49 protein-coding genes and 1 pseudogene (1 of these 50 cut by a window edge) are annotated in these 53,328 nt (G+C 63.9%); 22 read left to right on the top strand and 28 right to left on the bottom strand.

From position 1 onward, the window contains the following. Positions 1–132 precede the first annotated feature (132 nt). The 3 genes from AC0969_RS12310 to AC0969_RS12300 all read right to left on the bottom strand — a co-directional run bounded on the left by AC0969_RS12310 (position 133) and on the right by AC0969_RS12300 (position 2,361). Complete coding sequence (locus tag AC0969_RS12310) at positions 133–486, bottom strand: RidA family protein (RefSeq protein ID WP_479624430.1); 354 nt, start codon at positions 484–486, stop codon at positions 133–135. Positions 487–592: 106 nt separating this feature from the next. Beyond that, entirely contained in the window at positions 593–1,210 is a 618-nt protein-coding gene (locus tag AC0969_RS12305; protein WP_479624429.1) for a 3'-5' exonuclease, read from the bottom strand. Continuing rightward, positions 1,207–2,361 carry an ATP-binding protein gene (locus AC0969_RS12300; RefSeq protein WP_479624428.1) on the bottom strand — a complete coding sequence of 385 codons (1,155 nt, stop codon included), beginning with the start codon at positions 2,359–2,361 and terminating at the stop codon, positions 1,207–1,209. Before AC0969_RS12300 ends, AC0969_RS12305 begins: the two co-directional genes overlap by 4 nt. A gap of 239 nt (positions 2,362–2,600) precedes the next feature. Between AC0969_RS12300 and AC0969_RS12295 the strand changes: the two genes are divergently transcribed. The 8 genes from AC0969_RS12295 to AC0969_RS12260 all read left to right on the top strand — a co-directional run bounded on the left by AC0969_RS12295 (position 2,601) and on the right by AC0969_RS12260 (position 13,562). Next, positions 2,601–3,974, top strand: coding sequence for an MFS transporter (locus AC0969_RS12295; RefSeq protein WP_479624437.1), 1,374 nt, complete (start codon positions 2,601–2,603; stop codon positions 3,972–3,974). 258 nt (positions 3,975–4,232) lie between these two features. Then, positions 4,233–4,331 carry a K(+)-transporting ATPase subunit F gene (gene kdpF / locus AC0969_RS12290; RefSeq protein ID WP_479624427.1) on the top strand — a complete coding sequence of 33 codons (99 nt, stop codon included), beginning with the start codon at positions 4,233–4,235 and terminating at the stop codon, positions 4,329–4,331. Beyond that, positions 4,331–6,130: a potassium-transporting ATPase subunit KdpA gene (kdpA, locus tag AC0969_RS12285; protein ID WP_479624426.1), complete on the top strand. Its 1,800-nt coding sequence runs from the start codon at positions 4,331–4,333 to the stop codon at positions 6,128–6,130. Before kdpF ends, kdpA begins: the two co-directional genes overlap by 1 nt. A gap of 82 nt (positions 6,131–6,212) precedes the next feature. Continuing rightward, complete coding sequence (gene kdpB, locus AC0969_RS12280) at positions 6,213–8,282, top strand: potassium-transporting ATPase subunit KdpB (RefSeq protein WP_479624425.1); 2,070 nt, start codon at positions 6,213–6,215, stop codon at positions 8,280–8,282. A 162-nt stretch (positions 8,283–8,444) separates the two neighbouring features. After that, entirely contained in the window at positions 8,445–9,017 is a 573-nt protein-coding gene (kdpC, locus tag AC0969_RS12275; RefSeq protein WP_479624424.1) for a potassium-transporting ATPase subunit KdpC, read from the top strand. A 9-nt stretch (positions 9,018–9,026) separates the two neighbouring features. Continuing rightward, positions 9,027–11,771 (top strand): DUF4118 domain-containing protein, encoded by a 2,745-nt coding sequence (locus AC0969_RS12270; RefSeq protein ID WP_479624423.1) that lies wholly within the window; start codon positions 9,027–9,029, stop codon positions 11,769–11,771. A gap of 136 nt (positions 11,772–11,907) precedes the next feature. Then, positions 11,908–12,597, top strand: a complete 690-nt coding sequence (kdpE, locus tag AC0969_RS12265) for a two-component system response regulator KdpE (protein WP_479624422.1) — start codon at positions 11,908–11,910, stop codon at positions 12,595–12,597. Positions 12,598–12,665: 68 nt separating this feature from the next. Continuing rightward, positions 12,666–13,562 (top strand): pseudouridine synthase, encoded by an 897-nt coding sequence (locus AC0969_RS12260; RefSeq protein ID WP_479624421.1) that lies wholly within the window; start codon positions 12,666–12,668, stop codon positions 13,560–13,562. 160 nt (positions 13,563–13,722) lie between these two features. Here the strand turns inward: AC0969_RS12260 and AC0969_RS12255 are convergent, their stop codons facing one another. From AC0969_RS12255 to AC0969_RS12240, 4 genes and pseudogenes are all read right to left on the bottom strand, one after another. Beyond that, entirely contained in the window at positions 13,723–15,000 is a 1,278-nt protein-coding gene (locus tag AC0969_RS12255) for a glycerate kinase type-2 family protein (RefSeq protein ID WP_479624420.1), read from the bottom strand. Positions 15,001–15,049: 49 nt separating this feature from the next. Beyond that, positions 15,050–16,372, bottom strand: coding sequence for an MFS transporter (locus tag AC0969_RS12250; RefSeq protein WP_479624419.1), 1,323 nt, complete (start codon positions 16,370–16,372; stop codon positions 15,050–15,052). A gap of 199 nt (positions 16,373–16,571) precedes the next feature. Continuing rightward, positions 16,572–17,471 carry a LysR family transcriptional regulator gene (locus AC0969_RS12245; protein WP_479624418.1) on the bottom strand — a complete coding sequence of 300 codons (900 nt, stop codon included), beginning with the start codon at positions 17,469–17,471 and terminating at the stop codon, positions 16,572–16,574. 91 nt (positions 17,472–17,562) lie between these two features. Continuing rightward, positions 17,563–18,038 (bottom strand): annotated as a pseudogene (locus tag AC0969_RS12240) (aquaporin); the annotation flags it as partial. Positions 18,039–18,248: 210 nt separating this feature from the next. Between AC0969_RS12240 and htpG the strand changes: the two are divergent. From htpG to AC0969_RS12225, 3 genes are all read left to right on the top strand, one after another. Beyond that, the gene (gene htpG, locus AC0969_RS12235; RefSeq protein WP_479624417.1) at positions 18,249–20,228 is read left to right on the top strand and encodes a molecular chaperone HtpG; all 1,980 of its coding nucleotides are present in this window, start codon (positions 18,249–18,251) and stop codon (positions 20,226–20,228) included. A 239-nt stretch (positions 20,229–20,467) separates the two neighbouring features. Further along, positions 20,468–21,124 (top strand): hypothetical protein, encoded by a 657-nt coding sequence (locus tag AC0969_RS12230; RefSeq protein ID WP_479624416.1) that lies wholly within the window; start codon positions 20,468–20,470, stop codon positions 21,122–21,124. Between the two features lie 70 nt (positions 21,125–21,194). Continuing rightward, complete coding sequence (locus tag AC0969_RS12225) at positions 21,195–21,653, top strand: SRPBCC family protein (protein WP_479624415.1); 459 nt, start codon at positions 21,195–21,197, stop codon at positions 21,651–21,653. Between the two features lie 23 nt (positions 21,654–21,676). Here the strand turns inward: AC0969_RS12225 and AC0969_RS12220 are convergent, their stop codons facing one another. Beyond that, positions 21,677–23,032, bottom strand: coding sequence for a sensor histidine kinase (locus AC0969_RS12220; RefSeq protein ID WP_479624414.1), 1,356 nt, complete (start codon positions 23,030–23,032; stop codon positions 21,677–21,679). Positions 23,033–23,094: 62 nt separating this feature from the next. On the opposite strand from AC0969_RS12220, the gene AC0969_RS12215 reads away from it, so the two are divergent. Then, positions 23,095–23,718: a response regulator gene (locus AC0969_RS12215; RefSeq protein WP_479624413.1), complete on the top strand. Its 624-nt coding sequence runs from the start codon at positions 23,095–23,097 to the stop codon at positions 23,716–23,718. 99 nt (positions 23,719–23,817) lie between these two features. On the opposite strand, the gene AC0969_RS12210 is transcribed toward AC0969_RS12215, so the two are convergent. After that, on the bottom strand, positions 23,818–23,955 hold the full coding sequence (locus AC0969_RS12210) for a hypothetical protein (RefSeq protein WP_479624412.1): 138 nt from the start codon (positions 23,953–23,955) through the stop codon (positions 23,818–23,820). A 129-nt stretch (positions 23,956–24,084) separates the two neighbouring features. Here AC0969_RS12210 and AC0969_RS12205 point away from each other — a divergent pair, with 129 nt between their 5' ends. From AC0969_RS12205 to AC0969_RS12195, 3 genes are all read left to right on the top strand, one after another. Further along, entirely contained in the window at positions 24,085–25,119 is a 1,035-nt protein-coding gene (locus AC0969_RS12205; protein ID WP_479624411.1) for a M14 family zinc carboxypeptidase, read from the top strand. Then, a complete protein-coding gene (locus tag AC0969_RS12200) occupies positions 25,116–25,871 on the top strand; it encodes an alpha/beta fold hydrolase (RefSeq protein WP_479624410.1) in 756 nt (251 codons plus the stop codon). The genes AC0969_RS12205 and AC0969_RS12200 overlap by 4 nt, the downstream gene beginning before the upstream one ends. Positions 25,872–25,962: 91 nt before the next feature. After that, positions 25,963–26,949: a Stealth CR1 domain-containing protein gene (locus AC0969_RS12195; RefSeq protein ID WP_479624409.1), complete on the top strand. Its 987-nt coding sequence runs from the start codon at positions 25,963–25,965 to the stop codon at positions 26,947–26,949. On the opposite strand, the gene AC0969_RS12190 is transcribed toward AC0969_RS12195, so the two are convergent. From AC0969_RS12190 to AC0969_RS12165, 6 genes are all read right to left on the bottom strand, one after another. Further along, positions 26,946–27,101 (bottom strand): hypothetical protein, encoded by a 156-nt coding sequence (locus AC0969_RS12190; protein ID WP_479624408.1) that lies wholly within the window; start codon positions 27,099–27,101, stop codon positions 26,946–26,948. The genes AC0969_RS12195 and AC0969_RS12190 overlap by 4 nt on opposite strands. Then, on the bottom strand, positions 27,098–28,135 hold the full coding sequence (locus AC0969_RS12185; RefSeq protein ID WP_479624407.1) for a serine/threonine protein kinase: 1,038 nt from the start codon (positions 28,133–28,135) through the stop codon (positions 27,098–27,100). Before AC0969_RS12185 ends, AC0969_RS12190 begins: the two co-directional genes overlap by 4 nt. Before the next feature lie 102 nt (positions 28,136–28,237). Then, on the bottom strand, positions 28,238–28,714 hold the full coding sequence (locus AC0969_RS12180; RefSeq protein WP_479624406.1) for a YidB family protein: 477 nt from the start codon (positions 28,712–28,714) through the stop codon (positions 28,238–28,240). Positions 28,715–28,836: 122 nt separating this feature from the next. After that, a complete protein-coding gene (gene fba / locus AC0969_RS12175; RefSeq protein WP_479624405.1) occupies positions 28,837–29,901 on the bottom strand; it encodes a class II fructose-bisphosphate aldolase in 1,065 nt (354 codons plus the stop codon). 69 nt (positions 29,902–29,970) lie between these two features. After that, positions 29,971–31,338 (bottom strand): ATP-binding protein, encoded by a 1,368-nt coding sequence (locus tag AC0969_RS12170; protein ID WP_479624404.1) that lies wholly within the window; start codon positions 31,336–31,338, stop codon positions 29,971–29,973. Beyond that, positions 31,335–32,015 (bottom strand): response regulator, encoded by a 681-nt coding sequence (locus AC0969_RS12165; RefSeq protein ID WP_479624403.1) that lies wholly within the window; start codon positions 32,013–32,015, stop codon positions 31,335–31,337. The genes AC0969_RS12170 and AC0969_RS12165 overlap by 4 nt, the downstream gene beginning before the upstream one ends. Positions 32,016–32,073: 58 nt before the next feature. Here AC0969_RS12165 and AC0969_RS12160 point away from each other — a divergent pair, with 58 nt between their 5' ends. Together AC0969_RS12160 and AC0969_RS12155 are read left to right on the top strand one after the other, a co-directional pair. Continuing rightward, positions 32,074–32,745 (top strand): phosphatase PAP2 family protein, encoded by a 672-nt coding sequence (locus AC0969_RS12160; RefSeq protein WP_479624402.1) that lies wholly within the window; start codon positions 32,074–32,076, stop codon positions 32,743–32,745. Next, a complete protein-coding gene (locus tag AC0969_RS12155) occupies positions 32,732–34,462 on the top strand; it encodes a phosphoethanolamine transferase (RefSeq protein ID WP_479624401.1) in 1,731 nt (576 codons plus the stop codon). The genes AC0969_RS12160 and AC0969_RS12155 overlap by 14 nt, the downstream gene beginning before the upstream one ends. Before the next feature lie 153 nt (positions 34,463–34,615). On the opposite strand, the gene pyk is transcribed toward AC0969_RS12155, so the two are convergent. After that, positions 34,616–36,049 carry a pyruvate kinase gene (pyk, locus tag AC0969_RS12150; RefSeq protein ID WP_479624400.1) on the bottom strand — a complete coding sequence of 478 codons (1,434 nt, stop codon included), beginning with the start codon at positions 36,047–36,049 and terminating at the stop codon, positions 34,616–34,618. Between the two features lie 276 nt (positions 36,050–36,325). Between pyk and AC0969_RS12145 the strand changes: the two genes are divergently transcribed. Both AC0969_RS12145 and AC0969_RS12140 read left to right on the top strand, forming a co-directional pair. Further along, positions 36,326–37,429 (top strand): fatty acid desaturase, encoded by a 1,104-nt coding sequence (locus AC0969_RS12145; RefSeq protein WP_479624399.1) that lies wholly within the window; start codon positions 36,326–36,328, stop codon positions 37,427–37,429. 127 nt (positions 37,430–37,556) lie between these two features. Further along, entirely contained in the window at positions 37,557–38,147 is a 591-nt protein-coding gene (locus AC0969_RS12140) for an OmpW/AlkL family protein (RefSeq protein ID WP_479624398.1), read from the top strand. A 44-nt stretch (positions 38,148–38,191) separates the two neighbouring features. Here the strand turns inward: AC0969_RS12140 and AC0969_RS12135 are convergent, their stop codons facing one another. From AC0969_RS12135 to def, 6 genes are all read right to left on the bottom strand, one after another. Further along, complete coding sequence (locus AC0969_RS12135; protein ID WP_479624397.1) at positions 38,192–38,686, bottom strand: hemerythrin domain-containing protein; 495 nt, start codon at positions 38,684–38,686, stop codon at positions 38,192–38,194. 63 nt (positions 38,687–38,749) lie between these two features. After that, positions 38,750–39,940 (bottom strand): phosphoglycerate kinase, encoded by a 1,191-nt coding sequence (locus AC0969_RS12130; RefSeq protein WP_479624396.1) that lies wholly within the window; start codon positions 39,938–39,940, stop codon positions 38,750–38,752. 63 nt (positions 39,941–40,003) lie between these two features. Then, entirely contained in the window at positions 40,004–40,342 is a 339-nt protein-coding gene (locus AC0969_RS12125; RefSeq protein ID WP_479624395.1) for an AzlD domain-containing protein, read from the bottom strand. Beyond that, positions 40,339–41,064 carry an AzlC family ABC transporter permease gene (locus AC0969_RS12120; RefSeq protein ID WP_479624436.1) on the bottom strand — a complete coding sequence of 242 codons (726 nt, stop codon included), beginning with the start codon at positions 41,062–41,064 and terminating at the stop codon, positions 40,339–40,341. The genes AC0969_RS12125 and AC0969_RS12120 overlap by 4 nt, the downstream gene beginning before the upstream one ends. Further along, positions 41,045–42,025 (bottom strand): methionyl-tRNA formyltransferase, encoded by a 981-nt coding sequence (gene fmt / locus AC0969_RS12115; protein ID WP_479624394.1) that lies wholly within the window; start codon positions 42,023–42,025, stop codon positions 41,045–41,047. Before fmt ends, AC0969_RS12120 begins: the two co-directional genes overlap by 20 nt. After that, positions 42,025–42,546, bottom strand: a complete 522-nt coding sequence (def, locus tag AC0969_RS12110) for a peptide deformylase (RefSeq protein ID WP_479624393.1) — start codon at positions 42,544–42,546, stop codon at positions 42,025–42,027. The genes fmt and def overlap by 1 nt, the downstream gene beginning before the upstream one ends. A gap of 227 nt (positions 42,547–42,773) precedes the next feature. Here def and AC0969_RS12105 point away from each other — a divergent pair, with 227 nt between their 5' ends. Genes AC0969_RS12105 through AC0969_RS12095 form a run of 3 tightly spaced genes read left to right on the top strand, consistent with a single transcriptional unit; the run spans position 42,774 to position 45,671 of the window. Continuing rightward, positions 42,774–44,006: a LysM peptidoglycan-binding domain-containing protein gene (locus tag AC0969_RS12105; protein WP_479624392.1), complete on the top strand. Its 1,233-nt coding sequence runs from the start codon at positions 42,774–42,776 to the stop codon at positions 44,004–44,006. Positions 44,007–44,009: 3 nt separating this feature from the next. Beyond that, positions 44,010–45,149, top strand: a complete 1,140-nt coding sequence (gene dprA / locus AC0969_RS12100) for a DNA-processing protein DprA (RefSeq protein WP_479624391.1) — start codon at positions 44,010–44,012, stop codon at positions 45,147–45,149. Positions 45,150–45,185: 36 nt separating this feature from the next. Continuing rightward, entirely contained in the window at positions 45,186–45,671 is a 486-nt protein-coding gene (locus tag AC0969_RS12095) for a Smg family protein (RefSeq protein ID WP_479624390.1), read from the top strand. Between the two features lie 189 nt (positions 45,672–45,860). On the opposite strand, the gene AC0969_RS12090 is transcribed toward AC0969_RS12095, so the two are convergent. From AC0969_RS12090 to tkt, 6 genes are all read right to left on the bottom strand, one after another. Next, a complete protein-coding gene (locus AC0969_RS12090) occupies positions 45,861–48,209 on the bottom strand; it encodes a DUF1631 family protein (protein ID WP_479624389.1) in 2,349 nt (782 codons plus the stop codon). Between the two features lie 14 nt (positions 48,210–48,223). Further along, positions 48,224–49,180, bottom strand: a complete 957-nt coding sequence (gene secF, locus AC0969_RS12085; protein WP_479624388.1) for a protein translocase subunit SecF — start codon at positions 49,178–49,180, stop codon at positions 48,224–48,226. A 12-nt stretch (positions 49,181–49,192) separates the two neighbouring features. Then, positions 49,193–51,073 carry a protein translocase subunit SecD gene (secD, locus tag AC0969_RS12080; RefSeq protein ID WP_479624387.1) on the bottom strand — a complete coding sequence of 627 codons (1,881 nt, stop codon included), beginning with the start codon at positions 51,071–51,073 and terminating at the stop codon, positions 49,193–49,195. 41 nt (positions 51,074–51,114) lie between these two features. Beyond that, a complete protein-coding gene (yajC, locus tag AC0969_RS12075; protein ID WP_479624386.1) occupies positions 51,115–51,450 on the bottom strand; it encodes a preprotein translocase subunit YajC in 336 nt (111 codons plus the stop codon). Positions 51,451–51,727: 277 nt separating this feature from the next. Then, positions 51,728–52,726, bottom strand: coding sequence for a type I glyceraldehyde-3-phosphate dehydrogenase (gene gap / locus AC0969_RS12070; RefSeq protein WP_479624385.1), 999 nt, complete (start codon positions 52,724–52,726; stop codon positions 51,728–51,730). A gap of 70 nt (positions 52,727–52,796) precedes the next feature. Then, positions 52,797–53,328 carry the final stretch of a transketolase gene (gene tkt, locus AC0969_RS12065; RefSeq protein WP_479624435.1) on the bottom strand. The gene runs 1,475 nt beyond the window's last position, so only the last 532 of its 2,007 coding nucleotides appear in the window; its start codon lies off the right edge, out of view; the stop codon is at positions 52,797–52,799.

Here is a 53,328-nt window from a genome sequence, read left to right as displayed (position 1 = left end):
GCTGACAGTCCCAGTGCTTGGCAAAATAACGCTTCTTGCATTTGTGTTTCTCCTTTGGGATTGGATGTCAACACAATTTTCTAGCCCGTGGTGCGCCACCCGAAACGGAAGAGAGCCATTTTTACTTGAAAATCAACGAACGGCCGCGATCACCATAATTTCCACCTTGATCTCGGGCCGTGCCAACCGCGCCTCCACCGTAGCCCGCGCCGGGCCGATGCCGGTGCTGCCGATCCAGGCATCCCACACCGCGTTCATGGCGGCAAAGTCGCCCATGCTGCTTAGGTAAATGGTGGCGCTCAGGATGCGCGACTTGTCGCTACCGGCCAAGGCCAGCACGCTGTCGATCTGGTCCAGCACGCTCTGGGTTTGGGCGGTGATGGGCAGGCTGGCATCTTCTGGGATTTGTCCGGCCAGGTAGGCCACGCCGTTGTGGATCGTGGCGTCGCAGAGTCGGTTGCCGGGGTGGATGCGTTGGATGGTCATGGTGTGGCTTTCTAGAAAGTGGAGAGATAGCTTACCGGCTGTGGATTACTACAAAATAAATAGCTGCCAGCGCAGGTTCAATATGCGCGGGATGCCGATTGGATGCCTAAATATTGCCGCGCCCATGCTGTGCCAATAGCTTGCCCACCCCCGCCTTGGCGCAGCGCTGCACGGCCATCAGCAGCGGGCTGTGCGGCGCAGCCACGCCCCAGCGCTGGCGCAGGTCGTGCTGGATCTGGCCCAGCAGGTGGGCGGCCATTTCGGCATCGGCCAGGGCGCGGTGGGCTTGGGCCGCAGGCGGCAGGCGGTGGTAGTCCACCAGGGTGCCGAGTTTGTGGTTCGGGGCCTGCGGGTACAGGCGGCGCGACAGCAGCAGGGTGCACACAAAGGGCTGGTCGGCGGGGTCATCGATGCGGGCCAGCTCGGCCTGCCAGAACTTGCGGTCGAACGCGGCGTTGTGCGCCACCAGCGGCAGCTTGCCCACAAAGCGGCTGGCCTCCGCCATCGCCTGGGCGGCGCTGGGCGCGTGGGCCAGCATGGCGTTGCTGATACCGGTGAGCTGGGTGATGAACGCAGGGATGCGCACCCCGGCGTTCATCAGGCTCTGGAAGCGGTCCAGCACCTGGCCGTGCTCGACGATGACGATGGCCACCTCGGTGGCACGGTCGCCCTGGCCGGGGGAGATGCCGGTGGTTTCAAAGTCAATGACGGCTAAACGGGTCATGGCAACTCTCCGGGCAGCAGGGCCCACAGTGGCACGGCTTGCACACCATCGGCCAGCGTAAACCGGTGCTGGCCGGGGTAGACCACGTACAGCGCGTCCAGCTTCAAATCCCGCTGGGCGATGCGCATGGATTGGGTGACCTTGGGTGCGTCGGCGCGCTGGAATTCCACCCCGATGCGCTGGCTGCCTTTGAGCATCAGCAGGTCCAGCCGGGCACCGGCGTGGGTGGACCAGGTCCAGGCGCTGTCGGGTTTGGCGATGCGCAGCACCTGCTCCAGCGCAAAGCCGGTCCAGCTGGCACCGCACAGCGGGTGCGCCAGCAGCTGCGGCAGGGTCTGCACGCCCAGCAGCGCATGCAGCAGGCCGGAGTCGCGCAGGTACAGCTTGGGGGCTTTCACCTGGCGTTTGCCCAGGTCTTCAAACCACGGCGGCAGCTGGCGCACCATGAAGGTTTGCGTCAGGTGGTCCAGGTAGCGGCGCACCGTGGTTTCGCTGCTGCCGAGGGACCGCGCCAGCGGGGCGGCGTTCCAGGTCTGGCCGTGGGTCTGGGCGGCCATGTGCCAAAAGCGCAGCATGGTCGGGGCGGGCACGCGCATCCCGAGCTGGGGCAGGTCGCTGTACAAAAACCGCTGCATGGCCGCCTCGCGCCAGGTGGCGCTGACGGCATCGTCCGGCTCCCGATACGCCTCGGGGAAACCGCCGCGCAGCCACAGGCGGTTGGCGGCATCGGTGTCTGCGCCCACCTCGTTGAGGTTGAAGCCGGTGACCTCCAGCGTCACCGCCCGGCCCAGCAGCGACTCGCTCTGGTGCATGGCACGCGGCGTGGCGCTGCCCAGCAGCAGGTACTGGCCTTTGCGCTGGATGTGCGTAGGGCGGTCGATCAGCACGCGCAGCACCTCGCACAGTTCCGGCATGTGCTGCACCTCGTCGATCACCACCAGCCCTTGCAGATCGGCAAGCGCGGCCATCGGCTCGGCCAGGCGGCGGCGTGCGGCGGCGTTTTCCAGGTCGAAGTAGTTGGGCGAGTCGGTGGCCACGAAGTGGCGTGCCAGCGTGGTTTTGCCCACCTGCCGGGGCCCCACCAGTTCGACGGCGCGGAAGGTTTTGAGGAGCTGGCGGAGGCGGTTTTGGAGGTCGGTGCGGGCAATCATGGAGGCGCGATTTTAAAGACAAACTACTGGCTATTTGCATGTGCGATGCAGGATATTCAAGCTAACTATTTTTATAGTCTTGAAAATGGAATATGCGATGTTGGAATATCTATATAAATGGCAATGCATTTCTTTTCAGTAGAGGCCGCTGTATTAACCCCAGCCCGGCACGTGCCCGCCAGAGCGGCTACATTTTTTGCATGCCCGACATGATCCCTTCCTCTTCTTCCCCCGCTGCCATGCCACCCCGCAGCCCCACCGACACCCGCTTCCACACCCGCGAATGGCTGGCGCTGGTGGCCATCATGCTGGGAGTGGCGCTGGGGTCGCTCGACACCGCCATTGCCAACACCGCGCTGCCCACCATTGCCGCCGATCTGCACGCATCGGCGGCCACCTCGATCTGGATCATCAACGCTTACCAGCTGGCCGTGGTGGCCAGCCTGCTGCCGTTTGCCGCACTGGGTGATGCGCTGGGGGCCCGGCGCATCTATATCGGCGGGCTGGCGTTCTTTACGGCCGCGTCGCTGCTATGTGCGTTTGCCGATACGCTGCCCTTGCTGGCGGGGGCCCGGGCGCTGCAAGGCATTGGCGCGGGGGCACTGATGAGCGTCAACATCGCGCTGGTGCGGCAGCTGTACCCGGCGGAGCGTTTGGGCCGGGGCGTGGGCTTGAACGCGCTGGTGGTGGGGCTGGGCTTCACCCTCGGCCCGGCGGTGGCATCGCTGGTGCTGTCGGTGGCAACCTGGCCTTGGCTGTTTGCCATCAACGTGCCGCTGGGGCTGATGGCGCTGGCCTTCGCGGTGCCCACGCTGCCCCACAGTGCCCCGCGTAGCCACGGCTTTGACCGGGTGGCCGCCGTGTTGACGGCCACCACATTTGCCGCGCTGATTCTGGCCTTGGGTAACGCTGCACAGCGCGAGGCCTGGCCGTGGATTGCCGCCCCGCTGGCCGTCACTCTGGTGGCGGGCGGGTTGCTGTTGCGCCGCCAGGCCGGGCACCCGGCCCCCATGTTGCCGCTGGATTTGCTGCGCCGCCCGATGTTTGCGCTGTCTACCGTGACGGCCATTGCTGCGTTTGCGGCGCAGGGTTTGGCGTTTGTAGGGCTGCCGTTTTATTTTGAAGAGGTGCTGCACCGCGACCCCATCAGCACCGGATTTTTGATGATGGCCTGGGCCATCGTGGTGGCGCTGGCTGCCCCGATTGCCGGGCGCATGTCCGACCGCCACCCACCGGGCCTGCTGGGCGGTGTGGGGCTGGCGGTTTTGAGCCTGGGCATGGTGTCGCTGGCCCTGCTGCCCAGCGAGCCGCAGACGCTGGACATCGTGTGGCGCATGGCGTTGTGCGGCGCGGGGTTTGGCTTTTTCCAGTCGCCCAATCTGAAGGCGCTGATGTCCAGCGCCCCGCCCGAGCGCAGCGGTGGCGCCAGCGGCGTGATCGGCATGGCCCGGCTGCTGGGCCAAACCACCGGTGCAGCGCTGGTGGCGCTGTGCTTTGGGCTGATGGGCCATCTGCATGGCCCGATGTGGGCGCTGGGGCTGGGGGCAGTGTTTGCCGGCCTGGCCTCTATGGCCAGCTTTGCCCGGCTGTGGGCGGTAGAAAAAGCGGTATAAAAAACACACAAGGACTTGCGTAAGTTCTCCGCAATTCTCTGGTTTCTCGTCCCGCGTCTTTACGCTTTCCATACACCCCACCCCCCGCTCTCTACCCCATCTTTACGCCCGTAAACCTACCCTTACCCCATCAATTTTTCAAAGAAAGCGGGATGGTATGGATGTGCTTTGGATTGCGGGCCTGGGCCTGCTGTGGGGTGTGATGGTGTTGCTGGTGAAGGGCTTGCAGAAGCTCGAAAAACCCCAGGGAGGCCGTGCATGATTTCGCTCGAAATGCTGTATGGCCTGGGTGGCGTGTGCGCCGTGCTGTTGCTGGCGTATTTGGTCTATGCGCTGATTTGCGCGGAGGAGTTTTGATGTCCTCCAACGCCTGGATTTTGCTGACCGTCTATCTGCTGGTGCTGCTGGCCGCCGCCTGGCCGCTGGGCCTGTGGCTGGCGCGTTTGGCCCACGGCAACGTGCCGGGCTGGATGCACAAGCTTGAAGCGCCTTTGTACAAACTGGCGGGCACGTCGCCGACCCAGTCCATGCATTGGGCGCACTACGCGCTGGCGTTGCTGGCTTTCAATGCGCTGGGCGCGCTGGTGGTCTATGCGCTGCAGCGGCTGCAAGTGTGGCTGCCGCTGAACCCGCAGGGCATGGCGGCGGTGTCGGCCGATTCGTCCTTCAACACCGCCATCAGCTTTGCGGCCAACACCAACTGGCAGGGCTACGCAGGCGAATCCACGATGGGCTATTTGACCCAGATGCTGGCGCTGGCGGTGCAGAACTTCTTCTCGGCTGCCACCGGCATTGCCGTGGTGTTTGCGTTGATGCGTGGCTTTGTGGCGCGCTCTACCGCCGTGATCGGCAACTTCTGGGCCGACATCGTGCGGGTCACCGCCTGGGTGCTGGTGCCGCTGTCGCTGGTGTTCGCGGTATTTTTGGTCGGCCAGGGCGTGATCCAGAACTTTGACGGCTACAAGGAAGTCACCACACTGGAAACCACCGGTTACCAGGTGCCCAAGCTGGATGCCGCAGGCGCGCCGGTGCTGGATGCCAAAGACCAACCGGTGCTGGAAGATGCCAAGACCCAGACGCAAACCCTGCCGATGGGCCCGGTCGCGTCGCAAGAGGCCATCAAAATGCTGGGCACCAATGGTGGCGGCTTCTTCAACGCCAACTCGGCGCACCCGTTTGAAAACCCCTCGGCGCTGAGCAACTTCTTGCAGATGCTGGCGATCTTTGTGATCCCCGCCGCACTCTGCTTCACCTTCGGCAGCGTGGTGGGCGACAAGCGCCAAGGTTGGGCCGTACTGGCCGCCATGACCATCATGTTCGTGCTGGCGGTCATCTCCATCACCCCCGCCGAGCAAGCCGGGAATCCGCTGCTGCACCCACTGGGTGTGGACCAGCTGGCCAGCAGCCTGCAGTCGGGCGGCAATATGGAAGGCAAGGAACTGCGCTACGGCATTACCGCCAGCAGCCTGTTTGCCGTTATTACCACCGCTGCGTCCTGCGGCGCGGTGAACGCCATGCACGACTCGCTCACACCCCTGGGCGGCATGGTGCCGCTGGTGATGATGCAGCTGGGCGAAGTGGTGTTTGGCGGTGTGGGCACGGGGCTGTACGGCATGCTGGTGTTCGCCATCCTGGCGGTGTTTATCGCCGGGCTGATGATTGGCCGCACACCCGAGTACCTGGGCAAGAAGATCGAGGTGCATGAGATGAAGCTGACCTCCATCGCCATTCTGGTCACCCCCATCGTGGTGCTGGCAGGCACGGCGGTGGCGGTGATGTCGGGTGCAGGCACTGTGGGTGTGGCCAACCCCGGCGCGCATGGCTTCAGCGAAATCTTGTACGCGCTGACCTCGGCGGGCAACAACAACGGCAGCGCCTTCGCGGGCCTGTCGGCCAACACACCGTTCTACAACACGCTGCTGGGCATTGCCATGTGGCTGGGCCGTTTTGGCGTGATTGTTCCTGTGCTGGCGATTGCCGGGTCGCTGGCCGCCAAGCAGCGGCTGCCGGTGACGGTGGGCACCTTGCCCACGCACGGGCCGCTGTTTGTGACCCTGCTGATCGGCACCGTGCTGTTGGTGGGCCTGCTGAACTACGTGCCCGCGCTGGCTTTGGGCCCGGTGGTCGAACACCTTGTGTTGTGGGCGAAACCATGATTGCTACTATTTTTATAGCTATCTGCGCAGGTAGCACCTGCGCTAGAGGCCAATTTGGCTTAAATTCTCGAAAGATCTCCGTATGAACACCCCTCAATCTTTGGTGTTGCTCGACCCCGCCTTGCTCAAGCCCGCGCTGGCCGCCGCCTTCACCAAGCTCAACCCCCGCGTGCAGTGGCGCAACCCGGTGATGTTTGTCGTCTTTATCGGCAGCATTTTGACCACGCTGTTCGGCGTGCTGGCGCTGCAAAGCGGCGACGGCACGGCCAGCTTTGTGCTGTCGGTGGCGGTGTGGCTGTGGTTCACCGTGCTGTTTGCCAACTTTGCCGAGGCCCTGGCCGAAGGGCGTGCGCAAGCGCAAGCCTCGTCGCTGCGCGGCCTGAAGAAAAGCACCATGGCCAAGAAACTGCGCGTGCCCAAGCACGGCACGACCTGGCTCCCAGAGGAGGCTGAAAACCTGCGCAAGGGCGACGTGGTGCTGGTGGAAGCGCATGATTTGATTCCGCTGGACGGCGAGGTCATCGAAGGCGTGGCCTCGGTGGACGAGAGCGCCATTACCGGGGAATCGGCACCGGTGGTGCGCGAGTCGGGTGGCGACTTCTCCAGTGTCACCGGCGGTACGCGGGTGCTGTCCGACTGGCTGGTGGTGCGCATCAGCGTGAACCCCGGCGAGTCCTTCCTGGACCGCATGATCAGCATGGTCGAAGGTGCCAAGCGGCAGAAAACGCCGAATGAAACCGCGTTGACGATTCTGCTGGTGGCGCTAACCATCGTGTTCCTGGTGGTCACCGTGACGTTGCTGCCGTTCTCGATGTTCAGCGTGCAGGCGGCAGGCACAGGCACCGTGGTGAGCATGACGGCCTTGATCGCGCTGCTGGTCTGCCTGATCCCCACCACCATCGGCGGCCTGCTGTCGGCGGTGGGCGTGGCTGGCATGAGCCGCATGATGCAGGCCAACGTGATTGCCACCTCCGGCCGCGCGGTGGAAGCCGCTGGCGACGTGGACGTGCTGCTGCTGGACAAAACCGGCACCATCACCCACGGCAATCGCCAGGCATCCGCCTTCTTCCCCGCTCCCGGCGTGCTGGAGTCCCAGCTGGCCGCCTGCGCCGCCCAAGCCTCGCAAACCGACGAAACGCCCGAGGGCCGCAGCATCGTCACGCTGGCCCAACGCTTGGGGTTTTTACAGGCTCTGGTGGGCAAAACAACCGACATGCCGTTCACCGCCCAAACCCGCATGAGCGGCATCGACGTGGTGGCGGGTGGCCAAACCCGCGTGCTGCGCAAGGGCGCGGTGGACGCGATCCGCAAATATGTGCAGGCGCAGAACGGCCGCATGCCCACCGAAGTCAGCCAGCAGGCCGACGACGTAGCCCGCCGGGGCAGCACGCCGCTGGTGGTGGTGGAAGGCAACACGGTTTTGGGCGTGGTCGAGCTGAAAGACATCGTCAAAGCAGGCATCAAAGAACGCTTCGGCGAGCTGCGCCGCATGGGCATCAAGACCGTGATGATCACCGGCGACAACAAGCTCACCGCTGCGGCCATTGCCGCCGAAGCCGGAGTCGATGACTTTTTGGCCGAAGCCACGCCCGAGCAAAAACTGGCCTTGATCCGCCAATACCAGAGTGAAGGCCACCTGGTCGCCATGACCGGCGACGGCACCAACGACGCACCCGCCCTGGCCCAGGCCGACGTGGCCGTGGCCATGAACAGCGGCACCCAGGCGGCCAAGGAGGCCGGCAACATGGTGGACCTGGACTCCAACCCCACCAAGCTGCTGGAGATTGTGGAAACCGGCAAGGCGCTGTTGATGACGCGCGGCGCGCTGACCACCTTCTCCATCGCCAACGACGTGGCCAAGTACTTCGCCATCATTCCGGCCATCTTCGTCAGCACCTACCCGCAGCTGAAGGCGCTGAATGTGATGGAACTGGGCAGCCCGTCCAGCGCCATCTTGTCGGCGGTGATCTTCAACGCGCTGATCATCATGTTCCTGGTGCCACTGGCGCTCAAGGGCGTGCAATACCGGCCTGTGGGAGCCGCCGCGCTGCTGCGCCGCAACCTGCTGATCTACGGCCTGGGCGGCCTGGTTGTGCCCTTTATCGGCATCAAGGCAATTGACATGGTGCTGGTTGCGGCCAACTTTGTTTAACCCCCGTTGATGGCCGCCCGCCCCCACCCCGGCCCTCCCCCGAAGGGGGAGGGAGGAGTAAAGGACTCCTGTCTTACCCCCTCCCCCCACGGGGGAGGGTTGGGGTGGGGGCGGGCAGCCACCCACGGTGCATAACGCAACGACTTAACTTTGGAATCCACAATGAACCCCATCCTCCGCCCCACCCTGGTGTTATTTACCGTCCTCACGCTGCTCACCGGCGTGCTCTACCCCCTGGTCGTCACCGGCGTGGGCCAGGCGGCTTTTCCGAAAGAAGCCGCTGGCAGCCTGATCCTGCGCGACGGCAAACCGGTTGGCTCCGAGCTGATTGGCCAGAACTTCAGCGACCCCAAGCACTTCTGGGGCCGTCCCTCGGCCACCGGGCCCTTTCCTTACAACAGCGCGGCCTCCAGCGGCTCCAACCAGGGGCCGCTGAACCCTGCGCTGACCGATGCCGTCAAGGGCCGCATCCAGGCCCTGCGCGATGCCGACCCCGGCAATACCGCACCGGTACCGGTGGATTTGGTGACGGCCTCGGCCAGCGGGCTGGACCCGCACATTAGCCCGGCGGCCGCGCTGTACCAAACCCAGCGCGTCGCCAAGGCGCGGGGGCTGGTTGCCGCCAAGGTGCAAGCCGTGGTGGCACAGCACACCGAGCTACCGTGGCTGGGTTTTCTGGGTGAGCCGCGCGTCAACGTGCTGCAACTGAATCTAGCCCTGGACACCATGCAGTAACCTCACCGCATGGACCAACGCCCCGACCCCGACGCGCTGCTGCTGCGCCTGCAAGCGCAAGACAGCGCCCGCGCCAAAGGCCGGTTGCGCATCTACTTCGGGGCCAACGCGGGCGTGGGCAAAACCTACGCCATGCTCAGCGCCGCACAGCAAGCCCACCAGGCCGGGCGCGAGGTGCTGGTGGGCGTGGTGGAAACCCACGGCCGCAAAGAAACCGCCGCCCTGCTGCATGGCCTGGAGCAGTTGCCGCTGCGCCAGTTGCCCTACCGGGGCCAAACGCTGCCCGAATTTGACCTGGATGCCGCCCTGGCCCGCCAACCCGCCATTCTGCTGGTCGATGAGCTGGCCCACACCAATGTGGCGGGCTCGCGCCACCCCAAGCGCTGGCAAGACGTGCAGGAGCTGCTGGCCGCAGGCATCGAGGTCTGGTCGGCGCTGAACGTGCAGCACCTGGAGAGCCTGAACGGCACGGTGGGTGCCATCACCGGTATCCGCGTGACCGAGACCGTGCCTGACACCGTGCTCGACAGTGCCGATGAAATCATCCTGGTGGATGTCACCCCGGACGAGCTCACCGCCCGGCTGCAGGCGGGCAAGGTCTACCTGCCGCAGCAGGCGGCACGGGCGGCGCAAAACTTCTTCCGCAAAGGCAACCTGATGGCGCTGCGTGAAATCGCCCTGCGCCGCACCGCCGAGCATGTGGAAGACGACGTGCGCAGCTACCGGGTGGAGCAGTCGGGCAGTGCCTCCACCTTGCCGCCGGTGTGGAACACCTCGGGCGCCATTTTGGCCTGCGTGGGCCCGCATGTGGGTGCCGAGCACACCGTGCGCAGCGCGGCGCGGCTGGCCGGGCAGCTCAACGTGCGCTGGCATGCCGCGTATGTGGAAACCCCGCTGCTGCAACGCCTAGAGGCCGCCGAGCGCGACCGCATTTTGACCGTGCTGCAACTGGCCGAAACCCTGGGCGCCGACACGGCCGTGCTCACCGGCAGCCCTATTGCCGAAGTGCTCGTGCGCCAGGCGGCCACCCTGAACTGCGCCACCCTGGTGCTGGGCCGCCCCCACCCGCCGCCGCGCTGGCAGCTGTGGCACCGGCTGGCCCCGCCATTGACCCGCCAACTCGCCACCCTGGCCCCCACGCTGGACGTGCTGGAAGTTGGCGCCAGCCCCAGCGCCCGCAGCCTGCCCCGCACGCTACTGCCCTCGGATGCCGACGGCAGTAGCAGCCCCCGCTGGCCCGCCTATGCCGCCGCCGTGGGCGCAGCGGTGCTGGTCAGCCTGCTGGCCGCGCCGCTGGCGGACTGGCTGGATCTGGCCAACATCGTGATGCTGTTTCTGGTGGCCGTGGTGCTGGTCGCCATGCGCTGTGGGCGCGGCCCGGCGGCGCTGGCAGCGGTGCTGAACGTGGCCGCGTTCGACTTCTTCTTTGTGCCGCCGCGCTTCTCGTTTGCCGTCAGCGACGTGCAGTACCTGGTGACCTTCTGTGTGATGCTGGCCATCGGCCTGCTGACCGGCCAGCTCACCGCCGGGCTGCGCTTTGCGGCCCGCATCGCTGCCAGCCGCGAGCGCCGGGCCCAGGCCCTGTTCGACCTGACGCGGGAACTGTCCGCCGCGCTGCTGACCAGCCAGGTGGTACAGATCGGCCAGACCGCTGTGCAGCGCCTGTTCACCCAGGTCGAGGGCGAGGCCTTCGACCCGGTCAAAGGCGGCAAGGTGATGGTGCTGGTGGCCGAACACCCCGACACTGGCACAGGTCGCCTTATCCTGCCCACCCTGCTGCCGCACGACTTCGACACTGGCATTGCCGACTGGGTGTTGCGCACCGGTAAAAGTGCCGGGCTGGCCACCACCACCTTGCCCGCCCACCCCTGGCATTGCGTGCCGCTGCAAGCTCCCATGCGGGTGCGCGGCGTGCTGGCCCTCAAGCCCAGCCAGGCCCGCTGGCTGCGCATCCCCGAGCAACAGCAGCTGCTGCAAACCCTGGCCCGGCAAATCGCCATTGCGCTGGAGCGCGTGCACTACGTGGAGGTGGCGCAAGAGGCCGTCGTCCACATGGAATCCGAGCGCCTGCGCAACACCTTGCTGGCCGCCATTTCGCACGACGTGCGCACCCCGCTGACCGCGCTGATGGGCCTGGCCGAGTCGCTGCAAACCTCCCAACCGCCGCTGGCCCCCGCGCAGGCCGATACCGCGCAAGCGATGGTGGTGCAGGCCCGCGAACTCTCGGCCTTGGTCACCAACCTGCTGGACATGGCGCGGCTGCAAAACGGCGGCGTGGCCCTGCGCAGCGACTGGCAGTCGGTGGAAGAGCTGGTGGGCTCCGCCATCCGCGCCGCTGGCCCGGCCCTGCGTGGCCAGCCTGTGGATACCGATGTGCCCGCCGACCTGCCGCTGGTTGAATATGACGCGGTGCTGCTGGAGCGCGTGCTGGTGAACCTGCTGGAAAACGCCGCCAAATATGGCGCGGCGCCCATCGTGTTGACTGCCCGCGCCACCCCCACCAGCCTGGTGCTCACGGTGCGCGACCACGGCCCCGGCCTGCCCGCCAAACTGCGCGGCCGCGAGGCGGAGCTGTTCGACAAATTCACCCGGGGCAGCACCGAATCGGCCACCCCCGGCGTGGGCCTGGGCCTGGCCATCTGCAAAGCCATCGCCGATGCGCACCGGGGCCAGATCAGCGCCGCCAACGCTCCGGGCGGTGGCGCAGAATTCACCCTCACACTGCCGCGCAAACCCCCACCGGAAATCCCTTGAGCACACCGTTGATGACCGCCCGCCCCCTCCCCAGCCCTCCCCCGAAGAGGGAGGGAGCAATACCGGGCCCCGCATTGCCCCCTCCCCCACCGGGGGAGGGCTGGGGTGGGGGTCGGATGTCTGGCTATGCGTCCCCATGACTACCCCTGTCGCCGTCCTCGTCGAAGACGAACCCCACATCCGCCGCTTCGTGCGTGCCGCGCTGGAGGCCGAAGGCTGGCAAGTCTTCGAGGCCGGCACTGCCCAACAAGGCCTGACGGAAGCCGGCACCCGCAAGCCCGACCTGCTGGTGCTCGACCTGGGCCTGCCCGATGGCGACGGGCTAGACGTGCTGCGCGACGTGCGCGGCTGGTCGGCCGTGCCCATCATCGTGCTGTCGGCCCGCAGCGGCGAGGCCGACAAAATCGCCGCGCTGGATGCCGGGGCGGATGACTACCTGACCAAGCCCTTCGGCGTGGGCGAGCTGCTGGCCCGCGTGCGCGCCAACCTGCGCCGCCCCCGCGTGGCCGAGGGCAGCGAGGAGGCCGTGTTCCGCTTTGGCACGGTGGAGGTAGACCGCACCGCCCGCCTGGTGCGCCGGGGCGGTGCCGAGGTACACCTCACCCCCATCGAATACCGCCTGCTCTCGGTGCTGGCCAGCAACGCAGGCCGGGTGCTCACCCACCGCCAGCTGCTGCGCGAAGTCTGGGGCCCGGCCCACACCCAGCAAAGCCACTACCTGCGCATCCACATGGGCCACCTGCGGCAAAAGCTGGAGGCCGACCCGGCGCAGCCGGTGCATTTGCTGACGGAAACTGGGGTGGGCTACCGGCTGCTACAGGCGTAAAATGTAAAGAAATATGCCTCTAGCGCAGATACTACCTGCACAAGTAGCTACATAACTAATAGCAAATTATGAACACCCCCATCCAACCCCCTGCACCCCCTGTCCCCTTCCGCCGCGCCGCGCCCCCCGCAGGTGCCACGGGAACGGTCAGCAGCACTGACCCCATCCGCCTGAACAAGCGCATGGCCGACATGAACATGTGTTCGCGCCGCGAGGCCGATGAATGGATCGCCAAGGGCTGGGTCAAGGTCAACGGGGCGGTTGCCGAGATGGGGGTCAAGGTCACGCCCAGCGACCGCATCCAGATCGACAAGGCCGCCAGCGGCCACCAGGCCACCCAGGTCACCATCCTGATCAACAAACCCATGGGCTATGTGAGCGCCCAGGCCGAGGACGGGCACGAACCGGCGGTCACGCTGTTTACCCCGCAAAACCGCTGGGTGGACGACAACGCCCGCTTCTTCCACCACCCCAACCAGTTGCGCGGCCTGGCCCCCTGCGGGCGGCTGGACATCGACTCCATCGGCCTGCTGGTGATGACGCAAGACGGCCGCGTGGCCCGCCAGCTCATCGGTGAAGACTCGGACATGGAGAAGGAATATTTGGTCCGCGTGGCCTACCACGGCCTGGGCCAGCCCGCGCCCACCGGCCAACTGGTGCGCATGGACGACGACGACCCGGTCACCAGCAACGTGCAAGCCGTGTTCCCCCCCGCCATGCTGGCCAAGCTGCGCCACGGCCTCAGCCTGGACGGCCAGCAACTCCAGCCCGCCAAGGTGACCTGGCAAAACCCCGAGCAACTGCGCTTTGTGCTGACCGAAGGCAAAAAGCGCCAGATTCGCCGCATGTGCGAGCTGGTGGGCCTGAAGGTGGTGGGCCTGAAGCGCGTGCGCATCGGCAATGTGATGCTGGGCAATCTGCCGCTGGGGCAGTGGCGCTACCTGGCCCCGCACGAGAAGTTTTAAGCCCGCACGCGGCCTCTCATCTGGCGACACCATCGTGGGCGGGGGGCCTGCCGCGATCGATAGAAAGGTGCGGGCTGGCAGGCATAGGCGGCAGCTTGCATGCTATTAAAACAATAGCTTGCTGCGCCGTTCTAATAAGGGCTAGCGGCCTAAAAGCCATTCAGCCCTCGATCAGGATGGCGCGGAAGTCGTTCACATTGGTCAGCGTGGGTCCGGTTACCACCGAGTCGCCCAGCGCCTGGAAGAAGCCGTGGCCGTCGTTGTGGTCTAGGCTGTGCCGGGGGGGGATGCCCAGCGCCCAGGCGCGGGCCAGGGTGTCGGGCGTGATGACGGCCCCGGCGATTTCTTCGGCCCCGTCCACGCCGTCGGTATCGCCCGCCAGGGCGTGCACGCCGGGCAGGCCGTCCAGGGCCACTGCCAATGACAGCAAAAATTCCACATTGCGCCCGCCCCGGCCTTGGCCCTTGACGGTGACCGTGGTCTCGCCGCCCGACAGCAGCACGCAGGGCGTTTTGAACGGCTGGCCGTGCAGCACCACTTGGCGGGCGATGCCGGCCATGGTCTTGCCCAGGTCGCGGGCCTCACCCTCCAGGCTGTCGCCCAGGATGTAGGGGGTGACCCCGGCGGCGCGGGCCACGGCGGCGGCGGCTTCCAGGGCCATTTGCGGGGCGGTGATGGTGCGCGTGGTGCAGCGCGCCAGCCGCAGATCGCCGGGCTTCACGCTCTCGCCCTGGCCGCTTTCCAGCAAGGCGCGTACGGCGGGCGGCACTGGGATGCGGTAGCGCTCGATGGTGGCCAGCGCATCGGCGCAGCTGGTGGGGTCGGCCACGGTGGGGCCGGAGGCGATATTGATGGGGTCGTCGCCCGGCACATCGGAGATCAGCAGGGTCCACACCCGCGCCGGGTGGCAGGCGGCGGCCAGGCGACCGCCTTTGACCTGGGACAGGTGGCGGCGCACGCAGTTCATCTCGGAGATGCTGGCACCGCACGCCAGCAGCGCGCTGTTCACGGCCTGCTTGTCGGCCAGGGTCAGGCCCGCGGCGGGGGCGACCAGCAGCGACGAGCCGCCGCCGGAGATAAGGGCGATCACCAAATCATCTGCCGTCAGTCCGCTCACCATGTTGCGGATGCGCTGGGTGGCCTGCTGGCCTGCGGCATCGGGCACCGGGTGGGCGGCTTCGGCGATTTCGATGCGTTCACACGGCACGGCATAGCCATAGCGGGTGATGACCAGGCCTTCGAGCGGGCCGGGCCAATGCGCTTCCAGCGACCGGGCCATCGCTGCCGAGGCCTTGCCTGCGCCGATAACGATGGTGCGCCCCTTGGGAGAGGGTGGCAGGTGCGGGGGCAGGCACAGCGCGGGTTGTGCGGCAGCGATGGCCGCATCGAACAGGCTGCGCAGCAGGGTGCGCTGGTCAACCGGCAAGGAGGGCTTCATAAGGACAGGCGATCCGGCGTTGACAGACGTTGGTCGGCTTTGGTAGGCGCTAAGAGCGCGCTGGGCGGATTGCCAGCGCTGCGGGCTGGTGGCGGCCACGGGTGGCCAGTAGCACCAGTATGCCGCCCAGAAACAGGCTGCCTGCCAGCACATACAGGCCTGCTGTGGTGCTGCCGGTGGCATCCTTGATGCTGCCCACCATGAAAGGGCTGACGAACCCGGCCAGGTTGCCCACGGCGTTGATTAGCGCAATACCCGCTGCCGCCGCCGAGCCGCGCAGCATGCTGGTCGGCAGCGTCCAGAACAGGGGCAGGCTGGTCAGAATGCCCATGGTGGCCAGGCTCAGTGCGGCCATGGCCAGCGCCAGATCGCCGCCGAAGATGCCGCTCAGGATCAGGCCGATACCGCCAACGAAACCGGCCCCGGCGGTGTGCCAGCGGCGTTCGCCACTGCGGTCCGAGCTGCGGCTGGCCAGCACCATGGCCACGGCGGCCAGGGCGTAGGGAATCATGGTCAGCAGGCCCACATCCAGCACGTCCTTCACGCCCGCCGTTTTGATCAGCTGCGGCAGCCAGAAGCTGATGCCGTACAGGCCCATGATGAAGCAAAAGTAGATGCTGGCCATCAGCCACACCCGGCCATTGCGGAAGACTTGCTTCAGGCTGTGGTCGGCGCGGGAACCTTCGTCGCGGCTAATGTTGTCGATCAGCAGGCGCTTTTCGGCATCGGTGAGCCAGGGGGCTTGGGCGATGGAGTCATCGAGGTAGAAGTACACGCCGATGCCCACCAGCACCGACGGAATGCCTTCCAGCAAAAACAGCCATTGCCAGCCCGCCCAGCCGTTCACCCCGGCAAAGGCCTGCATGATCCAGCCCGACAGCGGGCCGCCCACCACGCCCGACAAGGCAATGGCCGTCATGAACAGCGCCACCACGCGGGCGCGGCGTGCCGATGGGAACCAGTACGTCAGGTACAGGATGATGCCGGGGAAGAAGCCCGCTTCCGCCACGCCCAGAAAGAAGCGCAGCACATAGAACATGGTGGGGGTGGTGACGAACATCATGCAGGAAGAAATCACGCCCCAGGTGACCATGATGCGGGCGATCCACACCCGGGCCCCGGTGCGGTGCAAGATCATGTTGCTGGGCACTTCGAACAAAAAGTAGCCGATGAAGAAGATGCCCGCCCCCAGGCCGTACACGGTGTCGCTGAACTTCAAATCGGTCAGCATCTGCAGCTTGGCAAAGCCTACGTTGACGCGGTCCAGGTAGGCCACCACGTAGCACAGGAACAGAAAGGGAATCAGCCGCCACATGACCTTGCGGTAGGTGGCTTGCTCCAGCGCGTCGCTGGCAGGGGCGGGAATGGGCATTTCTTATGTCTCCAGGAGATGGACTTGTGGGGGTGCGTGGCGCGTCGCCACCGACCAGGAAAACCGGTCTGGGCGCAGTCTAGGGAGATGGCCCCGTTTCAAAGAGTGACTTTGCGGCAACCCAGCATCAACGTGCAGGAATAGCCTTTGCTAACAAGGACTTGCGCGCCTGCCTCCGGGCGCTGCATGGTGAAAACCCCTAGTCAACGGGATCGCTGGGATCCACCGGCCACACCACCTGTAGCATGGCCAGCAGGGCCTGGAGGGTGGCGGCGTTTTCATCGGCGCGGCGGTACAGCAGCGACAGCGGGCACGGCAGGCGCACGCCCTGCCACACCACCAACTGGCCCCGCTGTAGCACCGGTGCGGCGATGCGTTCGCGCATCAGGCTCAGGGCCACGCCGCTTTGCACCAGCTCCAGCATGGTGGCTTCCTGGTCGGCCTGCACCGAGGTGCGGTGGCTCAGGCCGCGTTCGGCAAACATCTGGGCCACCAGGCCGTACTGCGAGCCGCCCACCGGGGTGGACAGCCAGGGCATGGCGGCCAGGTCGCTCCAGTCGGCCTGGCGCAGCCGCGCTTCCCAGGCCACGGGGCCGACCACCACGTAGTGCTCCAGCCAGAGCTGGCGCACGGCGATGTCCGGGTCTTTCAGTGCGCCCAGGAAGAAGCAGGCATCCACCTCGCCATCGCGCAGCATCTGCAGCACGCTACCCGAAATGCCGTGCTGCAGCGCCACGTCTACGTGCGGGTAAAACTCCAGCAGGGCCGCCAGCAGCGGGCCGAGGCGGATGGATTCGGGGTCGATGATGGTGCCCAGCCGCAGCCCGCCCGACACCGTGCCCCGCATCTGCGCTGCCAGCGCGCTGATGTCGTGTACCGACTCCACGGTCCGGCTGGCCAGCGGCAACAGCCGCCGCCCCTCGCCGGTGAGCACCATGCCGGTGGGCGTGCGCGCAAACAGCAGCACGCCCAGCTCGTCCTCCAGGCCCTTGATCTGCTTGGACAGCGCGGATTGGGTCAGGTGCAGTTGCTCGGCCGCCCGCACCAGCTGGCCGTGGCGGGCCACGGCCAGAAATGCACGGAGTGGGGTGAGTTCCATCGCGGCATTATCGCCATGGATTGATTTGCTATTTATTTAATAGCTTCTCTCGCCTATTAAATAAGGGCTAGCGGCCTAAAAAGCATATAAATCACTCGTCACTCAGCAGCAGGTTGTAAATCACCGCACCCACAATCGCGCCTACGATGGGGGCCACCCAGAACAGCCACAAATCGCCCATTGCACCGGGCCCGAACAGCGCCGGGCCGGTGCTGCGGGCGTCAAAGGCACCGGCCGCGCGCTTGGCGGTGGAGCCCAAAATCACGATCAGGAAGATAGCGGTCATCACCACTTCGCAGATCAGCACCGACTGCATGCTGAAACCGCCGGGCGAGTTGGCCCCAAAGCCGTTGGTGGCAAACGCACCCGCGCAATGATGTAGCCAGGCAGGCCGGATGCGGGGAAGCGCTTGCCAATCGCCAGGCCAATCGATACGGCCGGGTTGAAGTGGCCGCCCGAGATCGGGCCCAGGGCGTAAGCCCCGGTCACCAGCGTCAGGCCAAACGCCAGCGACACGCCCAGCAGGCCAATGCCCACGCCCGCAAACGCGGCGGCCATCATCGTCGCGGGGGAATGTGACGGCGGCAACTAATGCACAGAATCGGCTGTTTTTGGCGGAAACTTTGTATACGATATTTACAAATTCAACTTTGCGGGCCTGCCCCGCGCCATAGGGCTTGCAATTGACCTGCCCGGCCATAATTGAGGGTTGCCCGGTAACTGTGCATTCCTGTGCGTGCCGACACCTCTTTTCCCGAACTATCTACACACACGAACATGACCAAGCAAACGCTTCCCTTCCAGTCCGACGTGGCCCAAATGCTGCACCTCGTCACCCACGCGCTGTATTCCAACAAAGAAATTTTCATGCGCGAATTGGTGTCCAACGCCTCGGACGCATGCGACAAGCTGCGCTTTGAAGCCATCGCCACTCCCGGTCTGTATGAAGATGCGCCCAACCTCGAAGTGCGCGTGTCCTTCGACAAGGATGCCAAAACCCTGACCATCGCCGACAACGGCATTGGCCTGACGCAGCAAGAAGCCATTGACAACCTGGGCACCATCGCCAAGAGCGGCACCAAGGACTTCGTCAGCAAGCTGTCGGGCGATCAAAAGGCCGACTCGCAATTGATCGGCCAGTTCGGCGTGGGCTTTTACTCCGGCTTCATCGTGGCCGACCGCATCACCGTCGAATCCCGCCGCGCCGGAACCGCTGCCTCTGAAGGCGTGCGCTGGTCTAGCGACGGCGGCGCCAGCGGTGGCGGCGCGTTCGAGGTCGAAGGCATCACCCGCGACCAGCGCGGCACCAGCGTCATCCTGCACCTGCGCGACGACGCCCTGGACTACGCATCCGCCTGGAAGCTCAAGGGCATCATCAGCAAATACTCCGACCACATCAGCCTGCCCATCCTGATGGAAAAAGAAGAGTGGAAAGACGGCGACCTGATCGACCCAAGCAATGAAGAAGGCGGCCGCCAACCCGGTGGCATGGTCAACACCGGCGAATGGGAAGCCGTCAACAAAGCCAGCGCCATCTGGGCCCGCGCCAAAAAAGACATTACCCCCGAGCAGTACGACGACTTCTACAAGCAGATCAGCCACGACTATGAAGCCCCGCTGGCCCACACCCACAACCGCGTTGAAGGCAGCACCGAGTACACCCAGCTGCTGTATGTGCCCGGCAAAGCCCCGCAAGACCTGTGGAACCGCGACAAAAAGGGCGGCCTCAAGCTGTACGTGAAGCGCGTCTTCATCATGGACGATGCCGAAGCCCTGCTGCCTAGCTACCTGCGCTTCGTCAAGGGCGTGGTCGATTCCGCCGACCTGCCGCTGAACGTGAGCCGCGAGCTGCTGCAAGAAAGCCGCGACGTCAAAGCCATCCGCGAAGGCTGCACCAAGCGCGTCTTGGGCATGCTGGAAGATTTGGCCAAGCACAATGCTTTGCCCGTGGCCACCGATGATGTGACCGATGTGGTCAGCGACGAAGACAAGGCCCTGGTCGGCAAGTACAGCCAGTTCTACGCCGAGTTCGGTGCGGTGCTCAAAGAAGGCTTGGGCGAAGACTTTTCCAACCGCGAACGCCTGGCCAAGCTGCTGCGCTTTGCCAGCAGCACCACCGACAGCACCACCGTGTCGCTGGCCGAGTACAAGGCGCGCATGAAAGAAGGCCAAGACGCCATCTACTACATCACCGCCGACAACGCCGCCGCAGCCAAGAACAGCCCGCAGCTCGAAGTCTTCAAGAAGAAGGGCATCGAAGTGCTCTTGATGACCGATCGCGTGGACGAGTGGGCGCTGAACTACCTGCAAGACTTCGACGGCACCCCGATGCAGTCCGTCGCCAAGGGCGCGGTCGACCTGGGCAAGCTGCTGGATGAGGACGAAAAGAAAGCCGCTATCGAGGCCGCCGAAACCTTCAAACCCCTGCTGGCCAAGCTGAAAGAAGCCCTGAAAGACAAGGCCGAAGACGTGCGCGTCACCACCCGTTTGGTCGACAGCCCTGCCTGCCTGGTGGTGCAAGACGACGGCATGAGCACCCAGCTCGCCCGCATGCTCAAGCAAGCCGGCCAGGTCGCCCCGGAAGTCAAACCCGTGCTGGAAGTGAACGCCGACCATCCCCTGGTGAAGAAGCTGGAGGGCTCGGTGCACTTCAACGATCTGGCGCATATCCTGTTTGACCAAGCGCTGCTGGCCGAGGGCGGTTTGCCTGCCGATCCAGCGGCTTACGTCAAACGCGTGAATGCGCTGCTGGTGTAAGTGGATTTAAGCGAAAAGTGCCTCTGGCGCTTATTCTGAGTGCGCGAGTAGCTATTTAATTTGTAGCGTTAATGCCATGAAGAAGCCCCGCAGTCGTGAGACTGGCGGGGCTTTTTTTGTGCGGTGCTGGCAAATGCTGGATGTGTCATCCATTTTGGGGTTGGAGCGCAGGCTTCCGCGACCCAAAATCGGTGCGAAACGCTGTTTTCAACCACTGAATCACTGAAGGGGCTATGGACATGGAACCACTGAAACTTTCGCAAGCCATAGAAGAAAATACGCTGGAGTTATTTGCATGGATTTGTCTATTCCCCATCACCCTGGTTGATTTAATTTTTCACCCAATAACTTTTCTGCGAAAAATGGCTTTAGAGAAATCAAAGGCAGACGGTCCAAAATTTGACGATCGAATGCCGCCCGTACTTTTCTTTTTGCTTGGAACCGTGCCGCTGACTATTGCTGTCAATAAAACGGACAAGGATCTTGAATCAATGCCCGCCATCGCGGATGCGAGTCTCGTGATTGCTTTTGTCCTATGCACATTGCCATTTGTGTGGGCACTTGCAACGCTTTCCGCCTCAGGGCGAGGCTTTGGACGCACGGCTTTCAGAGATGCCTTTGGAACCCAGTGTTATCTGTTTTGTCCTATTTGGTTGTTTCTCTTGATGGGTACAGTTGCTCTTCAACTAAATATTTCTTATTTACCTGACGCATGCATGTTGATTTGGATTGTTTTGATGATTTGGGGCGCAATAACTGAGTGGCGTTTGTTAGAGAAAACGGCATCCCTTGGCAAGAGAATAATTTGCTTTTCTAGTGCGATCGGAGTTTCTTTGGGCGCTTATGCCGTGATTATTGAAATTGCGATCGCTACGGGTCAAAAATGGATTGCATGACCGCCCCCACATGGATGGACTACCAAGTTCCGTGTGATTAATTGTCCGGTTTCAGCAGAGGAGTTCACCCATGACCACCCAAACCCACACCGTCCGCCTGCACCGCGTCCTGCGCGCCCCGCCCGAGCGCGTGTACCGCGCCTTTCTTGACCCCGATGCCCGGGTCAAGTGGCTGCCGCCGCACGGGTTCACGGCCAAGATGCACCACTCGGAGGAGCGGGTGGGCGGCAGCTTTCGCATGTCGTTCACCAACTTCGGCACCGGCAGCAGCCATTCGTTTGGCGGCACGTACACCGAACTCACGCCGCACACCCAGATCCGCTACACCGACACCTTTGACGATCCCAGCCTGCCGGGCGAAATGCAGGTCACGGTGACGTTGCGCCCAGTGGCCTGCGGCACCGAGTTGAACATCGTGCAGGAGGGGATTCCGGCGGTGATTCCGGTGGAGTTTTGCTACCTTGGGTGGCAGGAATCGCTGGGGCTGCTGGCGCAGCTGGTCGAGCCGGAGATTCCCGACGGGGCGTAGCGGCTGGTGCAAGTTCGGAAGATTTACGTGGCGGCGGCCCCATGCAGCCCGCACACCGTAAACCGAGACCCAGCCCCCACCGCAGACGCGACCACGATGTCGCAGCCCAGGTAGCTGGCCTGGGCTTTGGCGATGGCCAGGCCCAGACCGTGGCTTTCGCTGGCAGCGCGGTCGTCGAAGCTACGGTAGGCATCGAACAGCAAGGGCAGTTGCGCCGGGGCGATGCCCACGCCGGAGTCGCGCACTTCAATGCACAGCTGCTGGCCTGCGGGGTAACTGGTGCGCAGTCGGGTGCCCACATAGACAGCGCCATTCGGCGTGTGTTTAACAGCGTTGCTGACCAGGTTCTCCAGGATCGACTCCAGCATGCGGCGGTCGGTCCAGACCACTTGCTGGCGGTGCGCAAAGTGCAGGCGTACCTGCTGCGCCGCCGCCTGGGCGGCAAACAGGCTGTGGCAGTGGGCAAACAAGGTCTCCAGCGGCACGGCATCTTCGTGCAGGGGCATGGCCCCCGATTCCAACCGGGACAGCTCCAGCAAACGGGTAATTTGCCCGTGGATGGAGGCCACGGCTTTTTCTATCTTGGTGGCCGTTTGCACGACCACCTCGCGGCCATTGGTCTGCGCGGCGTTGTGGCGCAGGAAGCCGGTGTACAGGGCGATGGCCCGGATGGGTTGCTTCAGGTCGTGGCTGATGCCGGCCAGGAACAGGCTTTTGGTGTGGGATGCGTTTTCGGCATCGGCTTTGCGCAGCTCCAGGTCTTCGATGAGGCGTTGGTTTTCAAAGCGCAGGCGCATGGATTCGCGGTGCAGGCGGTTGGTCAGATGCGCATACCCCGACATGGAAAACAGAAACAGCATGCTCAGACCCGCCAGAACAAGGTGCTCTTCGGTGCCCGCTGTGGCCAGCAGGTACACATAGGGCAATACGGCGGGCAAGGCAAACAAATAGAAAGTGGGTAAAAAAATGGACAGGGGTGTGATCGCTCCTCCCACATGGCCGGCCAGGTAGCAGCCCACCATCAACAGCGTGAGGGGTTTTTGTAGGTCGAAATACAGCCACGCAAATGCGCCCCAGGTCACACCGGTCAGCAGCAAGAGCAGACCAAAACCCCACAATACGGTGCGGTAACCACGGCCTTGGGCCAGTATGGGCTTCATGCGCAGCACAAACACCTCGCGCAGCAGCGTCACAGCACCTCCGCCAAAGAACCACAGCGCAATCGACACGGTGGGCACATGTCCAACCATCAGCCACACCGATACGAGCGACATCAGGGTGATGCTGATGTAGGGGTAATGGATGTCGTACAGGAAGTACAGCGCAAAGGCTTTTTCTTCGTATGCCTGCAACCCCTCGCTCTGTTTTGGTTTGAACACGTCAGCCCCCTTTCCTTTGCCCGATGGGTAGAAACGCCGCGCGCTGGCGATAATCTTCCCGCATGCTACCTATTCAAATCCTGATTGCGGAAGACCACGCGCTTTTGGCCGATGCGCTGCACATGCTGCTGGGCACCCAGCCAGATATGCACTGCGTGGGCGTGGTGAAGGACGGCGAACAGGCGCTGGCCCAGACGCTGCACACCCAGCCGGACGTGCTGCTGCTGGATCTGGGCCTGCCCCGGCTGGATGGCCTGGGCGTCATGGAGGCCTTGAACCGCGCGCAAATGTCCGTCAAGGTGCTGGTGGTCACGGCGCGGCTGGACGCGCAGAGCATCCGCGCCGCACTCTCCTTGGGGGCGGCGGGCTATTTGCCTAAAAATGAGGACAGCGAAGAACTGCTGCTGGCCATTCGGCGGGTGGCGCAGGGCAAGCGCTACATCAGCGCCGAAATCGCCCGCCTGTTTGTGCCCGAACTACAGAGCACCCCGCCCAGCAAGCTTACGTCCAGCGAAAGCACCGTGCTCCATCTGGTGGGCGAGGGCCTGACCAGCAAGGAAATCAGCCAAAAACTGGGCACCAGCGAAGCCACCGCCCGCAAGCACCGCGAGAACATTCGCCGCAAGCTGGGGATGCGCAATAGTGCGGAAATGGCGGCCTACGCGATTCGTATCCAAGGCTGCTGACAGCCCAGGGTCTACGCATTTGGGCGTAGAACCGGGGGACGAAATCGACTTCAGCACCATTGGCGCCGACTGCGGCCAGGGCGGGCATGGCGGCTACGTCTACCTGGATGCAGAAGAGTAGCGCCACCGCGCCCGCTGCAAGGCGCACAGCTCCCACACGCCGTAGACCAGGCAGGCGGGCAGCGCCACCAGGCGCATGACCGAGAGCATCACCGCTGCTTTGCGTAACAAGACCATGATGGGCTCCTGATAAAACAGAGCGCCCACCCTAAACCCGCCGCGTGACAGCCGCGTGACCACGTGCAATAGCCATGCAACGCGCTGGCTTTACCCCCCGCAGCGCCGCCGGTGTCGCTATGCTGCCCCGTGCCCCACCCATCCCCCTTTGCCCTGCCCGAGCTGGACGCGCTGGAGCGCACCATCGCTCTGGGCGGTAGCCACTTGCAGGCGCGCACCGTGTGTAGCGTGGACCTGCCCGGCGGCGGCAGCTACCCGGTGCGCTGCATCACCTTGGGCAACCCCGCGCTGGATGTGCCCGCCGTGGGCTACTTTGGCGGGGTGCACGGGCTGGAGCGCATCGGCGCGGGCGTGGTGATTGCCTACCTGCACAGCCTGGTGGAGCGGCTGGCCTGGGACAGCGCGCTGCACCGCCAGCTGGAATCGGTGCGTTTGGTGTTCATGCCCATCGTCAACCCCGGCGGCATGGCGCTGGGCACGCGGGCCAATCCGCAGGGGGTGGACCTGATGCGCAATGCCCCGGTGGATGCGCGCGAGCCGGTGCCGTTTATGGTGGGCGGGCAGCGGCTGAGTGCGCGGCTGCCGTGGTTTCGCGGGGCCTTTGGCGCGGCGATGGAGGCTGAGAACCAGGCCGTGTGCGCGGTGGTGCAGGCCGAGCTGCTGTCGCGGCCTTTTAGCCTGTCGGTGGACTGCCATTCGGGCTTTGGCTCCCGCGACCGGCTGTGGTTTCCCTACGCCCACACCCGCACGCCGATTGCCCACCTGGCCGAGATGCACGCCCTCAAAAACATCTTCACTGCCTCGCACAGCCACTACCGCTACATCTTTGAGCCGCAAAGCCTGCAATACCTGGCGCACGGCGACCTGTGGGACCACTTGTACCGGCAGGCCAGCGCGCGGTCCGGGCGCATCTTTTTGCCGCTGACGCTGGAGATGGGCTCGTGGCTGTGGGTGAAGAAGAACCCGCGCCAGCTGTTTTCGCGCCACGGCATCTTCAACCCGCTGATCGCCCACCGCCAGCAGCGGGTACTGCGCCAGCACCAGTCGCTGTTGGATTTTCTGGCCCGCGCCGCCCACGGGCACCGGCTGTGGTTGCCCGCCGAAGACCTGCGCACCTACCACCACGCCCAGGCCCAGCACGACTGGTACGGGAGCCGCCCTTGAGACGCCCGGCACCCATCCGCACCTGGATTCTGCTGCGTGGCCTGACCCGCGAGAGCGGCCACTGGGGCCCGTTCACCGGGCCGTTGGCGGCGGCCCTACCGGGCTGCGAGGTGCTGGCGTTGGACCTGCCGGGCAACGGCCATCTGTACCAGCAAGCCAGTCCCACGCAGGTGGAAGACATGGTGGCCCACTGCCGCACCGCGCTGGCCCGTCGCCAGATCACCGGCCCGGTGCATCTGCTGGGGATGTCGCTGGGGGCGATGGTGGCGGTGGCCTGGTCGGCGGCCTACCCGATGGAAGTGGCAGCGCAGGTGCTGATCAACACCAGCCTGCGCCCGTTCAGCCCGTTTTACCAGCGGCTGCGGCCCGGCAACTATGCGCGGCTGCTGCGGTTGGCGCTGCCGGGGGCTACCCCCGAGATGTGGGAGCGCAGCATTTTGCGCATCACCAGCAACGCCGCCCACCCCAACCTGCTGCCCTTGTGGCTGGCGCTGCGCCAGCGCCACCCCGTCAGCCGCGCCAACGCGCTGCGCCAGTTACTGGCAGCCGCCCGTTTCACCGCCCCTAGCCGCTTGGCAACCCCCACCCTGCTGCTGGCCAGCGCGCAAGACCAGCTGGTGTCGGTGGCCTGCTCCCACGCGCTGGCACGGCAGTGGCAGTGCCCGCTACAGGTGCACCCGGCCGCCGGGCACGACCTGCCGCTGGACGACGGCGGCTGGGTGGTGCAGCAGGTGGTTCAATGGTCAAAATAGGCCCCAGAGCATATAAAAACTGCGCAAGCAGCTATCAAATTTAACAATGCTGACCCGGCAGCCAAGCCCCAAATACCGCTAACATGGCCGGTTGCACTCCGCCCACACGCCCCCCACCGCCACGGCTACTGCCATCGACATCGTCTACCTCTGGGTGGACGGCCACGACCCGGTGTGGCGCGCCAAACGCCAGCAGGCCGCCGCCACGCTCAACGCCCACACCCGCATGGCCGCGTATGCCAACGTCGAAGGGCGGTTTCGCGACAACGACGAGCTGCGTTACAGCCTGCGGGCGCTGGAGCGCTTCTTCCCCGGCCACGGCCACATTTACCTGGTGACCGATGCGCAAACCCCGGCCTGGCTGGCCGCTGTGCCCGGCATCAGCGTGGTGGACCACCGCGACCTGATCCCCGCTGCGGCTTTGCCCACCTTCGATTCCGGCCACATCGAGTCGTACATCCACCGCATTCCCGGCCTGTCGGAGCGCTTTTTCTACCTCAACGACGATGTGTTTTTTGGAGCACCGGTGGTGTTGGACGACTGGTTCTGGCCCGGTGGCGTGTGCGTGGCTTGGTCGGATGAGCCACCGGTGAGCGACGAGCCGCTGCGCCCCGATGCCACCGCCCTGGACAACGCCTGCCGCCGCTCCAACCAGTGGCTGCGCGCCCACCCCGTGCCCGGCTACCAGCCCACCTTTCGCACCTTTGCCCACGCGCCCCGGCCCCTGAGCAAGTCGCTGCTGGCCGGGCTGGAGCACACCGTTCCCGACATGTTTGCCCGGGTGCGCTCCACCGTGTTCCGCACCTGGGACAAGCCCGCCATCGTGTCCGACTTTGTGCTGCGCTGGGCCCTGGCCCACGGCCAAGCCCAGCTGCGCGACTACGCCCACCGCTACGTCAGCACCAGCGATGCCGACACCACCGAGGATTTAGACCAGCTGGTGGCCCACAACGGCCAACTGGCTTTCTTCTGCATCAACGACACCACCGACGACGCACTGCCGCACGACCCGCGTTTGGCCCGCGTGCGGGATGCCTTGCAGCAGATGTTTCCGCTGGCGTCGCGGTTTGAGATTTAACAAAACGCCCAAGCCAACCAAGCCGGGTCTTCCACCACGTTCAGCACCAGATAGACCCCCACGCGGTAGGACAGGTATTCGCCCAGCTGCACTGCGTCGGCCCAGGTCGGGGGCCACGCAATACCGGCGCGCTGCAATAACACCGCCGTCATACGTAGAGCGGCTCTTCCTGCATGGCTTCGATCTGCTCGGTGAGCATGTTGACTTGGCCCACCCAGTAGTCGCTGCTGCCAAACCACGGAAAGTTGACCGGGAAGGTCGGGTCGCTCCAGCGGCGGGCCAGCCAGGCGCTGTAGTGGATCAGGCGCAGGGTGCGCAGGGGTTCGATCAGGGCCAGCTCGCGGCGGTCAAAGCTGCGGAACTGCTCGTAGCCGTCCACCAGGCCGCTGAGTTGGCCGGTGCGCTGGGCGCGGTCGCCACTCAGCAGCATCCACAGGTCTTGCACCGCCGGGCCGGTGCGGGCATCGTCCAGATCGACAAAGTGCGGGCCGCCGCCGGGGCGGTCGGTGGGGGTCCAGAGGATGTTGCCGGGGTGGCAGTCGCCGTGCAGGCGCAGGGTTTTTATTTGAGAGTCTTTTATGCCTCCAGCGCTTATGGGTAGTGCGCTGGCAGCTATTAAATCGAGAGCTTCAGTGCAGGCTTTCTGCCACGGGCCCTGCACGTCCAGCGGCACGATTTCGTGCTGCACCAGCCAGTCGCGCGAGCTGCTGCCAAAGCTGTGCAGGTCTAGCGCCGGGCGGTGCACAAATGCGTGCTTGGCCCCCACGGTGTGGATGCGGGCCAGGAAGCGGCCTATCCATTCCAGCACCTCGAAGTCGTCCAGCTCGGGTGCGCGGCCGCCCCGGCTGGGGCTGACGCTGAAGGCGAATCCGGCAAAGTGGTGCAGGGTGGCGCCTTCCAGCACCAGCGGGCCCACGGCGGGGATTTCGGCGGCCATGAGTTCGGCGGCGAAGCCGTGTTCTTCCAGAATTTGCGCGTGGCTCCAGCGGTGCGGGCGGTAGAACTTGGCCACCACCACGCTGCCGTCTTCCAGGTGCGCCTGGTAGACCCGGTTTTCATACGAGCTAAGCGCCATCAGGCGGCCATCGCCAAACAGGCCGACGCTGGCCAGTGCGTCCATCACCACGTCGGGGGTCAGGGCCTGGTAGTCGTGAAAGGAGCCAGAGGATTCGGTGGGGGTCAGCATGGCTGCATTGTCGCCGCCCGCCGCGCCGTTGCGGGCACTGCGGGGGTCATAGTTCTCAGCCTTTTCTGGCCTTAGCGCAATTGCTGCGTACGAGAGGCGCTATTATTTTTGAAGCAATCCGCCCAGCATGCCGAACAGATCGCTGCTGTCGCCCAAGCCGCCTTGCGGAGCCTGGCCATTGGGGGTGAGGCGGTCTACCAGGCCGGGCAGCACCTGGGCCAGCTGATCCGCCGCTTCACCGGAGTTCAGGCCCAGCTGGGCAGCAAGGCCGGAGAGTGCGTCCGCGCCGAGCACGTTGCCCAGTTGCTCGCCCGAGATGGCTTGGTTTTGGCCGCTCCCAATCCACGAACCCAGCACATCGCCCAAACCGGCCTGGTTGAATTTGTCGGCCAGCCCGCCCAGGCCACCGGTGGCGCTGTTGTTGCTCAGCATGCCGGTGACCACCTGGACCAGCTGTGGGTTGCTGGCCAGCATGCCGATGATGCCGCCCAAACCACCGCCCAAGCCGCCAAAGCCGCCCTGGGGCTGCTGTTGGCCGTTGTTTAAAACCGCGCCGAGAACCGAGTCGAGTAAGCCCATGGTGTTTCCTTGGTGGTAGGGTGATAAATGGCAATGCCGCTTGCAACATGGGGTACAAGCCCAAGGTTGCAGGCGGCATTGTCAACCATCAGAAAGGCACGGGCGGGGCGTACAAAACCGCTTTAGTGGACCACCTGGGCCAATAGGCCTTGGGCGTAATGGCCGGCCACTACTTGCAGGCTGTGGCCCTTGACCCCAGCGGCCTGGCCTTCGCAGCCAAACTCCAAATAGCGCTGCTTGCACAGCTGCTTGGCGGCTTCGCGGGCGGGTTTGAGGTAGTCGCGGGGGTCGAACTTGTCGGGGTTTTCTGCCAGGTACTTGCGGATGGCGCCGGTCATGGCCAGGCGCACATCGGTGTCGATGTTGATTTTGCGCACGCCGTGTTTGATGGCTTCCTGGATTTCTTCCACCGGCACGCCGTAGGTTTCCTTCATGTCGCCGCCGTGCGCACGGATGATGGCCAGCAGCTCTTGCGGCACGCTGGAGCTGCCGTGCAGTACCAAGTGGGTGTTGGGAATGCGCTGGTGGATTTCTTTGATGCGCGAGATCGCCAGGATGTCGCTGGTGGGCTTGCGGGTGAACTTGTAAGCGCCGTGGCTGGTGCCGATGGCGATGGCCAGCGCGTCGATCTGGGTGGCTTTGACGAATTCAGCGGCTTGCTCGGGGTCGGTCAGCAGCTGGGCCATGGTCATCACGTCGTCGGTGCCGTGGCCGTCTTCCTTGTCGCCCTGCATGGTTTCTAGCGAGCCCAGGCAGCCCAGTTCGCCTTCGACCGTCACGCCGACGCGGTGCGCCAGTGCCACCACTTGGCGGGTGACTTCGACGTTGTAGTCAAAGCTGGCGATGGTTTTGCCGTCGGACTGCAAGGAGCCGTCCATCATCACCGAGCTAAAGCCCAGGTTGATCGCGCCTTGGCAGATGTCGGGGCTTTGGCCGTGGTCTTGGTGCATCACCAGTGGGATGTGCGGCCAGGTTTCCACCGCCGCCTGGATCAGGTGCTTGATGAAGGGCTCGCCGGCGTATTTGCGGGCACCGGCGCTGGCTTGCAGGATCACCGGCGCACCCACCTCGTCGGCGGCTTGCATGACGGCCTGGACTTGCTCCAGGTTGTTGACGTTGAAGGCCGGAATGCCATAGCCGCGGGCGGCGGCATGGTCCAACAGTTCGCGCATAGAGACGAGTGCCATGGTGGGGGGTCCAGAGAGTTAAAAATGGGGGCCGGGCAGTTTGGTAACCGCTTCGTAACTCGGCCAATTCTAGCGTTTTCCCTGTGCTGGCCCCCAAGCCAAAGTCAGCCGATAACAGCTGTGCCAGTGGCTTGGCTTACCCGCTACATCCGGCGAAACGCGGACCTGCTCCAATTGCCCGCCGTGGACTTCGGCCACCCGGCGGGCAATTTTGTGGCCCAGGCCAAGCCCGTCCACCGCCTGGGCGGGGCCACCCGGCGCACCGGTATCGCACACCTGTAGCCAGGCGGCGGCCGGGTGGCTGCCCACCTGGACCTCGATGTCGGTGCCGCGTGCCGTGTGGCGCAGGGCGTTTTCTACCAGGTTGCGCAGGGCCAGCTCAATCAACACCGGGTGGCCGGACACCACCGGATCGGCATCGCCGCTGACCGCCAGCGCATGGCCGCTGACCCAGGCGGCGGGGGCGTAGTCGGCCACCACGCGCTGGGCCAGCGCCCGCAGCGCCACCGGTTCGGCCGATTCGGCCAGCGCCACCCGGCTGGTGCGGGCCAGCGCCAGCAGCTGCGCCACCACGGTGCCCGCCCGCAGGGCATCGGCCTCCAGCTGGTGCAGGCTGGTCTGCCGCTCGGCCTCTGACAGCGGGCCTTGCAGGGCCCGCGCCAGCAGGGCCAGGGAGGCCAGCGGGGTGCGCAGTTCGTGGGCCACTTCATCGGCCAGCGCCCGCTCCTGTTGCAGGGCGGCCTGCTGGCGGGCCACCAGGATGTTGATGGCCACCACCACCGCCTCGAACTCGGTGTGCGGGTGCCGGGCCTGCAAGGTGCTGGCCTGGGCCACGTCCAGCGCATGCACATCGGCCGACAGCAAGTGCAGTGGTCGCAGACCACGGCGTATCGCCAGGCCCAGCGCCAGCGCCACCACCGGCAGCAGCCACAGGCTGGGCAAGACCATCTGCTCGGCAATGTCCCAGGCCAGGTCGTCGCGTTCTTCGGTGCTCAGCAGCACCATTACCCGGCGGGTGCGGGCCGGGCCGTCGGCATCCCAACGGGCAAAGCCGCGCCAGTGCGTGGCCTGGGGGCCGAGTTGCAGATCGACAAAGCCTTCGTCCTGCGCAAAGGCGGGCAGTGCGGCCACGCCGGTGTAGGTCAGCACCCGGCCCGCCGCATCCCACACCACCACACTTAGCGACTGTTGGTAGTCGTGGTTTTTCAAGTCTGGGTGGGTCCCGGCCAGGGGCCGTACATCGTCGGCGGTAAATGTGCCGCCTTGCTGGCGCAACAGCAGGGCCGAGACACCGGCTAGGTGGCCGTCGGTCAGTTCATCGGACTCGTGCCGCCCGGTTTGCACGCCTACCACCATAAAGCCCAGCCACACTACCACCAGCGCCCCCAGGGCCCAGACCAGCAGGTGCCGGGTCAACGAGCTGCTCCGGCGGGTCATGCGGGCTCCTGCGGCACAAAGTAGCCCACGCCGCGCAGGGTCTGGATCAGCGCGGCACCGAGTTTTTTGCGCAGGTGGTGGATGTGGACCTCGATCGCGTTGCTCTCCAGCAGCTGGTCGAAGCTGTACAGCGTGGTCTCAATCTGCGCCCGCGACAGCACCCGGCCCCGGGCTTGCAGCAGGGCCAGCAGCACCGCATATTCGCGCCCCGACAAGGCCACCAGCTGCCCGGCTTGGTGCACGCTGCGGGTGGCGGGGTTGAGCGACAGGGCGCCCAGGGTCAGCAGCGGCTGCGCCCGCCCGGCGGCGCGGCGCAGCAGGGCGCGCATGCGGGCCTCTAGCTCATCGGCATCGAAGGGTTTGGTCACGTAGTCGTCGGCCCCCGAGTCCAGGCCCTCGATGCGCGAGGCCACCGCGTCGCGCGCGGTCATGATCAGCACCGGGGTGTGGGCATCGGGCAGGGCTGCGTTGCTGCTGCGCACCCGCTCCAGCAGGCTGCGGCCATCGCCGTCGGGCAGGCCCAGGTCGAGCAGTACCAGGTCAAACGGCTCGACGCACAGCGCGCTCCACGCAGCGGCCAGGTTGCCCACCAGATCCACGGCATAGCCGCGCTGGCGCAGGCCTACGCTGAGGCCGAGGGCAATGCCCGTGTCGTCTTCTACTACCAAGATGCGCATGGGCCGTATTGTGCGGCCCTTAAGGGTGGCTTAATGCGCGGCCCCAAGACTCGCCCCCATGCAAATTGAAAAACAGGGGTGGGCCACCGTTTTGGCCCTGGGCGTGCTGCTGGCGTGGGATGCTAGCGGCTGGGATGTGCCGGTGGCTGCGTGGTTTGGCAACAGCCAAGGCTTTGCGCTGCGCGACCACTGGCTGCTGTCCACGGTGCTGCACGAGGGCGGGCGCTTGCTGGCCTGGGCACTGGTGCTGGCGTTGTGCGTGGGGGCGGTGCTGCCGTTTGGCCCGTTAGTGCAGCTACCGATGTCGCGGCGCATCCAGCTGGCCATCACGCCCATCGCCGGGGCATTGGCGGTCTCCATCCTCAAGTCCTCCAGCGCCAGCAGCTGCCCCTGGGATATGCATGCGTTTGGCGGCGTGGCACAGCACATATCGCATTGGCAGTGGACCTTGCACGATGGTGGCAGTGGCCGCTGCTTCCCGGCGGGGCACGCCACGGCGGGGTTTTCGTTTCTGGGCGGCTATTTCGTTTACCGGGCGCAGCCGAACATCGCACGCCGCTGGCTCATGGGGGCCATGCTGGCCGGTACGGTGTTCGGGCTAGCACAGCAGATGCGCGGCGCGCACTACGCCAGCCATACGCTGTGGACCGCCTGGCTGTGCTGGGCAGTAGCCTGGATCGGCGATGCGGCCCACCAGCACTGGGCAGGAGGCCGCCATGCGCAAGCATAAGTCAATCCAGCACGGCCACGTGTTGCCCGGGGCCGCCTGGAACCCACTGACGCGCACTGCCGATTGGCATCCGCACACCGCCACCGTGCTGCTGTGCCTGTGGATGGCCAGCGTGGGCAATCTGGCGCTGTGGCAGGCTTTGCACCCATTGGGCGCGCTACAGGGCGTGGCCGGTTTGCGTTTGGCCCTGGGGTTGGGGCTAGGCGTTGCCGCCTTGCTGGGCGCCCTGGTGTCGCTGCTGACCCTGTTGGCACCCCGCTGGTTGCTCAAGCCGGTGCTCACCGTGCTGCTGGTGGTGACCGCCGTGGGCAGTTACTTCATGCTGAGCTACGGCATCGTGATCGACGCGACCATGCTGACCAATGCCCTGCAAACCGATGTGCGCGAAGCCGCCGACCTGCTGCACTGGCGGCTGCTGCTAACCATCGCCGGGCTGGCGGGCGCACCGGCCTGGTGGCTTTGGCGGGCCGTGTTGCGCTACCCGCAGGGGGCAAAGGCGCACGGCAAGAATGCTATATATTTTATAGCTTACTGCGCAATATCTATATGCGCTACAGGCCTTATTTACCAAAATATGGCAAGCCTGATGCGCAACCACACCCAGCTGCGCTACCTGGTCAACCCGCTCAACAGCGTGTACGCCGTGGCCCGTCTGGCACACCCCAAGGTGGCCCACACCGGGCCGCTGCTGCCGCTGGGCGAGGACGCACATTTGGCGGCCAATGCCAGCGCCCCTAGCCGTCCACCGCTGCTGGTATTGGTGCTGGGCGAAACCGCCCGCAGCGGCAACTTCGGCATCAACGGCTACGCCCGCAACACCACGCCGCTGCTGCAAGCCCAGGCCAAATTTGGCCAGTTGGTGAGCTTTACCAACGCCTGGTCCTGCGGCACCAGCACCGCCGCCTCGGTGCCGTGCATGTTTTCGCCGCTAGGACGCGAGGGCTACAGCGCCCGCGATGCCGATACTGAAGGCCTGCTCGACGTGCTGCAACGCGCCGGACTGGCCGTGCTGTGGGTAGACAACCAGTCGGGCTGCAAGGGCGTGTGCGACCGGGTGGTCAGCGCCAGCACCACCGGAGTGCCAGTGCCCGACTCCTCGGGACTGGGCTTGTGCGAGGGTGCGGAATGCTTCGATGCGGTGATGCTGCACGGCCTGGACGCGCGCATCGCCGCCCTGCCCGCCGCCGCCCGCGCCCAAGGCGTGGTGGTGGTTCTGCACCAAATGGGCGGCCACGGCCCGGCCTACAGCCGCCGTAGCGCGGCGCAGCGCAAACAATTTGGCCCGGAATGTCTGAGCAGCGCCTTGCAGGAATGCAGCCAGGCGAGCATCACCAATGCCTACGACAACACGATTGTGGAAACCGACTTTCTGCTGGACGGGGTGGTGCAGTGGCTGCAAGCCCGCTCCGGCCAGTGGGATACCGCCATGCAGTACGTGGCCGACCACGGTGAATCACTGGGCGAGAACAACATTTACCTGCACGGCTTGCCGTATGCCGTGGCCCCGGATGTGCAAAAGCAGGTGCCGTGGATCACCTGGCTATCCCCGGCGTTCACGCAGCGCAGCGGCATTGCACCGGCCTGCCTGCAACAACAGGCAGCGGCGCGCATTTCGCACGACAATTTTTTCCACTCGGTGCTGGGCCTGATGGGGGTGCAGACCGGGGTCTACCGCCCGGCGCTGGACCTGTACCGGCACTGTGCGACAGGGGCCTGAAAAGGCTCTGCTCAAATAGACAGGACTTACGCAAGACCCTCTGTGCGCCCAATGGGCACTACAGAGGGCGCTGCGTAAGTCCTAATAGAAATGCAGGGCCTGGACCCTGCATGCAGTGGGACGCAGGACGCAAAGCCCTGCCAGGCGGGTGGATCAGCTGACTTGGCAAATCTTCAGCATATTGGTGCCGCCGGGTGCGCCCATAGGTTCGCCGCAGGTGATGGCATAGATATCCCCGCGTTGCACGATGCCGCGCTTGGTGAGGTGGCGCTCGGCCTGCTCCAGCGCGGTGTCGCGGTCGCTGCTGGCATCCATTAACAGCGGCAGCACGTTGCGGTACAGCGCCATCTTGCGCTGGGTGGCCAGGCGCGGTGTAAGTGCATAGATCGGCACGTGGATGCTGTGGCGGCTCATCCACAGGGCGGTGGAGCCGCTGTCGGTCATGGCCACAATGGCTTTGGCACCCAAATGCTGGGCGGTAAACAGGGCGCCCATGGCGATGGACTGGTCGATGCGGCTGAAGGTTTTGCCCTTGAAGTCGGCTTCCAGTTCGCCATATTCGGCTTTTTCGGCTTCGCGGCAGATGTTGGCCATTTCCAGCACGGTTTCCAGCGGGAATTTACCGGCGGCGGTTTCGGCGCTCAGCATCACGGCATCGGTGCCGTCCAGCACGGCGTTGGCCACGTCGCTTACCTCGGCGCGGGTCGGCACCGGGTTGGTGATCATGCTTTCCATCATCTGGGTGGCGGTAATCACCACCTTGTCGCTGGCGCGGGCCATGCGGATCATGCGTTTTTGCAAAGCGGGTACGGCAGCGTTGCCCACCTCGACCGCCAAATCACCGCGCGCCACCATGATGCCGTCGCTGGCATCCAGAATGGATTGCAGGTGCGGGATGGCTTCGGCACGCTCGATCTTGGCGATCAGGCCGGGCCGGTGGTTGAACTCGGCAGCGGCCACGTTGCACAACTGGCGGGCCATTTCCATGTCGGTGGCGTTCTTGGGGAAGCTCACGGCCACGTAGTCGGCCTGGAAGCTCATCGCGGTGCGGATGTCCTCCATGTCCTTGGCGGTCAGGGCCGGGGCGGTTAGGCCGCCACCCTGCTTGTTGATGCCTTTGTTGTTGGACAACTCGCCGCCGAGCTTGACGATGCAGTGCACCGCATCGCCGCGCACGGCCTCCACCGTCATCACGATCAGGCCGTCGTTGAGCAACAGCACGTCGCCCGCCTTGACTTCGCGTGGCAATGATTTGTAGTCCAAGCCCACGGCGTCAATGTCGCCCAGCTCGGTGCGGGCCGCGTCGAGCACGAATTTCTGGCCTGGCTCCAGCATGACTTTGTTGTCGGCAAACTTGCCGACGCGGATCTTGGGGCCTTGCAGGTCGGCCATGATGGCCACTTCCACACCGGCCCGTTTGGCGGCTTCGCGGACCATCATGGCGCGGTCAATGTGGTCTTGCGCCTTGCCGTGGCTGAAGTTCAGCCGCACGACGTTGACACCGGCCCGAATCAACTGCTCCAGGATTTCCGGGGTGTTGGAAGCAGGGCCGAGGGTGGCAACAATTTTGGTGGCAAGGCGGGGCATGACAGAGTCTCCGTTGTAATTTAGTTTCCATTCTCACACGAAAATAGTTACCAAAAGGTTACAAGACAAGCATGAAAACCCTTGTTCCACCGCTGGCATTGAGGCATGGTACAAAGTTACCATGCTTGAACATTTCGTCCACACTTTGATCTTGGTCAGTACCGCAGCCGCCCCCTGCGTATAGCATCCAACTGCTGATTTGCGTACCCATGCGCGGGCCCTCCGCCCCGCTAGGCAATTCACCCATCCGAACCCTCACGTTACCCGTGTTTTGCCATGTCTTCTTCGATTGAACCATCCCCTCTACCGCTGGCACCCGGCGAACCTTTGCCGCACCGCAAGGTGATCCGGTCCTGGCTGATTCCGCTGTCCCAGCGCACCACGCTGCGGGCGGTATACCTGTTGGTTTTTGACTACGTTTTGCTCGCCAGCCTGCTGGCGGGCACCGTGCTGCTGGCACCGGCATGGGCCAAATTGCTGTGTGGACTGGCCGCAGGCTTCGTGATTGGCCGCCTGTTCGTCATCGGCCACGACGGCTGCCACCAAAGCCTGACGCCGCACCGCCGCCTGAACAAATGGCTGGGCCGCATCGCGTTTTTGCCGTCGCTCACCGCCTACAGCCTGTGGGACGTGGGCCACAACGTGGTGCACCACGGCTTTACCAACCTCAAGGGCGTGGATTTTGTCTGGGCCCCGCTGACGCAGGCGGAATACGCCGCGCTGTCGCCCGTGGGCCGGCTGCTGCAACGCATCTACCGCAGCGGCTGGGGGCCGGGCATGTACTACATGGTGGAGATCTGGTGGAAGAAGATGATGTTTCCGCCCCAATCACAAATGGGCAATACCAACCGCGCCATCTTCACCTGGGACTGCTTGCTGGTCAGCGCCTTTGCCCTGGTCTGGATAGCGGCGCTGGTGGCCGCCGCGTTGGCGACCGAGCAATCGGTGGCACTGCTGCTGCTGCTGGGCTTTGCCGTGCCGATGTTCTTCTGGTTCAACATGATGGGCTTTGTGATCTATGGCCACCACACGCACGTGAAGGTGTCGTGGCACGATGACCGGGCCATCTGGCTGCGCGCCCAGCCGTTTGTATCGACCACGGTGCACCTGACCTTTCCGCTCCAGTTTGGCGCGCTGGTCCACCACATCATGGAGCACACCGCCCACCACGTGGACATGAGCATCCCGCTGTACCGCCTGAAAGAAGCCCAAGCCAAGCTGGAAGAGCTGCTGCCCGAGCGCATCATCATCCAGCCGTTTTCGTGGCGCTGGTATTTCGACACCGCCCGCAACTGCAAGCTGTACGACTTCAGCCGCAACTGCTGGACCGACTTTGCGGGCCTTGCCACCAGCCCGCCCAAGCCCCGGGGCGCTGCGTAAACCCGCCCACTATTGATGTAACGCAATCTGGGCGCGCCCCGGCTTTGACCCGACGCAAACCGCCTGGGGTCCGCCTCTTTTGTAATCCAGGGTATGGGAATGTTCCCATGCATTGGATGAAAAAAACATGAAAAACTCCCTCTGGGCCCTCGCTCTGTGCGCCTTGGTGTCGGCCCCTGCATTTGCCCAGCCCGGCAGCGAAGGCCCTTGGCTGGTACGGGCCCGTGCCGTGCATCTGGACAGCAGCAACGGCGATAGCACGCCGCTGGCCTTGTCCATCAACAACAAATGGTTGCCTGAGCTGGATATCAGCTACTTCTTCACCCCGCAGATCGCCGCCGAACTGGTGCTGACGGTGCCCCAAAAGCAAACCCTGAGCGCCAGTGGCACGCCGATTGGCAGCTTCAAGCACCTGCCGCCCACCTTGACGCTGCAATACCATTTCCAGGCCCCCGGCTTTAAACCCTATGTGGGCGCGGGCCTGAACTACACCCGGATCAGCTCTGTGGACCTGCCCGCAGGTGTCACGGTGGACCGCAACAGCTTCGGCCCTGCGCTCCAGGCGGGCGTAGACATTCCGCTGGCCCCCCACCTTAGCTTGAACATCGACGTGAAAAAGGTCTATATCCGCACCGACGTTGCGGCGGCGGGGAGCACGCTGGGCACGTTCAAGGTGGACCCGGTGCTGTTCGGCATCGGCCTGGGCTGGCGCTTCTAAATAAAAAAAGCGCCGATAACGGCGCTTTTTGACAGAGCCCGTTTTCAGGCCATGGCGGCCGCCCGTACGTCAGTGCAGTCGGTACCGCCACAGCCGTGGATGGGCGTGGCAGGCAAGGCATCTGGGCTGGCAATCTGTCCGGTGAGCGGGTCAAAACCCACCCGGCGCACATGCAAGGCCAGCGCCGCGTCCATGCTCTGGGCGTGCTGGAGAAACCAGGGGCCGAGTTCGGATGCCATCTCCCGTATGCAGGGCAGATTCCCCGCCTGCCCCTGCACCGCGCCTTCGTGCATCACGGTGAGCACCACTTTGTGCTGCATGCTGTGGCAGTTGACCGAGGCAAACCGGGTCGCCTGCATCCAGCGGTCCTCCTGGCCAAAATGCGCTTCGGTGTGCACGATCAGTGCGCGCCACACCCGCAGCAAGTCAGCATCCGGCGCAGACACCACCACCGCCAGCAAGTCCACGAACTCGCGGTGGGTGTCGTCCATACACGCCAAGTCCAAGGACAGCGCGTCCGACCATTCCAACAAAGCCATACGATTTCTCCTGAAGTTGCTCAGGAGCGTATCGGCCCTCGGGCGAACCGCCCTTGATGTAGATCAGGCTGCGCGCTTTTGCAGAATCTCGAACGCGGGCAGGGTTTTGCCTTCCAGGATTTCCAGGAAAGCGCCGCCGCCGGTGGAGATGTAGCCGATCTGTTTTTCAATGCCATATTTGGCAATAGCGGCCAGTGTGTCTCCACCACCAGCTATCGAAAACGCAGCACTTTCGGCAATCGCGCGGGCAATCGTTTCGGTGCCGTGGGCAAACGCGTCGAACTCGAACACGCCGACCGGGCCGTTCCAGACAATGGTGCCCGCTGACTTGAGTTGCAGCGCCAGGGCGGCAGCGGTTTGCGGGCCGATGTCCAGGATCAGGTCGTCATCGGCCACATCGGTGGCGGCCTTGACGGTGGCCACGGCATCGGCCGAGAAGGTTTTGGCGGTGACCACGTCGGTGGGAATCGGCACCGCCGCGCCACGGGCTTTCATGGCTTCGATCACGGCCTTGGCCTGGTCCACCAAGTCGGCTTCGGCCAGCGATTTGCCGATCTTCAAACCTGCGGCCAGCATGAAGGTGTTGGCAATGCCGCCGCCCACAATCAGCTGGTCCACCTTGTCGGCCAGACTCTTCAGGATGGTGAGTTTGGTGGACACCTTGGAGCCCGCCACGATGGCCACCAGCGGGCGCTGGGGATGGGCCAGGGCCTTGGTGATAGCGTCGATCTCGGCCGCCAGCAGCGGGCCTGCGCAGGCGATCTTGGCGTATTCGGCGATGCCGTAGGTGGTGCCCTCGGCGCGGTGGGCGGTGCCGAACGCGTCGTTCACAAAGATGTCGCACAACGCGGCCATCTTCTGCGCCAGTTCGGGGCTGTTCTTCTTTTCACCCACATTGACGCGGCAGTTTTCCAGCAGCACGACCTGGCCGGGGGCCACAGTCACGCCATCGACCCAGTGGGACACCAGCGGTACTTCACGACCCAGCAGCTCGCCCAGGCGCTTGGCCACGGGGGCCAGCGAATCTGCGGGTTTGAATGCGCCCTCGGTGGGGCGGCCCAAGTGCGAGGTCACCATCACCGCCGCACCTGCGTCCAGCGCCATCTGGATGCACGGCACCGAAGCACGGATGCGGGTGTCTTCGGTGATGGCTCCGGCATCGTCTTGCGGCACGTTCAGGTCGGCGCGGATAAAAACACGTTGGCCGGCGGCTTGGCCCTGGGCGCACAGATCGGAAAAGCGGATGACGTTCATGGCGGTGTCTCGGTAGGTTGGAGGGGTAAACCCGCCATTCTAGGAGCGCTGCCGCTGGCTAAGTTACCAGCCTAGGCCAAGATGCAGCGGCAAATACACCGCCATGCCGACCACGATGGTCAGCAGCACGTCGCGCCGCCAGAAGTACACCAGCGTGCCCGCTGCCGCGCCAAACAGCCGGGCGTCCAGCCAGGTGGTGAGCAGGTGGCCTTGGGTCATCAGCACTTCGGGTAGCACCACGGCGGACAGGGCGGCAATCGGGGCGTATTGCAGGCCGCGCTGGGCCCAGTGCGGCAGACCAGCAGATTTGCGGCTCAAAAAGAAGAAGCAGCGGGTGATGACGGTGATGGCCGCCAGCCCGACGATGATGGCCACGGTGTGCCAGTTGATCGGCAGGTTCATGGCAGCTTCCTGGCGTAGATTTTTTCAATGCTCATGCAGGCCAGTACGGCCATGGCGATGGCCACCACGATGTTGAGCTTGAACGGCAGGTGGTAGGCCGAAATCGCCACCGTGGCCGCCACCACCGCCGAGACGATGCGCAGCCGGGTGCTGGCCAGCGAACACAAAATGCCGATCAGGCACAGGATGCCCGCAAACCCCAGGCCCCAGGCGGTGGGGATGAAGTTGGCCAGCACCACACCGGCCACGCTGGCGGGCATCCAGCTGATCCAGCAGGCGCTGTTGCTGCCCGCCAGGTACGCTTCTTGGGCGTGTCGGGCCTCGGCCGTGTCGCCAGGATGGGCGAAGCGCCGGGTAAACATCACGTAGGTCATGTCGGTGGTCAGGTAGCCGTGGCCAATGCGCTCTAGCCAAGGCAGGTGCATCAGGTAGGGGCGCAGGTGCAGGCTGAACACCACAAAGCGCAGGTTGACGCAAAAGCCGGTGGCCAAAATCACCCAGGCCGGTGCATTGGCCGTCAGCAAGGGCGCGGCCGCCAGCTGGGAGCTACCGGCAAACACGGTCAGCGTCATCAGCAGCGCCTCGAACAGGCCCATGCCCGACTTGGCCATCGCCACGCCGGTCATCAGGCCCCAGGCCAGCATGCCAGGGGCTTGCGGCCACATCTCGGATGCGCCGACGCGGAATTCCGGGTGGCTGCGGTTAGCGCGTTTCAGAAACATCAAGGGGGCTCTCGAACACCATGCCGGGCTGCACGTTGCAGCCATGCAAGAAGTCGGCCACGGCCAAGCGTTTGCCACCGGGGCGCTGTACCTGGGTGATGTTTACTATTGAATTCATAGCTGCTACCGCAATGTATTCGGACGTTACAGTCACAATTGATCCAAAATCTATGCCTGCGGGCAAGGGCGCATCCGACGCCAACGCAGCCCAGACTTTCAGGCTCTCGCCCGCCAGCAGCGTGGCCGCGCCGGGAAAGGGGTTGAACGCGCGGACGCGGCGCACGATGGCGTCGGCGCTTTGCGACCAGTCGATGGCCGCCTCGCGCTTTTCGATCTTGTGGGCGTAGGTAATGCCTTCGGTAGGCTGGGGCACGGGTAGCAAAGTATCCAGCTGCGCCAGGGCTTGCACCACCATGCGCCCGCCCAGTGCTGCCAGCGCGTCGTGCAGGCTGCCGGTGGTGTCGGTACTGGTGATCGGCAGCGCCTCCACCAGCAGCATGGCACCGGTATCCAGCCCGGCATCCATCTGCATGATGGCCACGCCGGTCTGGGTGTCGCCGGCCTCGATGGCGCGGTGGATGGGGGCCGCACCACGCCAGCGCGGCAGCAGGCTGGCGTGGATGTTCAGGCAGCCGTGGCGCGGCACGTTCAGAACCCACTGCGGCAGGATCAGCCCGTAGGCCACCACCACCATCACATCGGCCTGGGCCGCTTGCAGCAGTGCCTGGGCGGCGGCTGCGTCCTCAGCGTATTTGCCATCCAGCCGCAGACTGCGCGGCTGGGCCACGGGAATGCCGTGGACCAGTGCGTGTTGTTTGACGGGCGATGCTTGCAGCTTCATGCCGCGCCCGGCGGGGCGGTCGGGCTGGGTGAGCACCAGCACGATGGTGTGGCCAGCGGCCTGCAACCGGGCCAGCGCGGTCTGGGCAAATTCAGGCGTGCCAGCAAAAATGACGCGCATCAGGCCACGTCTTCCCGGCCCTGCGTGCGGCGGGTCTTGAGCATTTTGCTTTTGATGCGGTTGCGCTTCAGCGGCGACAGGTATTCCACAAACACCTTGCCCAGCAGGTGGTCCAGCTCGTGCTGGATGCAAATGGCCAGCAGGCCCTCGGCTTCGATGGTGCGCGACTGGCCGTTACCGTCCAGCGCCTGCACCCGCACTTGGGTAGAGCGCTCAACGCCGTCGTAAATACCGGGAACCGACAGGCAGCCCTCTTCGTTCAGCACCCGCTCATCGCTGGCCCACACGATTTCAGGGTTGATCAACACCAGGGGATCGTTGTGCTCTTCCGACACGTCGATCACCACCAGGCGTTCATGGATGTTCACCTGGGTGGCGGCCAGACCGATGCCGTTCGCGTCGTACATGGTTTCCACCATGTCGGCGATTAAAGTCTGGATGCGCGCGTCTACCGCCTGCACGGGTCGTGCTAAGGTGTGGAGCTTGGGGTCTGGATATTGAAGAATTGAAAGTAACGCCATGGGATCTCGCCGAAATTGCTGGGACTTAGGCACCGCGTAAGTCGTGTTGTCTCTATTTTCGCTACTTTTGAGGTCTGATAAAACGGCGCGGGCCAATATTCATTGCCCCGCTAGGGGCTTGGGCGCAGAATCGCGCGTAATTTGTCTTTAGTTTTCCGTCGCATTCACGTCTTTTGAGAGGCGCATCGCCATCGCGGCACCGACGGGCATTTGTGGTGCAACCAAATATGAAATACAGAAAAGCGGGAGTGGGTTCACGTGGAGCAGTTGCCACGGTGGCCATGCTGTTGACGGCCTTGTCGGCGAGCTTGTGGGGCCCTGTGGCGCAGGCACAAAACTATCCCATCACCCCAGCGCAGCAGGCGACCGCCAGCCAGGTAGCCCACAACGGCGTACCACTGAGTGCATTGGCCCCCAACGCTCCCGACCGCTACACGGTCAAGACGGGCGATACCTTGTGGGCCATTTCCGGTTTGTTTCTCACCACCCCGTGGCGTTGGCCCGAGCTGTGGGGCATGAACCAACAAGACATTCGCAACCCCCACCTTATTTATCCCGGACAGCAACTTTTGTTGCTTAAAAAAGACGGTCGCGCGATGCTTCTGTCGGAGCAATCGCAGTCGGGTGACGGCATGCGCACGGTGCGCCTGTCACCGCGCACCCGCATTGAAAAATTGACCGACAACGCCTTGCCCACACTGCAAACCCATCTGATCGAGCCGTTTTTGTCCGAACCTTTGATCGTGGACGAAAACGCGCTGGCGATGGCGCCGCGCATTGTGGCCACGCAAGAGGACCATGTGATGCTGAGCCGGGGCGATCGTGCCTACGCCCGGGGTCCGGCCAATGCGCCGTTGACCGATGCCAAAGGCCAGCCGTATAACTTTCGCGTGATGCGCAATGCCACGCCGCTGAAAGATCCTAGCACCGGCGAAATCTTGGGCTTTGAGACCCAGTACGTTGGCAAAGCGGTGCTCACCACCGGCGAAGTACAGCGCACCTCCAAAGACCTGGACCGCGACGGAAAACAGTTTTTGGACATCATTCCCGCCACCATCGACATCGTTTCGGCCAAGGAAGAAATCCGCGTGGGCGACCGCCTGATGCCGGAGCCTGAGCGTGAACTGCTGAACTTTGTGCCCCGCGCCCCGGCGCAGAATATCGAAGGCCGCATCGTTTCGGTGTACGGCAGCGCCGTGGCCAACGCCGCACAAAATCAGATTGTGGTCATCAACAAAGGCACGCGCGACGGCATCGAACGCGGCCATGTGCTGACGTTGCTGTCCGACGGGGCCCGTCTGCGCGACTCCACCGACCCCACCAAGGCCATGATCAAGCTACCCGATGAGCGCAATGGTCTGCTGATGGTGTTCCGTCCGTTCGAGCGGCTGTCTTACGGTCTGATCATGGAAATCAAAACCGGCGTAAAAATTGGCGACCGGCTGACCACGCCGAACTAAAAAATGGACCGGGACGAGTTGGCAGGCTGGTTGCGCCTGCTCCTGACGCCCGGAGTTGGCAACACCAGCGCACGCCGCCTGCTGGCCGCTTTTGGTCTGCCACAGGCGGTGTTTGCGCAGTCCCAAGCCAGCGTGCGTGAAGTTGTCACTTCCGCACAAGCCCAGGCCCTGCACAGCATCCCGCCCGAACTCGAAGCCCAACTGGCAACCACCTGCCAGTGGCTGGCCGCGACCGAAGGCGCACCGCGCCGCCTGCTCACACTGGGCGACGCTGATTACCCCGCTGCGCTGCTGGACATGGAAGACCCGCCCCTGCTGCTGTACGCGCTGGGCCGCACCGACCTGTGGCAGGCCGCCAGCACCCAAACCATCGCCATCGTCGGCAGCCGCAACCCTACGCCCCAGGGCGAAGCGCATGCGCGCCAGTTTGGCAAAGCCTGCGCCCAGGCCGGGTTGACCGTGGTGTCCGGCCTGGCCTTGGGGGTAGACAGCGCCGCCCACCACGGCGCACTGGAAGGCGCAGCCCCGGACCAGCTGGCCACCATCGCCGTGGTCGGCACTGGGCTGGACCGCGTCTACCCCAAGCGCAACCTGGCCCTGGCCCACCAGATCGCCCAGCACGGCTTGTTGTTGAGCGAATACCCGCTGGGCACGCCGCCGCTGTCGGCCAACTTCCCCAAACGCAACCGCCTGATCGCCGGGCTGGGCCAAGGCACGCTGGTGGTCGAGGCCGCGCTGCAATCGGGCTCGCTGATCACCGCCCGGCTGGCTTCGGAGCAGGGCAAAGAGGTGTTTGCGATTCCCGGTTCGATCCAGTCGGCCCAGGCCCGTGGCTGCCATGCGCTGATCAAGCAAGGGGCCAAGCTGGTGGAGAACATCCAGGACGTACTGGACGAACTGCAACTCTCAAAGACTCCTGATTCCATAGCTGCTACCGCAGGTGCAATAAGCGCTAATAGCCAAAAAAGCACTGAAAACCCACTGCTCATCGCGATGGGATACGACCCTGTGGACCTGGATGCGCTGGTCGCCCGCACAGGCATTGCCGCCGCCCAACTACAAGTCCAGCTGCTGGAACTGGAGCTGGACAACCAGGTGGCGCGTCTGCCCGGCGGCTTGTTCCAGCGCATGGCAATAAGTTGAACCACCTGGGTGCCTGGAGGTGTGCATAATGGTTTTATGTTTGAAGTACTCGTGTTCGTTTATGAAAACTACTGGCGCGGCGATGCCTGCCCCGAGGCGCAGCAACTTGGCCGTAAATTAACCGCCGTCGGTTTTGAGGCCGATGAAATCGAGGAGGCACTGCGTTGGCTCGATGGCCTGCATCTCGCTTCCCACAGCCCGCATATGGCCCCGCCTTTACTTGCTGCCGAGGCAATGGCCGTCCCCGCCACCGACAGCCTGCGCATCTACTCCGTGGCCGAGCAAGACCACTTGGGGGCCGAATGCCTGGGGTTTGTGAGCTTTCTGGAAACCGCCGGGGTGCTGGCCCCGGTGATGCGCGAAATCGTGCTGGACCGCGCCATGGCCGCCAGCGGTAATCCAGTGGCCCTGGACGATCTGAAAATCATCATCCTGATGGTGTATTGGAGTTTTGGGGAAGAACCCGACGCACTGGTGCTAGACGAACTCTGCGACGACGCATCGGACCGCATCGCCCATTGATTTAATGGCTCACCCCCAGGCTACAGCGCTTCGCGTCTTACGCCACCCCCCTTGCAGGGGGCGATACCAGTGGCCCGGCAAAGCCGGTTCCACGGTATCTTTGTAAGGGGTTTCGATATCCTTGATTTATGTTTTTTTGGCCACTAGCGTCCACGGGCCTAGCGCAAGCAGCTACAAAAACCGCAGCAACTAAGCGAGCAACCGCTCAGGGTTGGCATCCAGCTTGGCCAGTGCATCGCGGGTGGCGCGCAGGGTCAGGGCTTCTTCTTCTTGTGGCACCAGCAAACCGGCTTGCAAATACGCCGCCAAGCGCCGCGCCTGGATCAGGTAGCTGCGGCCGTCCATGGCAGCAAACAGGTGCAGTTGTTTACGGTCGCTGCGCCACGCGAATTGCACACGGTTGACCTGGCGGTTGTGGTCCAGCATGAACCAGTGGCCGAGTTGCAGCTCTTGGGCCCAGGCCAGCATGGCATCGGTGGGTTTGGATCCGCCGTCGGCAATCACGTCGATGGTGGAGGCATCCATGCCCAGCATCATCTCGATGCTTTCGGGGTCCAGCGGCAAATCGCCCGTGGCTTCGTCGCTGAAAAAATCTTCTAAATTGGCCAGGTGCGCGGCCATCGAGTCGATGCGCGCCTGGGGAATCGCTTCGGTCTTGGACATGAAGGCATCGGCCAGCGTGTCGCTGATGGTCTTGATGTGGACCTCTTGCGCCGACGTGTCCAAGCCCAGCAGCCCCATGCCCTGGCGCAGCCGCTGCAACAGGGTCGGCAGGCTTTGGATGACCTTGGCCCGGTCCGCCCGGTTGGGCTTGGCGCTGGCCGACCAGACCAGCTCGGAGGCGGCTTTTTTCAGGGCAATGGTTTCCTCGTGCTGCGCACCCTTGCGCACCGCCGCCATCGCCAATACCTCGGCCCAGACCTTGAACAAGAATGCGCGGATCTCTTCGCGGACGGGCATGTCCTTGAGCATGTTGCGTAGCTCAATGGTGTATTGGATGGCCAGGGTCTCTTTTTGCTCCACCTGCTGCGCCAGACTGACCAAGCGCTGGGTACTGTCTTTTCCGGTGAGGAACTTGGACAGAAACAACACGAATTCGTCATACACCAGCTGGAACACCCGCCGCCCGGTTTCCGGGTACTGCTCAATCACCTGCACCACGCGGCGGATTTCGACCTCCATAGCGCTGCCATTGATGGCACTGGCATCAAACCCCATGACGCACGAACCCATGCGGTCGATCAGCTGGCGTGCCGGGTGGTCTACCGTGCTGAAGAACTCCGGTTCGGCCAGTGCCACACGCAATACCGGCAGCTGCAAGCGGGCAAACCACACGCGCACCGAGGGCGGAATGCGTTCTTCGGCCAGGATGCTTTGGAACATTAACGCGACGATTTCGATGGTGGCTTTTTCAGCCTGGGTGGTCGCTTTTTGCTTGAGAACATTGGAGCGTTCGCGCAGCACCGTTGCGGCTTGGGAGACATCGGCAACGCCGTAGTCGAACCGCCCTGTGGAGCCCATGCCGCCGTGCATAGGGTCGGTGTCACCACCGTCGCGCTTGCGGGCAATGGCCTGTGCCAAGGCCGGTGAGATGGGCTGCTGCTCGGTGGCATCGTAATCGCTGACGTGGTCGTTCAGCATCCGTTTGAGGTGGCCCATTACGCCCTGTGCCCGCCGCCGAGCCCGCGCCAAGGGTGACACGGCGGTCATCATGCGGGTTTCGTCGGCGGCGTTGTACGGCATTGGTGCGGCCTGGGATCGGCTGTTGCCCGGCGCAGACATGGAGGACGGCGCGGTGTTCCCGCCGGTGTGGATCCCGCTAGGCCGCGTCTGCGGCTCTTGGGCTGCGCGCGGGGCGCTGGATGCCGCCGTAGCCGCACCCGCCGCGTCGCTGCGTTTAACCCGGGAACGCAAATCCACCGTAGGGCTCACGCCTTTGTCCAGCAATAGAGCGTTGCAGTTTTCAAAGGCGCGTAAGAAATGGGTGGCCAGTTCCCGCAGCATGGCATCGGTGACCAGCGACAGAATATTGCGAGCCAATCCCACGGCCATCCATTGTTCGATTAGCGCGAGCATCAGCACTTCGGGGCGGATCGGGTCGTGGCTGGCCATTTCGCCAGACGACTCCAGCAGCTGGATGCGGGCACACAAGTTGCCATAGGTCTCGCCCAGCTTGTCCAGAATGACCAAGGACAGGCGCGAGGCGAGAATCTTGTTTTCGACGACATCGTCGCCCATCAGCTCGAACTGGGACAGGCTGTAGTTCGCCGGAGCAGCATGGGCCACGGGTAGCAAGGCCTTGTGCCAAGCGGCTACGGTGGCTTGCTCCCAGGCGCGGTTCTGGCGCTGGAAGGCGGTCCAGGCATCTTGGCGTTCGTGCATTTCCCGGGTGGTATGGGCCTCTTCGAGCAGTACCGTCAAGCGTGCTGCCACGGCCCGGCTGACTTCGCTTAACGACCGCCCGACTTCCGTGACCAAGCCCTCGCGCGCAGTGCGGGCGAGTTGCCGGTCAGGACTAAAGGGGGCGGTAGAGGCCATATCTCAGGCGCAGGTCAGACGGTTGCGCCTGCGTTGGGGTCGTTGGGGTCTTCGTCTTTCTTGTTGCTGGAGGCTTTGACTAAATCTTCCCGCTGGATACCTAACCACATGGCGATGGCCGCCGCCACAAACACCGACGAGTAAATACCGAAGCAGATGCCGATGGTGAGCGCCAAAGCAAAGTAATGCAAGGTGGGACCACCGAATACCAACATCGATAACACCATGATCTGGGTGGAGCCGTGCGTGATGATAGTGCGGCTGATGGTGGAGGTGATGGCGTTGTCGATCACCTGCATGGAGTTCATCTTGCGAAAGCGCCGAAAGTTTTCGCGGATGCGGTCAAAAATGACCACCGATTCGTTCACCGAATAGCCCAGTACCGCCAGCACCGCCGCTAGCACCGGCAGCGAGAACTCCCACTGGAAGAACGCAAAAAAGCCCAGAATGATGACCACGTCGTGCAAGTTGGCGATGATGGCCGCCACGGCAAACTTCCATTCGAAGCGGATCGCCAAATACAGCATGATGCCCGCCACTACGAAGGCCAGCGCCTTCAGGCCATCCACCGCCAGCTCGTCACCCACTTGCGGGCCCACGAATTCGGTGCGCTTGAGTTGCACCGATGCATCGGCGGTCCTCAGCGCGGCCAGCACCTGCTCGCTTTGCTGGGCAGAGGTGACACCTTTTTGTACCGGCATGCGGATCAGCACGTCTTGCGAAGTGCCGAAGTTTTGCACCTGCACATCCTGCAAACCCAGACCGGCTACCAGGGTGCGCACCTTGGGCAGGTCGGCAGGCTGCGAATAGCTCACCTCCATCAGCGTGCCGCCAGTGAATTCCACCGACAGATGCAGGCCGCGCGAAAACAAAAAGAACACCGCCGCCAAAAAGGTCAGAAACGAAAAAATATTGAACACCAGTGCATGCCGCATAAACGGAATGTCGCGGTGGATCTTGAAAAACTCCATGCTGGCGTGTCCTTACTTAACGGGGGTTTCAGCAGCGGCATCGGGCCGCCACACGGTGCCGATAGACACGGATTTGAGCTTCTTGGTGCGGCCATACCAGAGGTTGACCAGGCCGCGTGAGAAGAACACGCTGGAAAAAATGCTGGTGGCAATACCCAGAACGTGCACCACGGCAAATCCGCGTACCGGCCCCGAGCCAAAAGCCAACAAAGCCACGCCGACGATAGCGCTGGTGATGTTGGAGTCCAGAATCGTCGCCCAGGCGCGGTCGAAACCGGCGTGGATGGCTGCTTGCGGCGAGGCCCCGGCGCGCAGCTCTTCGCGCACCCGTTCGTTGATCAGCACGTTGGAGTCGATGGCCATGCCCAGTACCAGGGCCATAGCGGCCATGCCGGGTAGGGTTAGCGTGGCTTGCAGCATGGACAGCACCGCCACCAGCAGCAGTAGATTGAACGCCAGCGCAATGCTGGAGAACACGCCAAACAGCATGTAGTAGCAGCACATAAAAGCGGCTACCGCCAAGAAGCCCCAGGCTACGCTGTGGAAGCCCTTAGAGATGTTCTCGGCACCCAGGCTAGGGCCGATGGTGCGTTCTTCGATGATTTCCATCGGCGCAGCCAGCGAACCGGCGCGCAGCAGCAGCGAGGTGTCGGCAGCTTCCTGGGTGGACATGCGGCCCGAGATCTGCACCCGGCCACCGGCGATTTCGCTGCGAATCACCGGTGCGGTGACCACTTCGCCCTTGCCTTTTTCAAACAGGATGATGGCCATGCGCTTGCCGATGTTTTCACGGGTCACGTCCTTGAAGATGCGCGAGCCTTTGGCATCCAGCGTCAGGTTGACCGTGGCTTCTTGTGTCTGGCTGTCGAAGCCGGGTTGGGCATCGGTGAGGTTTTCACCGGTCAGCACCACCTGCTTTTTGACAATCACCGCCTGGCCGCTGCGTTCCAGGTAGCGCTCGGCACCAAAGGGCACTGCGCCCGCGCCCGCTGCGGCGGCACCGGCTTCGGTGCTTTCGTCCACCAAACGCACTTCCAGCGTGGCGGTGCGGCCCAGGATGTCTTTGGCCTTGGCGGTGTCTTGCACGCCGGGCAGTTGCACCACGATGCGGTCCAGGCCTTGCTGCTGGATCACCGGCTCGGATACGCCGAGTTCGTTGATCCGGTTGTGCAGGGTGGTGATGTTTTGCTTCAGCGCCTGGTCTTGCACGCGGCGGGCCGCCTCGGGGCGGATGGCGGCGGTCAGCTTGTACTCGGTCCCGTCGGGTGCGTCGGTGGTGCTGAGGTCGGGGAACTGGTCTTGCACGACGGCCTTGGCAGCTGCCAGGGTGGCGCTGTCACGCAAACGCAGCTCGATGGTCTGGCCGTTGCGGCTGATGCCGCTGTGGCGCACGTTTTTGTCGCGCAGGCTGGTGCGCAGGTCACCGGTGAGGGACTCGGCCTTTTTGGTCAACGCGGCCTGCATGTCCACTTGCAGCATGAAGTGCACGCCACCGCGCAAGTCCAGCCCCAAATACATGGGGAAGGCGTGCAGGGCGGTCAACCAAGACGGCGAGCGCGACAGCAGATTGAGCGCCACCACGTAGTTCACGTCGTTGGCATCGGGCACCAGGGCCTTTTGCACCACGTCTTTGGCCTTGAGCTGGTCGTCGGTGTTGCCAAAGCGGGCTTTGACCGAGGTGCCTTCCACGCCGATCAGCTCGGGGCTGAGGTTGGCGGCTTTCAGTGCGTCTTGCACCTTGGCCAGCGTGGTGTCGTCGATCTTGACCGATGCACGGGCGCTAGACACCTGCACTGCTGGGGATTCACCAAAGAGATTGGGCAGGGTGTAAATGGCCCCCACCAGTAGCGCGACCAGGAGGATCACGTACTTCCATACCGGGTATCGATTCATGGTCGCGTTTATTACTTCTTAATTACTTAACGGTGCTGAAATTACTTGACAGTGCCCTTAGGCATGACTTGGACAACGGCGCTGCGCTGGAGTTGCACTTCCACGCCGGTGGCGATTTCCAGGCTCAAAAAGCCGTCGCCCATCTTGGTGACCTTGCCGATCAGGCCGCCAGCCGTAGCGACTTCATCGCCCTTGGCCAGTGCATCGATCATGTTGCGGTGCTCTTTTTGCTTCTTCATCTGGGGGCGGATCATGACAAAGTACAGCACCACAAACATCAAAACCAGGGGCAGCATACCCGTCAACGACGACATCATGTCACCACCGGCAGCAGGGGCGGCGGGGGCAGTTTGGGCAAAAGCAGAAGAAATGAACACAGAGGTCTCCAACGCCAAATGGCAAAAATAAACCCGCAGATGCAGCACAGCGGTACTGGGCCACAAGGCGGGGGTAGAAGCAATTGTATGCGGCCGTGTTCTCCCCTTGTCATTGGGGTTTATTGCGGTGCTTGTGCTGTTTTTCATGCAGTACATCACGGCGCTTATGCGATATTGCGGCGCGTCCAGCGGGTGAAACATGGCGGTGATTTTGTACAAAATCACCCATAAAAAAACGCGCCCGAGGACGCGTTTTCTAAAAGCAAAAAAGCGCTATTTATTTGGCAATCACGCGTGCCATCTCCAGCACTTTGCTCGAATAGCCCCATTCGTTGTCGTACCAGCTTACGACCTTGACGAAGGTGCCGTCCAGCGCCATGCCGGCTTCGGCATCGAACACCGAGGTGCAGCTCTCGCCCCGGAAGTCCGTAGAGACGACCTTGGCATCGGTGTAGCCCAGTACGCCCTTCATGGGGCCAACACTGGCCGCCTTCATGGCGGCGCAGATGGCTTCATAGGTGGTTTCGGTGTTGAGCTCGACGGTCAAATCGACCACCGACACGTCGCTGGTGGGCACGCGGAAGGCCATGCCGGTGAGCTTCTTGTTCAGCTCAGGAATCACCACGCCCACAGCCTTGGCGGCACCGGTGCTGCTGGGGATGATGTTTTCCAAGATGCCACGGCCACCGCGCCAGTCTTTGTTGGACGGGCTGTCCACGGTTTTTTGCGTGGCGGTGGCCGCGTGTACGGTGGTCATCAGGCCGCGCTTGATGCCGAAGTTGTCGTTCAGCACCTTGGCCACGGGGGCCAGGCAGTTGGTGGTGCACGAAGCGTTGGAGATGATGCTCTGGCCGGCGTAGCTGGCATCGTTCACGCCGAAGACGAACATTGGGGTGTCGTCCTTGCTGGGTGCGGACATGATGACCTTTTTGGCGCCTGCGTCGATGTGCTTCTGGGCGGTTTCCTTGGTCAGGAACAGGCCGGTGGATTCGATCACGATGTCGGCACCGACCTCGTTCCACTTCAGGTTGGCCGGGTCGCGTTCTTGGGTCAGGCGGATTTTTTTGCCGTTGACGACGAGTGCACCGCCCTCGACCGCGATGTCGCCCTTGAAGCGGCCATGCACCGAGTCAAATTGCAGCATGTAGGCCAGGTAGTCGGGCTCCAGCAGGTCGTTGATGGCGACGATTTCCACGTCTTGGAAGTTCTGCACCGCAGCGCGGAACACCATGCGACCGATACGGCCAAAGCCGTTGATACCAATTTTGATGGTCATGTCTCTATCTCCAGTAGTTAAAAGGTGAAACTTGCACATATAGCCCCGGCGCGATCCGGGGCTATCTGAATTACTTCTTCTTTTTGGACAGCACTTTTTCCACCGTGGCGGCCACGTTCTCGGGCGTGAAGCCGAAGAGCTTGAACAGCACGGGCGCGGGGGCGGATTCGCCGTAGGTATCCAGGCCGACCACGGCAGCGCAGCCGTATTTCCACCAGCCTTCGGTCACACCCATTTCGACCGCGATGCGCGGCAGACCCTTGGGCAGCACGTCGGTTTTGTAGGCTTCAGTTTGACGGTCAAAAACGCTGTTACTGGGCATGGATACTACGCGGACAGCTATCTTTTGCGTAGCAAGCAGTGCCTGGGCGGCCAGCGCCAGTTGCACTTCGGAGCCGGTGGCGATGATGACGGCCTGGGCCTTCTTTTTCATGCCAATGTCGCTGGGCTCGGACAGCACATACGCTCCCCGGCTGATCTCGCCGAGGTCGGCCTTGGCGGCGTAGGCGATGTTCTGGCGGCTCAGCAGCAGGGCGGAGGGGCGGCTCTGGTTTTCCAGGGCCACGGCCCAGGCCACGGCGGTTTCGGCGGTATCGCCTGGA

The sequence above is a fragment of the Rhodoferax sp. LB1P47 genome, assembly GCF_056521445.1.
The sequence above is the reverse complement of the archived record's forward strand: the minus strand, read 5'-3'. Positions and strand labels throughout refer to the sequence as shown.

Coding starts and splice junctions, on each gene's coding strand:
- AC0969_RS12105 (WP_479624392.1), top strand. CDS start 42,774: ATGAAATACAGAAAAGCGGGAGTGGGTTCACGTGGAGCAGTTGCCACG.
- def (WP_479624393.1), bottom strand. CDS start 42,546: ATGGCGTTACTTTCAATTCTTCAATATCCAGACCCCAAGCTCCACACC.
- kdpF (WP_479624427.1), top strand. CDS start 4,233: ATGATTTCGCTCGAAATGCTGTATGGCCTGGGTGGCGTGTGCGCCGTG.
- AC0969_RS12305 (WP_479624429.1), bottom strand. CDS start 1,210: ATGACCCGTTTAGCCGTCATTGACTTTGAAACCACCGGCATCTCCCCC.
- AC0969_RS12090 (WP_479624389.1), bottom strand. CDS start 48,209: ATGGCCTCTACCGCCCCCTTTAGTCCTGACCGGCAACTCGCCCGCACT.
- AC0969_RS12180 (WP_479624406.1), bottom strand. CDS start 28,714: ATGGGCTTACTCGACTCGGTTCTCGGCGCGGTTTTAAACAACGGCCAA.
- gap (WP_479624385.1), bottom strand. CDS start 52,726: ATGACCATCAAAATTGGTATCAACGGCTTTGGCCGTATCGGTCGCATG.
- fmt (WP_479624394.1), bottom strand. CDS start 42,025: ATGCGCGTCATTTTTGCTGGCACGCCTGAATTTGCCCAGACCGCGCTG.
- AC0969_RS12225 (WP_479624415.1), top strand. CDS start 21,195: ATGACCACCCAAACCCACACCGTCCGCCTGCACCGCGTCCTGCGCGCC.
- AC0969_RS12295 (WP_479624437.1), top strand. CDS start 2,601: ATGCCACCCCGCAGCCCCACCGACACCCGCTTCCACACCCGCGAATGG.
- AC0969_RS12145 (WP_479624399.1), top strand. CDS start 36,326: ATGTCTTCTTCGATTGAACCATCCCCTCTACCGCTGGCACCCGGCGAA.
- AC0969_RS12260 (WP_479624421.1), top strand. CDS start 12,666: ATGAACACCCCCATCCAACCCCCTGCACCCCCTGTCCCCTTCCGCCGC.
- htpG (WP_479624417.1), top strand. CDS start 18,249: ATGACCAAGCAAACGCTTCCCTTCCAGTCCGACGTGGCCCAAATGCTG.
- AC0969_RS12135 (WP_479624397.1), bottom strand. CDS start 38,686: ATGGCTTTGTTGGAATGGTCGGACGCGCTGTCCTTGGACTTGGCGTGT.
- AC0969_RS12230 (WP_479624416.1), top strand. CDS start 20,468: ATGGAACCACTGAAACTTTCGCAAGCCATAGAAGAAAATACGCTGGAG.
- AC0969_RS12155 (WP_479624401.1), top strand. CDS start 32,732: ATGCGCAAGCATAAGTCAATCCAGCACGGCCACGTGTTGCCCGGGGCC.
- AC0969_RS12170 (WP_479624404.1), bottom strand. CDS start 31,338: ATGACCCGCCGGAGCAGCTCGTTGACCCGGCACCTGCTGGTCTGGGCC.
- pyk (WP_479624400.1), bottom strand. CDS start 36,049: ATGCCCCGCCTTGCCACCAAAATTGTTGCCACCCTCGGCCCTGCTTCC.
- AC0969_RS12255 (WP_479624420.1), bottom strand. CDS start 15,000: ATGAAGCCCTCCTTGCCGGTTGACCAGCGCACCCTGCTGCGCAGCCTG.
- AC0969_RS12270 (WP_479624423.1), top strand. CDS start 9,027: ATGGACCAACGCCCCGACCCCGACGCGCTGCTGCTGCGCCTGCAAGCG.
- AC0969_RS12165 (WP_479624403.1), bottom strand. CDS start 32,015: ATGCGCATCTTGGTAGTAGAAGACGACACGGGCATTGCCCTCGGCCTC.
- AC0969_RS12160 (WP_479624402.1), top strand. CDS start 32,074: ATGCAAATTGAAAAACAGGGGTGGGCCACCGTTTTGGCCCTGGGCGTG.
- kdpC (WP_479624424.1), top strand. CDS start 8,445: ATGAACCCCATCCTCCGCCCCACCCTGGTGTTATTTACCGTCCTCACG.
- AC0969_RS12130 (WP_479624396.1), bottom strand. CDS start 39,940: ATGAACGTCATCCGCTTTTCCGATCTGTGCGCCCAGGGCCAAGCCGCC.
- kdpE (WP_479624422.1), top strand. CDS start 11,908: ATGACTACCCCTGTCGCCGTCCTCGTCGAAGACGAACCCCACATCCGC.
- AC0969_RS12185 (WP_479624407.1), bottom strand. CDS start 28,135: ATGCTGACCCCCACCGAATCCTCTGGCTCCTTTCACGACTACCAGGCC.
- kdpA (WP_479624426.1), top strand. CDS start 4,331: ATGTCCTCCAACGCCTGGATTTTGCTGACCGTCTATCTGCTGGTGCTG.
- AC0969_RS12300 (WP_479624428.1), bottom strand. CDS start 2,361: ATGATTGCCCGCACCGACCTCCAAAACCGCCTCCGCCAGCTCCTCAAA.
- secD (WP_479624387.1), bottom strand. CDS start 51,073: ATGAATCGATACCCGGTATGGAAGTACGTGATCCTCCTGGTCGCGCTA.
- AC0969_RS12190 (WP_479624408.1), bottom strand. CDS start 27,101: ATGACGGCGGTGTTATTGCAGCGCGCCGGTATTGCGTGGCCCCCGACC.
- AC0969_RS12215 (WP_479624413.1), top strand. CDS start 23,095: ATGCTACCTATTCAAATCCTGATTGCGGAAGACCACGCGCTTTTGGCC.
- AC0969_RS12120 (WP_479624436.1), bottom strand. CDS start 41,064: ATGTTTCTGAAACGCGCTAACCGCAGCCACCCGGAATTCCGCGTCGGC.
- AC0969_RS12140 (WP_479624398.1), top strand. CDS start 37,557: ATGAAAAACTCCCTCTGGGCCCTCGCTCTGTGCGCCTTGGTGTCGGCC.
- fba (WP_479624405.1), bottom strand. CDS start 29,901: ATGGCACTCGTCTCTATGCGCGAACTGTTGGACCATGCCGCCGCCCGC.
- AC0969_RS12095 (WP_479624390.1), top strand. CDS start 45,186: ATGTTTGAAGTACTCGTGTTCGTTTATGAAAACTACTGGCGCGGCGAT.
- AC0969_RS12310 (WP_479624430.1), bottom strand. CDS start 486: ATGACCATCCAACGCATCCACCCCGGCAACCGACTCTGCGACGCCACG.
- AC0969_RS12210 (WP_479624412.1), bottom strand. CDS start 23,955: ATGGTCTTGTTACGCAAAGCAGCGGTGATGCTCTCGGTCATGCGCCTG.
- dprA (WP_479624391.1), top strand. CDS start 44,010: ATGGACCGGGACGAGTTGGCAGGCTGGTTGCGCCTGCTCCTGACGCCC.
- AC0969_RS12245 (WP_479624418.1), bottom strand. CDS start 17,471: ATGGAACTCACCCCACTCCGTGCATTTCTGGCCGTGGCCCGCCACGGC.
- secF (WP_479624388.1), bottom strand. CDS start 49,180: ATGGAGTTTTTCAAGATCCACCGCGACATTCCGTTTATGCGGCATGCA.
- AC0969_RS12250 (WP_479624419.1), bottom strand. CDS start 16,372: ATGCCCATTCCCGCCCCTGCCAGCGACGCGCTGGAGCAAGCCACCTAC.
- kdpB (WP_479624425.1), top strand. CDS start 6,213: ATGAACACCCCTCAATCTTTGGTGTTGCTCGACCCCGCCTTGCTCAAG.
- AC0969_RS12125 (WP_479624395.1), bottom strand. CDS start 40,342: ATGAACCTGCCGATCAACTGGCACACCGTGGCCATCATCGTCGGGCTG.